General features: G+C 68.7%; 43 protein-coding genes (1 of these 43 only partly in view). 23 read left to right on the top strand and 20 right to left on the bottom strand.

What is annotated here, in order from left to right:
- Both OU415_RS09860 and OU415_RS09855 read right to left on the bottom strand, forming a co-directional pair.
- Positions 1–2,643: type I polyketide synthase (locus OU415_RS09860; protein WP_270948313.1), on the bottom strand; the 2,643-nt coding region annotated here is incomplete at its 3' end.
- On the bottom strand, positions 2,640–6,482 hold the full coding sequence (locus tag OU415_RS09855) for a non-ribosomal peptide synthetase (RefSeq protein WP_270948312.1): 3,843 nt from the start codon (positions 6,480–6,482) through the stop codon (positions 2,640–2,642). The genes OU415_RS09860 and OU415_RS09855, both read right to left, overlap by 4 nt.
- A gap of 181 nt (positions 6,483–6,663) precedes the next feature.
- Here OU415_RS09855 and OU415_RS09850 point away from each other — a divergent pair, with 181 nt between their 5' ends.
- Entirely contained in the window at positions 6,664–7,419 is a 756-nt protein-coding gene (locus OU415_RS09850) for a thioesterase II family protein (protein ID WP_270948311.1), read from the top strand.
- A gap of 261 nt (positions 7,420–7,680) precedes the next feature.
- Here OU415_RS09850 and OU415_RS09845 read toward each other — a convergent pair whose 3' ends face one another.
- The 3 genes from OU415_RS09845 to OU415_RS09835 are packed head-to-tail and all read right to left on the bottom strand — an operon-like array spanning position 7,681 to position 10,145.
- Positions 7,681–8,508: a carbon-nitrogen hydrolase family protein gene (locus OU415_RS09845; RefSeq protein WP_270948310.1), complete on the bottom strand. Its 828-nt coding sequence runs from the start codon at positions 8,506–8,508 to the stop codon at positions 7,681–7,683.
- A 9-nt stretch (positions 8,509–8,517) separates the two neighbouring features.
- Positions 8,518–9,957, bottom strand: a complete 1,440-nt coding sequence (locus tag OU415_RS09840) for a sodium:solute symporter family protein (protein ID WP_270948309.1) — start codon at positions 9,955–9,957, stop codon at positions 8,518–8,520.
- Positions 9,954–10,145 (bottom strand): hypothetical protein, encoded by a 192-nt coding sequence (locus OU415_RS09835; RefSeq protein ID WP_270948308.1) that lies wholly within the window; start codon positions 10,143–10,145, stop codon positions 9,954–9,956. The genes OU415_RS09840 and OU415_RS09835 overlap by 4 nt, the downstream gene beginning before the upstream one ends.
- 688 nt (positions 10,146–10,833) lie before the next feature.
- Here OU415_RS09835 and OU415_RS09830 point away from each other — a divergent pair.
- From OU415_RS09830 to OU415_RS09810, 5 genes are all read left to right on the top strand, one after another.
- Positions 10,834–11,706, top strand: a complete 873-nt coding sequence (locus OU415_RS09830; RefSeq protein ID WP_270948307.1) for a MurR/RpiR family transcriptional regulator — start codon at positions 10,834–10,836, stop codon at positions 11,704–11,706.
- A gap of 36 nt (positions 11,707–11,742) precedes the next feature.
- Entirely contained in the window at positions 11,743–12,630 is an 888-nt protein-coding gene (locus OU415_RS09825) for an NAD(P)-dependent oxidoreductase (protein ID WP_270948306.1), read from the top strand.
- A complete protein-coding gene (locus OU415_RS09820; protein ID WP_270948305.1) occupies positions 12,627–14,168 on the top strand; it encodes an aldehyde dehydrogenase family protein in 1,542 nt (513 codons plus the stop codon). The genes OU415_RS09825 and OU415_RS09820 overlap by 4 nt, the downstream gene beginning before the upstream one ends.
- A 65-nt stretch (positions 14,169–14,233) precedes the next feature.
- Complete coding sequence (locus tag OU415_RS09815; RefSeq protein ID WP_270948304.1) at positions 14,234–15,580, top strand: DUF3100 domain-containing protein; 1,347 nt, start codon at positions 14,234–14,236, stop codon at positions 15,578–15,580.
- A gap of 106 nt (positions 15,581–15,686) precedes the next feature.
- On the top strand, positions 15,687–17,132 hold the full coding sequence (locus OU415_RS09810) for a tetratricopeptide repeat-containing diguanylate cyclase (protein WP_270948303.1): 1,446 nt from the start codon (positions 15,687–15,689) through the stop codon (positions 17,130–17,132).
- Positions 17,133–17,294: 162 nt separating this feature from the next.
- Here OU415_RS09810 and OU415_RS09805 read toward each other — a convergent pair whose 3' ends face one another.
- A complete protein-coding gene (locus OU415_RS09805) occupies positions 17,295–18,659 on the bottom strand; it encodes an MFS transporter (RefSeq protein WP_270948302.1) in 1,365 nt (454 codons plus the stop codon).
- A gap of 218 nt (positions 18,660–18,877) precedes the next feature.
- Between OU415_RS09805 and OU415_RS09800 the strand changes: the two genes are divergently transcribed.
- Genes OU415_RS09800 through OU415_RS09785 form a run of 4 tightly spaced genes read left to right on the top strand, consistent with a single transcriptional unit; the run spans position 18,878 to position 22,434 of the window.
- Positions 18,878–19,969 carry an exo-alpha-sialidase gene (locus OU415_RS09800; protein ID WP_270948301.1) on the top strand — a complete coding sequence of 364 codons (1,092 nt, stop codon included), beginning with the start codon at positions 18,878–18,880 and terminating at the stop codon, positions 19,967–19,969.
- Positions 19,966–21,600 carry a fucose isomerase gene (locus OU415_RS09795; RefSeq protein ID WP_270948300.1) on the top strand — a complete coding sequence of 545 codons (1,635 nt, stop codon included), beginning with the start codon at positions 19,966–19,968 and terminating at the stop codon, positions 21,598–21,600. The genes OU415_RS09800 and OU415_RS09795 overlap by 4 nt, the downstream gene beginning before the upstream one ends.
- Positions 21,597–21,725: a hypothetical protein gene (locus OU415_RS09790; protein ID WP_270948299.1), complete on the top strand. Its 129-nt coding sequence runs from the start codon at positions 21,597–21,599 to the stop codon at positions 21,723–21,725. Before OU415_RS09795 ends, OU415_RS09790 begins: the two co-directional genes overlap by 4 nt.
- Positions 21,726–21,759: 34 nt before the next feature.
- Positions 21,760–22,434 carry a GntR family transcriptional regulator gene (locus OU415_RS09785; protein WP_270948298.1) on the top strand — a complete coding sequence of 225 codons (675 nt, stop codon included), beginning with the start codon at positions 21,760–21,762 and terminating at the stop codon, positions 22,432–22,434.
- A gap of 68 nt (positions 22,435–22,502) precedes the next feature.
- On the opposite strand, the gene OU415_RS09780 is transcribed toward OU415_RS09785, so the two are convergent.
- Positions 22,503–23,159, bottom strand: a complete 657-nt coding sequence (locus OU415_RS09780) for a hypothetical protein (protein WP_270948297.1) — start codon at positions 23,157–23,159, stop codon at positions 22,503–22,505.
- Between the two features lie 283 nt (positions 23,160–23,442).
- On the opposite strand from OU415_RS09780, the gene OU415_RS09775 reads away from it, so the two are divergent.
- Together OU415_RS09775 and OU415_RS09770 are read left to right on the top strand one after the other, a co-directional pair.
- On the top strand, positions 23,443–23,889 hold the full coding sequence (locus tag OU415_RS09775) for an Hsp20/alpha crystallin family protein (RefSeq protein ID WP_270948296.1): 447 nt from the start codon (positions 23,443–23,445) through the stop codon (positions 23,887–23,889).
- A gap of 64 nt (positions 23,890–23,953) precedes the next feature.
- The gene (locus OU415_RS09770; RefSeq protein ID WP_270948295.1) at positions 23,954–24,277 is read left to right on the top strand and encodes a MerR family transcriptional regulator; all 324 of its coding nucleotides are present in this window, start codon (positions 23,954–23,956) and stop codon (positions 24,275–24,277) included.
- A gap of 327 nt (positions 24,278–24,604) precedes the next feature.
- On the opposite strand, the gene hchA is transcribed toward OU415_RS09770, so the two are convergent.
- The gene (gene hchA, locus OU415_RS09765) at positions 24,605–25,486 is read right to left on the bottom strand and encodes a glyoxalase III HchA (RefSeq protein ID WP_270948294.1); all 882 of its coding nucleotides are present in this window, start codon (positions 25,484–25,486) and stop codon (positions 24,605–24,607) included.
- Between the two features lie 263 nt (positions 25,487–25,749).
- Here hchA and OU415_RS09760 point away from each other — a divergent pair, with 263 nt between their 5' ends.
- Positions 25,750–27,027, top strand: a complete 1,278-nt coding sequence (locus tag OU415_RS09760; protein ID WP_270948293.1) for a PucR family transcriptional regulator — start codon at positions 25,750–25,752, stop codon at positions 27,025–27,027.
- 98 nt (positions 27,028–27,125) lie between these two features.
- Here OU415_RS09760 and OU415_RS09755 read toward each other — a convergent pair whose 3' ends face one another.
- Entirely contained in the window at positions 27,126–27,596 is a 471-nt protein-coding gene (locus OU415_RS09755; protein ID WP_270948292.1) for a L,D-transpeptidase, read from the bottom strand.
- Between the two features lie 412 nt (positions 27,597–28,008).
- Here OU415_RS09755 and OU415_RS09750 point away from each other — a divergent pair, with 412 nt between their 5' ends.
- Positions 28,009–29,019 carry an ankyrin repeat domain-containing protein gene (locus OU415_RS09750; protein ID WP_333777430.1) on the top strand — a complete coding sequence of 337 codons (1,011 nt, stop codon included), beginning with the start codon at positions 28,009–28,011 and terminating at the stop codon, positions 29,017–29,019.
- A gap of 194 nt (positions 29,020–29,213) precedes the next feature.
- Here the strand turns inward: OU415_RS09750 and OU415_RS09745 are convergent, their stop codons facing one another.
- Positions 29,214–30,314: an alkaline phosphatase family protein gene (locus tag OU415_RS09745; protein WP_270948290.1), complete on the bottom strand. Its 1,101-nt coding sequence runs from the start codon at positions 30,312–30,314 to the stop codon at positions 29,214–29,216.
- Between the two features lie 23 nt (positions 30,315–30,337).
- Positions 30,338–31,843 (bottom strand): purple acid phosphatase family protein, encoded by a 1,506-nt coding sequence (locus OU415_RS09740; protein ID WP_270948289.1) that lies wholly within the window; start codon positions 31,841–31,843, stop codon positions 30,338–30,340.
- Between the two features lie 377 nt (positions 31,844–32,220).
- On the opposite strand from OU415_RS09740, the gene OU415_RS09735 reads away from it, so the two are divergent.
- From OU415_RS09735 to OU415_RS09715, 5 genes are all read left to right on the top strand, one after another.
- Complete coding sequence (locus OU415_RS09735) at positions 32,221–33,219, top strand: LacI family DNA-binding transcriptional regulator (protein ID WP_270948288.1); 999 nt, start codon at positions 32,221–32,223, stop codon at positions 33,217–33,219.
- Positions 33,220–33,333: 114 nt separating this feature from the next.
- Positions 33,334–34,368 (top strand): extracellular solute-binding protein, encoded by a 1,035-nt coding sequence (locus OU415_RS09730; protein ID WP_270948287.1) that lies wholly within the window; start codon positions 33,334–33,336, stop codon positions 34,366–34,368.
- Positions 34,369–34,413: 45 nt separating this feature from the next.
- Positions 34,414–35,478, top strand: a complete 1,065-nt coding sequence (locus OU415_RS09725; RefSeq protein ID WP_270948286.1) for an ABC transporter ATP-binding protein — start codon at positions 34,414–34,416, stop codon at positions 35,476–35,478.
- A complete protein-coding gene (locus tag OU415_RS09720; protein ID WP_270948285.1) occupies positions 35,475–37,229 on the top strand; it encodes an ABC transporter permease in 1,755 nt (584 codons plus the stop codon). Before OU415_RS09725 ends, OU415_RS09720 begins: the two co-directional genes overlap by 4 nt.
- Before the next feature lie 35 nt (positions 37,230–37,264).
- The gene (locus tag OU415_RS09715) at positions 37,265–38,668 is read left to right on the top strand and encodes a class-II fumarase/aspartase family protein (protein WP_270948284.1); all 1,404 of its coding nucleotides are present in this window, start codon (positions 37,265–37,267) and stop codon (positions 38,666–38,668) included.
- 768 nt (positions 38,669–39,436) lie between these two features.
- Here OU415_RS09715 and zwf read toward each other — a convergent pair.
- The 4 genes from zwf to tkt form a co-directional block, all read right to left on the bottom strand.
- The gene (zwf, locus tag OU415_RS09710) at positions 39,437–40,879 is read right to left on the bottom strand and encodes a glucose-6-phosphate dehydrogenase (protein WP_270948283.1); all 1,443 of its coding nucleotides are present in this window, start codon (positions 40,877–40,879) and stop codon (positions 39,437–39,439) included.
- A complete protein-coding gene (locus OU415_RS09705; protein WP_270948282.1) occupies positions 40,876–41,370 on the bottom strand; it encodes a hypothetical protein in 495 nt (164 codons plus the stop codon). Before OU415_RS09705 ends, zwf begins: the two co-directional genes overlap by 4 nt.
- Before the next feature lie 308 nt (positions 41,371–41,678).
- Positions 41,679–42,764 carry a transaldolase gene (tal, locus tag OU415_RS09700; RefSeq protein ID WP_270948281.1) on the bottom strand — a complete coding sequence of 362 codons (1,086 nt, stop codon included), beginning with the start codon at positions 42,762–42,764 and terminating at the stop codon, positions 41,679–41,681.
- The gene (gene tkt / locus OU415_RS09695; protein ID WP_270948280.1) at positions 42,761–44,812 is read right to left on the bottom strand and encodes a transketolase; all 2,052 of its coding nucleotides are present in this window, start codon (positions 44,810–44,812) and stop codon (positions 42,761–42,763) included. Before tkt ends, tal begins: the two co-directional genes overlap by 4 nt.
- Positions 44,813–45,178: 366 nt before the next feature.
- On the opposite strand from tkt, the gene OU415_RS09690 reads away from it, so the two are divergent.
- The 3 genes from OU415_RS09690 to OU415_RS09680 are packed head-to-tail and all read left to right on the top strand — an operon-like array spanning position 45,179 to position 48,106.
- Entirely contained in the window at positions 45,179–45,397 is a 219-nt protein-coding gene (locus tag OU415_RS09690; protein WP_270948279.1) for a ferredoxin, read from the top strand.
- A 2-nt stretch (positions 45,398–45,399) separates the two neighbouring features.
- A complete protein-coding gene (locus OU415_RS09685) occupies positions 45,400–46,797 on the top strand; it encodes an NAD(P)/FAD-dependent oxidoreductase (RefSeq protein ID WP_270948278.1) in 1,398 nt (465 codons plus the stop codon).
- Between the two features lie 46 nt (positions 46,798–46,843).
- On the top strand, positions 46,844–48,106 hold the full coding sequence (locus tag OU415_RS09680) for a cytochrome P450 (protein WP_270948277.1): 1,263 nt from the start codon (positions 46,844–46,846) through the stop codon (positions 48,104–48,106).
- Between the two features lie 55 nt (positions 48,107–48,161).
- On the opposite strand, the gene OU415_RS09675 is transcribed toward OU415_RS09680, so the two are convergent.
- The 5 genes from OU415_RS09675 to OU415_RS09655 form a co-directional block, all read right to left on the bottom strand.
- Complete coding sequence (locus tag OU415_RS09675; protein WP_270948276.1) at positions 48,162–49,094, bottom strand: NAD(P)H-binding protein; 933 nt, start codon at positions 49,092–49,094, stop codon at positions 48,162–48,164.
- Positions 49,095–49,729: 635 nt separating this feature from the next.
- Positions 49,730–49,918 (bottom strand): hypothetical protein, encoded by a 189-nt coding sequence (locus OU415_RS09670; RefSeq protein WP_270948275.1) that lies wholly within the window; start codon positions 49,916–49,918, stop codon positions 49,730–49,732.
- Between the two features lie 457 nt (positions 49,919–50,375).
- Positions 50,376–51,470 (bottom strand): AI-2E family transporter, encoded by a 1,095-nt coding sequence (locus tag OU415_RS09665; RefSeq protein WP_270948274.1) that lies wholly within the window; start codon positions 51,468–51,470, stop codon positions 50,376–50,378.
- 425 nt (positions 51,471–51,895) lie between these two features.
- Positions 51,896–52,126 (bottom strand): hypothetical protein, encoded by a 231-nt coding sequence (locus tag OU415_RS09660; protein ID WP_270948273.1) that lies wholly within the window; start codon positions 52,124–52,126, stop codon positions 51,896–51,898.
- A gap of 194 nt (positions 52,127–52,320) precedes the next feature.
- Positions 52,321–52,587 (bottom strand): alpha/beta hydrolase, encoded by a 267-nt coding sequence (locus tag OU415_RS09655; RefSeq protein ID WP_333777414.1) that lies wholly within the window; start codon positions 52,585–52,587, stop codon positions 52,321–52,323.
- 358 nt (positions 52,588–52,945) lie between these two features.
- On the opposite strand from OU415_RS09655, the gene OU415_RS09650 reads away from it, so the two are divergent.
- On the top strand, positions 52,946–53,087 hold the 5' portion of the coding sequence (locus OU415_RS09650; RefSeq protein ID WP_270948272.1) for an alpha/beta fold hydrolase. 734 nt of this gene lie beyond the right edge of the window; the window shows 142 of its 876 coding nt (coding positions 1–142); the start codon lies at positions 52,946–52,948; its stop codon lies off the right edge, out of view.

The raw sequence follows: 53,087 nt of genomic DNA, 5'->3' as shown, positions 1-53,087 counted from the left end.
GCGCGGGACCTGCAGCGGTTCGGTGGCAGCGGGTTCGTCGTCGGCGCTGATCTGCCGGGGCGCGGGCGGGTCGATCCAGAAGCGCCGGCGCTGGAAGGCGTAACCGGGCGCGGCGATTCGGCGGCGCGGCTCGGCGTGACGAGTGGCGACGTCGACGTCGAGCCCGTGCGCCCACAGCTGGCCGACGACATCGCGGACGGACACAGCTTCGTCGGCGTCGTCAGAGGTGAAGGCCGTCAACGCGGTCCGCACCGCGTTCAGCCCGTTGCGCCGTGCCAGCCCGGCGAGTGCACTGCCGGGCCCGACCTGCACCACGATCGCCGGAGCGTCGTGATCGACCGCCGTGCGCAGCGCATCGGAGAACCGCACGGTGTCGCGCAACTGGCGAACCCAGTGCTCGGCCGTGCTCAACTCCGCATCCGCATAGTTGCCGGTGACGGTCGTGACCATCGGCACCGCAAGCGGGCGCGGCCGCAACCCGTCCGCGGCGGCCCGCAGCGCCGGAATGGCGGGCTCCACCAGGCGCGAGTGCAACGCGGCATCGACCCGCAGCAGTGAAGACCGCTCGTGCTCGCCGATGCCCGCGGCGAGCGCTTCGATCGCCGGTCGCGGCCCGGACACCACGCAGGAGTCGGGTGCGTTGACCGCGGCCAGGTCGACCTCGGGGTGGTTCGCGAGAAGCCCGGCCACTTCGGCTTCCGGGAGCTGGATCGCAAGCATGCTCCCGCCGCCGGCGGCCCGGGATGCCCCGGTGCACCGGACGGCGACCAGACGAGCGGCGTCCGGTAGTGCGAGCGCACCGGAGACCACGGCGGCGGTGTACTCGCCGAGGCTGTGCCCGAGCACCACGTCCGGGCGCACACCCCAGGAGTCCAGCAGACGCGCAGTCGCCAGAGAGACCGCGAACAGCGCAGGCAGGCCGTAAGCGGCGTCGCGCACGCGTTCCTGCGCCGCGTCCCCGAGCACGGCTTCCCGGATGTCGGTTCCCAGCAGGGGGAGCAGCAGGTCAGCGCATTCGTCGACGCAGTCCCGGAACACCGGTTCGTCGGCGTAGAGCCGCGAACCCATGGCCGGGTACTGGCTTCCGGCGCCGGGGAAGGCGAACACCACACGTGGTTGGGCGGATAGCGCCTCCACCGCGGTGGCCGTGCGCAACGCCTCCGAGACGTTCCCGTTGCGCACGGCTGCGGCCACGCGATGGGACAGCGCGGGGCGACCGTGCTGCAGGGTGTGCGCGAGGTCGGCGGCGTCCAAGGATTCGGCGTCGGCGATGGCCGCCGCGGTCTGCTCGGCTGCTGCGCGGTTGTGCGCGGACACCGTCAGGATCTGCGGCCGCGAGTCCGGTTGCACAGCTGGCCGGCTGGGTGCCGGGCCGAGCACGACGTGGCAGTTCGTACCGCCGATGCCGAACGCGCTGACCCCGGCCAGCTCCGGACCCCGCCACTGCGTGGTCTCGGTGACGACCTCGAACGGCGAACCGTCCAATTGCAGCAGGTCGTTGACCGGTTCGGCGTGCAGCGACGCGGGCAGGATCCCGTTCTGGACGGCCAACGTCGTCTTGATGAACGAGGCGATGCCCGCAGCGGTGTTGGCGTGCCCGATGTTGCTCTTGACCGACCCCAGCCCGCACCAGGCCGGGCCCGCGTCGCTGAAGATCCGCCGGAGCGCGGCGGTTTCGACCGGATCCCCCAGCCGCGTCGCGGTTCCGTGCGCCTCGACGTAGCCGATCTGCCGCGGATCGACACCCGCGATCGCCTGAGCCTCGGCGATCACCCGCGCCTGCCCGCGTAGCGACGGAGCGGTGAACCCGGCCTTGTCGGCACCGTCGTTGTTGACCGCCGAGCCGTGCAGGACCGCCAGCACCGGATCACCGTCGGCCAGCGCGTCGTCGAGCCGCCGCAGCACGACGGCCCCGCCCCCTTGCGAGTAGACGATGCCGCTGCCGTCGGCGGAGAACGGGCGCACCCTGCCGTCGGCGGAGTAGATCCCCTCTGCGACGTGCAGGTATCCGTGGCCTTGCGGGACGATCAGCGAAACACCACCGGCGATGGCGGTGTCGCACTCCTCGTTGAGCAGCGACTGGGCGGCGGTGTGCACCGCGACCAGCGACGTCGAGCACGTCGTGTTCACCGCGATGGCCGGGCCGGTCAGGTTCAACCGGTAGGCCACCTGCAGCGGCAGGTAGTCGGCGTGCGTGGCCATCGCGGTCTGCAGGCTGCCCACCGGATCCGCACCGCCGCCGGTCGGGCTCCACCGGTCGGCGAGGTTGCTGGCCAGGTAGGAGCTGTGCGCGGCCCCGGCGAAGACCCCGACCGAACCGGCCCCCAGCCCGCATCCGTGCCCGGCCTGCTCCAACGCATGCCAGGCCACCTCCAGGAAGAGCCGCTGCTGGGGATCGAGCAGAGCGGCTTCGGCGTCGGTGAGGCCGAACGGTTCGGGGTCGAACAGGTCCTGGCCGTCGATCAGCCCGCCGACGGGGACGTAGTCCGGGCGGTTGCGCAGTCGCGGTGGAACGCCGCGCGCCGCGAGCTCGGCTTCGCTGAACCGGGTGAGCCCCTCGCGGCCGGCCACGAGCATGTCCCAGAACGCGGCGGCATCCGGAGCTCCGGGGAAGCGGCAGGCGAGTCCGGTGACGGCGATCATCGGGCGGCCTCTGCGGCATGGGCGCGGGCCGCTCGGCGGCTCGACGTCGGCGGTGCGGGCCGCGCGGGGGCCGGTTCCGCGCGTTGCGCGATCACGGCGGCCAGGTCGCGGATCGTGGGGTTGGCCAGGAAGTCGACCACGGTGAGGTCGGGGTCGAGCTCGGCGCTGAGCCTGCGCTGGGCCTGGACCAGGGTGAGCGACGTGGCACCCAGCTGGAAGAACTGCGTCGAAATGTCTACTTCGGACTTCAGGAGTTCTTGGAACACCTTCTGGATGGCGGCTTCTGCGTCCGCGGTCTGCCTCGACTGCGTACTCGGTGGCGGGGCTGTTGGCGTTTCAGCACGTGCAGCGGTAGACGCAGCGGCTGGCAGCGGTGTCGCCACTGCGGGTACGGAGTCGCCTGCGGCGCGGCTGAAGGTGAGCTCGATCAGCGTCCCGTCGCCCAAGCGCTCGGTGGCGCTCAGGCCGGCGGACTCGGCAGCCGACAGCAGGTGCCTGCCGAACTCGCCAGCGGCCGACAGTGCCTCCACCGGGGACAGCGTGCCGGGGGAGAAGCTGATCGCGATGTCAAGACCACGGGTGGTGGCGTCGTGGAGCGCCGCGTAGAAACCGGACAGGACGGGCTGGCTGGTGGCGAGATCGGGCTGTGGAACGGCCGCGGCGGTTACCTCGGGAGCGGGATCGCGCACAGCGGCCCGCTGGTAGGGATTCGCCAGCGCCTTGTAATCGATCTTCCCGTTGGCGGTGACCGGGAATTCCTCCATCGTGACGAAGCGGGTCGGCACCATGTACTCGGGGACGTTCTCGCGCAGTCGGCGCCGCAGCTCCTCGTCGGTCATCTCGGCCGCGGCGTGCCGAACGACGTAGGCCACCAGACGGGGCCGGTCATCCGGGCCCGGCACCGACAACGCCACCGACTTGCGGATCCCGGGCAGCCGGTCCAGCACGGATTCGACCTCGCCCAGCTCGATGCGATGCCCGCGGATCTTGACCTGCCGGTCCAGCCGCCCGAGGAACTCGATCGTCCCGTCGTGGCGCCAGCGCCCCATGTCCCCGGTGCGGTAGAGCCGCAGCCCCAGCTGCGGGTGGGTGATGAACCGGTCCGCGGTCTGCTGCGGATCGCCGACGTAGCCGCGCGCCAGCCCACCGCCGCCGATGTGCAGTTCGCCGGGCTCGCCGACCGGCTGGGGGCGGCCGTGCTCGTCGAGGATGTGGAACACCTGTCCCCGCAGCGCGCGGCCGTAGGGGATGCTGCGCCATCCGGGGTCCACGTCGCCGATGGGGTGGCAGATCGACCAGATCGATGCTTCCGTCGCCCCGCCGAGGCTGACGATCTGGGCGTTCGGGGCGAGCGCGCGCACCCGATCTGGCAGCGTGACCGGAATCCAGTCCGCGGACAGGAACACCAACCGCAGCGGTGCGAACGCCTCGCGGGCCAGCTCGGGGTCGACTTCGGCGTATTCCACCAGCATTTCCATCAACGCCGGAGCGGTGTTCCACAACGTCACCTCGTGCTGGCGCATCAGCTCCAGCCAGTGGCCCGGGTCGCGCTGCCGCTCGGCGTCGGGGACCACCAGGGCTCCGCCGACGCCGAGCACGGCGAAGATGTCGTGCACGGACAGGTCGAAGCTGAACGCCGACAGCGCCAGCATCCGGTCCTCAGCGCTGATCGGGAAGCGGTCGACGAGGTCGTCGATCGTGGTGCGCGCGGCGCGGTGCTCGATCGCAACACCCTTGGGGCGCCCGGTCGACCCGGAGGTGAAGATGACGTACGCCAGATCTTCCGGTTCTGGCCGCAGCACCGCGGCTTCCGCCACCTCGCCTGGAAGGGCGCCGCTGGCCTGCAAGCGGTGCACGGTGACGTCCGCCGGCCATTCCGCTTGGACTTCGGGGCCGACCACGGCATGCCGGATGCCCGCCTGGGCGCAGACCGAAGCGATGCGATTCGCCGGCCACGACGGTTCCACCGGAACATAGCCCGCACCGCTGGCACACACCCCGAGGATCGCGGCGATCTGCGCGGTGCTCTTCTCGACGGCAACCGCGACGAGATCGCCCGTGCCGACTCCGGCCGCGGCGAGCACGGCCGCCGTCTGGGCGGCGTGGGCCGAGAGTTCCTTGTGGCTGAGCGAATTCCCGGAATCCAGGAGCGCCGGCGCATCCGGACATCGGTCGGCGGCTGCCCGCAGCGGATCGTCGAGCAGCGAGCCGACCGGGCCGAACGGCGCGCACTCCAGCTGCTCGGCCGGCAGGAACGACGGGTCCCAGCCGAGGGCGATGTCAGTCCAGGCACCAGGGTCCTGGGCGAGCCGGCGCAGCAACCGGGTGTGGGCGTCGAGCATGCCGCTGACGAAGCCGTCGGGGAAGACGCCGTCGACCGAGTCCCAGCACAGCTTCAACGCGCCGCCTTCGGCGTAGACGATGTGGTCCAGCAGCACCTGCGGCGTTTGCGAGATGCCGTACACCTCTCGCCCCAGCCAGCCGGCCGGATCGTCGTCGCCATCGGACAGCCCCAGCCCGCTGGTGAAGACCACCGGGTACTGCGGCGTCGACGTGGTCGTCCCGGCAGCGTGCTGGGCCTCCATCCCGGACACCGTCCGGTGGTCCAGGTCGGTCCAGAACTGGCGGTTGGCCCGCGTCGCGTAGTCGGCGAATCCCGTCCACCGCGCCGGATCCAGCTCGGGCATCGCGACGAGCACGGTCGAGGTGAAGTCGCCGACCAGCGATTCGAGCTCGGGATCGTCAGGCCGGTCGAACAGCGTGGTGTTCAGGCAGAACGGCTCGGTCGCGCCCCAGCGGGCCAGCGTGAGCCCGAACGCCGCGAGCAGCACCCCGGTAGGGCTGAGCCCGTGATCGGCAGCACTGGTGCGCAGCGCCGCCCACTCCGGCGGTGTCAACGTCGCCGAGACCCTGCTGAACCGGTGGTTGCGCACCTGGTCGATGTCGCACAGCACCGGCAAGGCCGGTCCAGGCGGTAGCGATGGCGCGCGTTCCGCCCAGTAAGCGCGATCGTTCTCCCGGCGCTGCTGCTCTTCGGGATCGGATGCCCGATTGCGGATGACATCGACGAAAGTCGTGCGCGGCGCGGGCAGTTCTGCCGACGGATCGGCGACCAGCACGCCCCACTCGGCCAGCAGCTGCATCCACCCGGCCAGGTCCAGCGCTAGCACGTCGATCCCCAAGCACAGCCGGGTTCGACCGTCGGGCAGCAGGACGGCCCGGATGTCGAACAACGGCCACCGGTCGGCCGGGCGCACCTGGTGGGACCACACCTCGCGAAGTTCGGCGGCGGTGCGTTCGGCGGTCGCCGCGTCGACGCCCCGCAGGTCGGTGACCGGGATCTCGTAGCGGGGCACGGTGTCCAGCACGCGCTGCCGGGCATCCGCACCGACGACCATGCGCAGCATCGGATGCCGCTGGACCAGGGCGTTCCACGCCGATCCCAAGCGATCCAGATCTGCTTCCGGGGCGTCGGTCGGCGTCCGGTCGTACTCCCGGTAGAAGAAGGTCGCGACTCCGCCGAGCGGGAACGCCGGGTCCCGGCCGACCCAGTAGGCCGACTGGATCGGGGTGAGCGGGAACGAGGCTTCACCTGGTTCCACCACGCCGTCGGCGATCGAGCGAACCGTTGCGGCGCCGAGGAAAGCCGTGAGCGGAAGGTCGAGGTCGAACTCTTCGCGAAGGCGGCGGCGCAGCCGGACCGCGGTGAAGGACTCCAGGCCAAGCTCGACCAGAGGCGTGTCGGTCTCGAGGGTGCTGGTGGGCACGTCCATCACCTCGGCGAGGGCTGCGGCAACGGCATCGAGGTCGACCGACGATCCAGCCGGGGTCGCGCTCATGGTCCTCCTTGGGAGAGCAGGGGCGGCCAAACTTTGATCACAGTGCGTCAGCGCACTGGACAAGTGAAACGACAATCGTTTTCAATTACGCCGGAGCGGTCACGATCGTGTCAAGGGGAAACACGAAGGGTGATCGCCGGTGACGTCAAGTTGATGAACCCCGAGGCTGAGTGGAGGACCTGTGCTGGACCCGTCGGAGTCCGCGTTGCGTTGCTACGACCCGGTACCTGCGGCGCGAGTGCGGTTGTTCTGCCTGCCGCACGCGGGTGGGGCGGCGAGCTTCTTCCGGTCGTGGTCGTCGCTGCTGCCGTCAGACGTCGAGATGTGCGCAGTCCAGTACCCGGGGCGAGAAGACCGCTGGAACGTACCGGCCTGCACGGCGATGCCCGACCTCGTTCAGGACGTGGTCACCGGTGTCCGCAGCCGGCTCGACGACCGCCCGTTCGTCCTGTTCGGACACAGCCTCGGGGCGATCGTCGCCTACGAAGCAGCGCAAGCCCTGCGCCGAGAACTGGGGCGGGAACCGAGTCACCTCTTCGTCTCGGCGAAAGAACCCCCGCAACACCACCGGGCCGACGACTTCCACCGGCGTTCGGATGAGGACCTCTGCGGCGAGCTCGCCAGGCTCATGCCCGACCGCGCGGATGTGCTGGCACAACCAGACGTCCGCAGCCTTCTCCTCCCCGCGGTCCGCGCGGACTACCGGGTGAACGAGACCTACCGGCCGGCGAGCCCGCAGCCTCCGCTCGAATGCCCGATCACGGCATTCTGCGCCGCAGACGACACCGAGACCACCGTGGCGGAGGTGCAGGACTGGCGACAGCTCACCCGGAACCGGTGCGACCTCGTGGTCCTCCCCGGCGATCACTTCTACCTGGTGCCGCGCCGCAGTGAAGTCCTGTCCACGATCCGCCACGCCGTTTCAGCTCTCCAGTAGGACTAGCCAGCGGTGGCGCGGCGGACCTCCGGTGCCCCGGCCACCGGCCCGTAGGCGTTGAGCGGGCCGGCGGCGGCCAGCACCTCCGCGAGCTCCGGTGGGACCGGGAGTCCGGCCTCGCCGAAGCCCGGGTGCGCGATCCGCTTTCCCGCGGCTCGTTCGGCCTGCAGTCGCTAGTTGACGGCGAGCGTTGCCGAATGGGCGACCACGGTCGATCTCCGTTCTCCCGTGCCGGCGATCCAGTATCGCCGGTTCAACCGCTCACGCCTGCGCGATCGGTTCGTACAGGTCTGGTCGGCGGTCCCGGTAGCGGGTCTGGAAGAGCCTGGTGCGCACCAGCAGGTCGGCGTCCAGCTCGGCACGGGCGGTGCCCGGCTGGTCGTCCAGCGCGGCGGGCAGTGTGCCGTCCGGGGCGCCGATCGCGCTGGTCCCGCAGAACGGCAGCTCTCCTTGCGCACCACACCGATTCGCCGCGACGGCGTAGCACTGGTTCTCGTACGCACGCGTCGCGGTGAGCCCGTGGTAGAGCGTCGGGTTCGGCAGCGTCGGCGCCTGGTAGCTGACCGCGATCACTTCGGCACCGCGCAGCGCCAGCACCCGGGCCGCCTCGGGGAACGAGTTGTCCGCGCACACCAGCACCCCGATCCGGCCGAGCTCGGTGTCGAACGGGGTGAGTTCACCACCGGGTTCGAAGTAGCTCTTCTCCAGCCTGGGCAGGTGGATCTTGCGGTGGAATTCGGTGCTGGCGTCGGGCCGGATCAGCGCCGCGGTATTGGCGATCACGCCGGTCAGCGTCGCGTGCCGCTCTGCGAACCCGACCACGACGTGGGTCCCGGTGGACACCGCGGCGTCCCGGATGGCCTGGGTGAACTCGCCGCCGAAGTGTTCGGCAGCGTGGTAGTAGTCGGCCAGGTCGTCGGATTCGGCGCTGACCGGGTAACCGATGTTGGCCAGCTCCGGCAGCACGATCAGCTCCGCGCCCGCCGCGGCTTCCTCCTGCACCCGCTTGGCGAACCGCTCGGCGTTGCCGGTGGGGTCCAGGTAGCCGATCTCCTCCTGCACCGCGGCGGCGGTGAACTTCGCTCGCATCTGTTCCTCCTAGGCCGGAACCTGTTCGGCGGCTCGACGTGGCGCCGGGGTCAGCAGGCTGACGCCCGCGGTCACCGCCAAGTTGAGCACCATCGCGACCAACCCGGTGTTCAGTCCGAACAGGACGCTGTGGCCGGCGCTGATCAGGCCGAAGGCGAACCCTTCGCCGACCAGGATGCCTGCGACCACGCCCGCCTTGGACACCCGAGGCCAGATCAGCGACAGCAGGACCGCCGGGAAGAACTGGCTGACGCCTGCGTACGCGGTCAGCAGCAGGCTGCTCAACGCTGCGGTCGAGGTCAGCGCGAAGCCGAGCGCGATCAGCATCACCAGCAGCACCAGTGCGCGCGAGACCCGCAGCACGGTGCGCGGGTCGGCGTTCGGGCGCAGCAGGCCCTGGTAGACGTTGCGCGACAACAGGGTCGCCGAGCCGAGCACCAAGGCGCTGGCCGGCACCATCGCGGCGAGCGCCCCAGCACCGGCGATGAATCCGACCAGCCAGTCCGGGCTGGACACCAGCACCAGCTTCATCAGCGCCAGGTTGCTCTCCGCGCCTTTCAAGCCGGGCACGACCATCAGCGCGGTCAGCCCGGCGAAGAACACCAGCAGCAGCGCCAGCTGGTAGAACGGCAGGAACGTGGCGTTGCGCCGGATGCTGCGCTCGCTGTTGGCGGTGAACGTCGCCTGGAAGAGTTGCGGGTACATGTAGAAGCCGAGGCTGGACATGATCACGGTGGAGATGAACCAGCTGACGTCCATGCTCGAGGTGGCACCTGGCAACGCCATGTGGCCCGGGTGCGCGGCGTTGACCGCGTCCAGCAGTCCGGAGAACGAACCGAAGTACTGCAGCGGAATCACCACGCCGACCACGATCACCGCGGCGATGATGAGCACGTCTTTGAGCGCGCTGGTCCAGGCGGTGGAGCGGATACCGGCGACGAATACGAAGACCGCGACGAACACGAAGGCGACCAGCAGGCTCACCGCGCGCGGGATGCCGGTGACCGTGGTGACGATGTCGCCGAGCCCGACCAGCTGGATCACGGTGTAGGGCACCACGAACACCACGCCGATGACCGCGACCAGCGCGCCCAGCCCGCGGCTTTGGAAGCGGTGTGCGAAGTAGTCGCCCTGGGTGAGCAGGCCGTGCTTCTTCGCGTAGCGCCACAGCGGTGGCAGCAGGAAGAACGACACGATGTAGGCCATCGGGCCGTAGGCCAGGATGAACAGCGACGGCCCGCCCTGGGCGTAGGCCTGGCCCGGAGCGCCGAGGAAGGTGAAGGTGGTGAACGCTTCGCCGGCCATCAGGACCCAGAGCAGCAGGGGCCCCATGCTGCGCCCGGCCACCGTCCACTGCTCCAGGTCCATCTTCTTGCGGCCGCGGGCGGCGAAGCCCAGCGCGATGCCGCTTCCAGCGATCAGCGTGGCGATGACGGCGGCGGTGCTCACTCGTGTCCCTCGCCTTCACCCAGCGCTCGGTCGGCCAGCCACAGGAACAGCGGGGTCACCAGCACGCACGCGGACAGCCACAGTGCGAGCAGTGGCAGCCCCAGCACCACGCGGTCGCTGTTGAACAACGGCACGCCGACCACCATGGCCGCGTACGGGATGAACCCGAGGATGAGAGCTTTGCGCAACGGGGCCCTCCTCTGTCGAAGTTCGTCGCACGGGACCGCGCGACGCAAGGATATTTGCACAAGATGATGGCGATGCCAATGAGGTTGCTCAGCGTTTACGGGTGGAGAAGCGCCCGACGCCTGACTGCCCGTCTCGTGCCGACAAGGCGTTAACAGGAACTTTTCTCCCGCTCGCAACCCAAAATCGGTCAAATGGCGAAGGGTGTGGGAACCCACCCTTCGCCGGTCGACGGCACGCAAGGAGATTTGCACAAGTCCACGCGGCGAATGATGGGCGGGCGGACGAGACACGGAGGCGATGTGATCAGCGAAGCCTGGGGAGCTCATCGGCAACCTGCCTGGCCAGTTCCATGCGTCGGGATCGAGGGAATGATCCAGGTGCGAGCGAAGGTGTGAATCCCTTTGCGTGTCAACATGTTTCGTCCGGTTTGAGGGTGTCGCGCCGGTCATGTGACTTCTGGGAATTCACGGCGGTGTCGCGGCCAATGGGCGGGCCAGTCGATGCGGCATCTCGGGGTCGTGCACGGCCTGCCGCGTCCGGTCCCCGCTCGGTCGAGCTCTCGGGTGGGCGCCGAGCATCGCGAAGTGCATCGGAGGCATCGAGGGCCTTTCTGCAATCAGAATTGCGATGTACATTGTTGCAATCGCGCTTGCAGAGCGCTCCGCCTCGCATCCGGGAGCAGGGCTCGTGTCCACAGCACAGAACGACGAGATCTTCACCGACGCCCAGTGGTTGGGTGACGTCTTGCCCGACGTGCCGCTGTCCAAGGCTCAGTCGCGCGTGGTCGACGTGATCGCCCGCAATCCGCAACTGGCGTCCTACGCGGACATCGCCGAGATCGCACAGCGGGCCGACGTCAACAACTCCACCGTGGTCCGCGCCGCGCAGACGCTGGGCTACCGGGGCTGGCCGGACCTGCAGCGCGAGCTGCGGGCCCGCTACCTGGTGCTGATCTCCTCCGAGGACACGCTCGTCGAGCACGGCGAGCACCGGAGCCCGCTGCACGACGCCCTGACGCACGACATCGACAACCTGCGCCAGGCGCTGGACACCAACACCGCCGCCGACGCCGAGGCCGCCATCGCGGCGCTGGCCGCGGCCAGATCGATCCTCGTGGTCGGCGTCGGCTCCTTCGCCGGTCCGGCCAGCGTCATGGCCCACCTCGGTTCCACCATGGGCTACCCGATCTCCCTGGAGAACCGGGCCGGGGTGCACCTGGCCACCGCCATCAACGGCCTGGGACCGGGCGACGTCCTGGTGGTCATCAACATGTGGCGGTCCATGAAGCAGCTCATCGCCACCACCGAGGCGGCTCGCGCTGCAGGCGCGACGATCATCGCGATCACCGACATGCGCCGAGGACGGCTGGCCACCACCGTGGCCGACCACCTGCTGATCGTGCCGTCGGAAGGCATTTCCTTCTTCCAGTCCGTCACCGCGGCCACCTCGGTGGTCTACGGGTTGCTCGCCGGGATGCAAGCGGCCCAACCGGAACGCAGCCGCGCCGCCATCCGCCGCACCCAGCAGCTGTGGAAGGACCTCGACATCTACCTCGACTAGGACGAATCGCCAACGTCCTCGCGAACAGGAGCTCTGATGGACAAGCAAATCGCCGTCGTCGGCCTGGGGTCGATGGGCGGTGCCATGGCCTCCGCCCTGCAGCGGTCAGGCTGGCAGGTGTCCGGGTTCGACCCCTCGCCTGACGCGCGTTCCGCCGCGGGGAGTGGCGGCATCCGCACCGTGGACGAGGTCGGGCTGCTGGCCGGAACGCCCTACGTCGTCCTCTCGCTGCCTTCGGCCCGCGTGGTCGAGGCGACGGTTCCCCGCCTGCTGGAGAGCGCGGGCACCCTCGCGATCGTCGACACGACGACGTCGGAGCCGACCACCAGCGTCGAACTCGCCGCCCTCGCCGCCGAACGGGGCGCGGCCTTCGTGGACGCACCCGTTTCGGGTGGGCGGGACGGCGCCGCGACGGGCCGGTTGACCGCGTTCGTCGGGGCCACCGCAGAAGCCCTCGACGCGGCCCGGCCCGTGCTGGAAGCCCTGACCGGCGGCCAGTACCAGCACCTCGGCGGTCCCGGCTCCGGCAACGTGGTCAAGCTGCTCAACAACGTCCTGGCCGCGGCCAACCTGGTGTCCGTAGGTGAGGCCCTCGCCGTCGCGAAGGCCTACGGCGTGGACCCCGCCGTCGCCGCGGCGGGGATCAGCGGAGCTTCCGGCGGCAGCAAGGTCTCCGCCGCGATGTACCCGGACTGGGTGCTCTCCGGCACTCACGACTCCGGTTTCTCCCTGGGGTTGATGGCCCGGGACGCCGCGCTGGCCATCGAGATCGCCGGCCGGCGCGGCGAGCGGCCAGGTCTGCTGGCCGAGGCGAGCCAGCGCTGGCAGGACGCCCTCGCCCGCCTGGGCCCCAGCGCCGACTTCACCGAGATCGCGCGAACCGTCGCTCCCTCCCTCACCCGCGAAGGATCCCCTGACGCATGAGCACGCCCCCGACGACTTCTTCCGCCGCCACTGCACGCCAGGCCTTGGACGCCGCTTTCCCGCAAGGCCTCGGGGCTTTCGCCGACGGTGCCGTCGTCACCGGCGGCGGCGAGCGCATCACCCTCACCTCCGCTGCCACCGGCGAGGACTACGCCGACTTCAACGACCTCGGCCGCGAAGGCGCCGACGCCGTCTTGGCCAGCGCGGTCCGCGGGGCCGCGAAGTGGGCGGCGACGGACGCCTTCGAGCGGGCGGCGATCCTGCGCGAGGTCTCCCGCGCCGTCTCCGAGCACGCCGAGGAACTGGCCGTGCTGGAGTCCGCCACCACTGGAAAACCGCTCCGGGACACCCGGGTCGAGGCAGCCAAGGTCGCCGAGATGTTCGGCTACTACGCGGGGTGGGCGGACAAGCTGATGGGCCGGACCATCCCGGTCCCCGGCAACTGGCACACCTACACCGAACGCGTCCCCTGGGGCGTTGTCGTGGCCATCACCCCGTGGAACGCGCCGCTGTTCACGGCCGGTTGGAACTCAGCCGCCCCGCTGGCCGCAGGCAACGCCGTCGTCGTCAAACCCAGCGAATTCACCCCGGCCTCCACCGTCAGGCTGGCCCAGGTGGCGCACCGGGCCGGTCTGCCGGAAGGCGTCTTCAACGTCGCCGTCGGCCTCGGGAGCACCGTCGGCGCCGCGCTCACCAGCGATCCTCGCGTCGGGAAGGTCTCGTTCATCGGCTCGGTGGCCACAGGCCGTCAGGTGGCGGTCTCGGCGGCCCGGGCCGGTGTCCCGACCGTTCTCGAACTCGGCGGCAAGAGCGCCAACATCGTCTTCGCCGACGCGGACCTGGACCGCGCGGCCGACGGTGCCATCGCGGCCGTGTTCTCCGGCGCCGGGCAGTCCTGCGTGGCAGGCTCGCGGCTGCTGGTGCAGCGCAGCGTCCACGCCGAGTTCGTCGAACGCGTTGCGGCGCGGGCGGCGCGATTGCGCCTCGGCGATCCGCTCGACCCCGGCACCGAGGTCGGCCCGATCATCACGGCACCGCAGTTCGCCACCGTGACCTCCCTGATCGAGGCGGGGCTGCAGGACGGCGGCCGCCGGGTCACCGGCGCGGAGTTGCCCGCCGCGCTGACGGGCACGCCGCTGGCGGCCGGCCACTGGGTCGTGCCCACCTTGCTCGACGGGGTCACGCCCGCCAACCGGTTGGAGACCAGCGAGGTGTTCGGCCCGGTGGTCGGCGCCGACGCGTTCGACACCGAGGCGGAAGCGATCGACCGGGCCAACGGCACGAACTTCGGCCTGGCGGGCGCGGTGTGGACCGGCGACGTGTCCCGCGCCCACCACGTGGCGCGCTCGGTCAAGGCCGGAACGTTCTGGATCAACTCCTACAAGACGATCCACGTCGCCGTCCCCTTCGGCGGTTTCGGCGACTCCGGCCACGGCCGTTCCTCCGGGCCGGGTGTGCTCGACGAGTACACCCAGACCAAGGCCGTCTGGGTGCCCACCCGCGCCGCGGGCGCACCGTTCCCGTCGCTGAGCTACTAGGAGGCGCAATGGGAATGATCCAGCAGGAAGACCAGCCGGAACCCCTCGCAGGAAGCAGCAGCCAGATGACCACTTCCGCCGCCCCGGCAGGGACCGGAACGAAGCAAACGCTGCCGATCGCCGCCCTGGCGCTGGTCATCGCGCTGGTCGTCCAGTTCGTCGGACAGGTCGAGATCGACCTGGGCATCGGGTCCGTCATCATCTTCCCGATGGTGTGGGGGCTGGTCCTCGGCCTGCTGGTGTCGGTGCAGAGGTTCAAGCCGCTCGGCCTGGATCTGCAGAAGGCGGCCTCGGCCTTGGTCGGCGTGGCGGTGATGCTGCTGGTGGCCCGGCTCGCCTTCAACATCGGCCCGAGCCTGCCGACCCTGGTCAAAGCGGGGCCCGCCCTGCTGCTGCAGGAGGTCGGCCACCTGCTCGGGACGGTCGCCCTCGCCCTGCCGCTTGCCGTGCTGCTGCGCATGGGCAAGGCCACGGTCGGCGCCACGTTCTCCCTGGACCGCGAGCCGTCGTTCGCGATGGTCTCGGAGAAGTACGGGCCGGATTCGGACCAGTACCGCGGTGTGCTGGCGATGTACGTGTTCGGCACGCTCTTCGGCGCGGTGTTCATCACGCTGCTGACGTCGCTGGTGGCGAACTGGCGCATCTTCGATCCGCTGGCGCTGGCCATGGGCGCGGGCGTCGGGTCCGGTTCGATGATGGCGGCGTCCATGGCGAGCATCGTGGACGCGTACCCGGCGGACGAAGAGGCCGTCCTGGGCATGGCCGCCGTGTCGAACCTGATCACCACGATCCTGGGCGTGTACGTCGGGATCTACCTCGCGCTGCCGCTGGCCGACCGGTTCTACCGGCTGCTCACCGGAGGCCGGGACACCGCCGCTCCGGAATCGAGCGCGCCGGCGGCTTCCGCCGGTGCCGGGGCGGACGAGGTGTCGGACAACCGCGCGTTCCGGGAGCAGGTCGCGGCGGCTTCCGCCCAGGTCACGCTGCCGTTGTGGCTGTCGCTCGCGGTGCTGACGGTGCTGGGCATCGGCACCGCTTCGATCGCGGCCGGTGCCTTGAGCTGGAAGGTCGTCGGCGGGTACGCGGTGCTGCTGGCCCTGGTCCTGTTCGGGCTCCTGCTGGCGAAGGTGTCCCGGAAGATCTCGGCGATCGTGTGGATCACGACGGTGGGCGCCTACATCTCGAGTCCCTGGTTCCCCGGCGCGGAGGTGCTGAACCCGCTGGTGAAATCGGTGGACTTCCTCTCGATCGCCACCATCATGCTGACCCTGGCGGGGCTGTCGCTGGGCAAGGACATCCCGCTGCTGCGGCGGATCGGCTGGAAGATCATCCCGGTCGGCCTGGTCGCGATCACGGCGTCGTTCCTCCTGTCGACCGTGATCGCCGAGTTCGCCCTGGGTTTGTGGGGCTGAGCAGTCCGCCGGGGTCGTACTCTGAACGCAGCGAGGCAGCACAGAACAGCAGGTCACCGGGTTAGGTGGCGGCGAGGATGAGACTGTGCGGGAGAACGATCCGTTGATGGCGGGGTTGGTCCCCGAGGCGGACAGGCATGTCCGGATGCTGCTGGAGTCCGGCCGCCCGAACGCCGCCGGCCTCGCCTTCAAGCGGCTGGTCGCCGACGGGGCCAACCACGTCGACGGCCCGTGGGACTCCAGCGTCGTGCTCGTGCACCGGGCATACCTGGCGTGGCGGCTGGACCGGATCCCGCTCGCCCTGGACCTCGTCGCCGAGGGGTGGACCGGGCTCGACGTCGACCGGCCGGAGGGCGGCGCCGCCGCGCAAACCATCGGCATGCTCGGGGATCTGCTGCAGGCTGTCGGGCACCACGACGCCGCGCGCGAGTTCATCGCCCAGTCGGTTCAGGTCGCCCGGCGCTGCGGGGATCCGGAGGTACTCGCGCACTGCCTGGAGCGGGAGGCGAATTGCTGGCAGCTGCGGGCCATGAGCGCCAACAGCACCGCCGACGACTGCTTCCGCGCGGCGCTGGAGCTCTTCGACGAAGCGCTGTCGCTGGCCTCCCCGGGACAGGTCCGCGATCGCGTTCGGGCCGGCAGTGCTCGGGCGCTGGCCGCCCTCGGGCACCTCGCCGAAGCGGAGAGCCGCGCGGTGCAGGCCCTGGCAGCGGGCGAGGAAGCGCAGGACCGCTACACCTCGGCGATCGCGAACTGGGTGCTCGCCGAGATCCGTCGGCACCAGCACCGACTGGCCGAAGCCCGGACTTTCGCCCGCCGAGCGGTCGAAACAGCGGAATGGATCCGGGACACCAGGCTGCGGATTCGGTTCTCGCTGGCGCTGACCGCGATCTGCCGAGAGCTGGGCGACCCCGTCGGAGAAGCCGCCGCGCTGCGCAGCATGGTCGCCGCCAGCAGAACCGCGATGCGCGTCCTGCAGACCGCGCTCGGCCAGGCCCTGGACCAACGCCGCGCCGCCATCGAGGCGCAGCGCCAGGAGTCCGCCGCGCAGCAGGACGCGTGCCAGGACCCGCTGACCGGCCTGCTCAACCGGCGCGGCGTGGAGAACCGGGCCTCGGCTGCCGATCAGATCTCGGTGCGGTGGCTGATGGTGATGGACGTCGACAACCTCAAGGAGATCAACGACGCCGCGGGCCACATCGCGGGCGACGCCGTCTTGCGGGAGTTGGCTCAGCTGCTGCGGCGCGAATGCCGCTCCGACGACCTGGTCTGCCGATGGGCGGGCGATGAGTTCGTGGTGCTGCTCGCCGACCGGACCGACGGCCCGGAGCTGGCCGAGCGCATCCGCGCGGCGGTGGGGACCCACGACTGGACGCCGCAACTGGGCTCGGGAGGCCGACCGCCGACCATCAGCGTCGGCGTCGCCGTCGGCGCGACCTCTTTCGCCTCCCTTTTCGTCGCCGCCGACCGAGCCCTCTACCGGGCGAAGCACGCCGGCCGCAACAGGGTCGAGGTCGAAACCGGCCAGGCCCTTCCGCCGGCACCGATCTGACGCACGTTCGTGCACGAACCGGGCGGGCTCCGGACCGTGGCGAGGCTCCGCCCGGTGGCTGGTGCTGCGACGTGATTCGGCCCGGCCCCGTCCGTCCACATCGGATGGACGGGGCCGGGGATCCTGGGCGGCAGGGCTTGTTGGCCCGTCACCTCCCCGCGGTCACTTCCGCACCGCAGACCCCGCGTTGCCAGGAGCGGCAGCGGACGGGCTCGCGCCCGTGTTGCGCAGGTCGCGGCGGAAGGTTTCGGGGGACTTCCACACCGCGGCCATGGTGATCGCGGCGCCCAGCACGACGTACCCGGCGACCAGGGGCCAGCGGGTGCTGTCCGGGCCGGCCAGGGCGGTGGCGATGAACGGGGTCAGGCCGCCGGTGAGGATGGAGGCGATTTCGCGGCCCGCAGCGGCCCCCGTGTAGCGGCGGTTGGCGGGGAAGAGCTCGGCGAAGAAGGCCGGCTGGACCGCGTTGATCGCGTTGTGGCCGAGGTTGAGGACGAGGACGTAGCCGAGCAGGATCAGCAGGAAGTTCCCGGACTGCAGCAGCCAGAAGAAGGGGAACGCCGTGATGGCGACGACGACGGCGCCGAGCATGTAGACCGGCCGCCGCCCCTTGCGGTCCGAGAGCGCCGCGAACAGTCCGTGCGCTGGGAAGGCGAGAACCGAGACGATGAGGATCGCCGTGTTCAGGGTGGACTTGTCGATGCCGAGGGCGCCGTTGGCGTAGGACAGGGCGAAGACGGTCAGCAGGAAGTAGGGGAGGGCTTCGGCGAAGCGCAGGCCGACGATGAGCAGCAGATTGCGCCAGTCCTCACGGAACACGGCGCGGACGGGGCCGCTTTCGTGCTGCGGTGTCTCCGGCCGGCCTGCGGCCTCGGTGAAGACCGGGCTCTCGTCCAGCGAGCGCCGCAGCCAGAACGTCACGGCGAGGATGACGGCGGACAGCAGGAACGGGATCCGCCAGCCCCATGAGTAGAGCGCCTCGTCCGGCAGGGTGTACACCCACGCGAAGACGGCAGTGATGAGGATCTGGGCCGAGAAACCGCCGATGTTGGGCCAGGCGGCGAAGAAGCCGCGCCGGTGTGCTGGGGCCGACTCGAGGACGATGATCATGGAGCCGCCCCATTCGCCGCCGACGGCGAAACCCTGCACGAGACGCAGGAGGACGAGCAGTGCCGGCGCGAGGACGCCGAGGGTGGCGTAGCCGGGGAGCAGTCCGATCGCGATCGTGGACAGGCCCATCACGGACAGCGTGAGCAGCAGGGTGGACTTGCGGCCGCGTACGTCACCGCGCCGTCCGAAGAACAGGCCGCCGAGCGGTCTGGCGAGGAAGCCGACGGCGAAGGTGCCGAACGCGGCGAGGGTGGCGAGGAATCCTTCCTCGCCGGGGAAGAAGACCTTCGGGAAGATCACGGCCGCTGCCGTGCCGTAGACCAGGAAGTCGTAGTACTCGAGCGTGTTGCCCAGAAAACTGGATGCCGCGACTTTCCATGCGTAGCGCCGGTCGGTCTGCGGAGCGGTCGCGGCCATGCGCGTCCCTCCCATTCATCGCCGCCCCGTGCGTGGCCGGGGAGGCACGTCGTCGTGCCCGGCGATGACTATGCACCGGCGACCGTTAACCGTCAACGGTTTTCGTTGACGGTTAACCGTTGCCGAAGTAGTGTTCCGATCACCGGCGATGAGCCCGCAGCCGAGCTCCCCGGGCGTTGCCGCCGCGCCTCGTGACCGCCCCTCCACCGGAGATCGAGATGTCCCGCCTCGAAGCCACCGCCCTTCCGGCCGCCCTCACCCGAAGGTTCGTGACCGTCGACGATCCGCGGTGGCGCCAGTGCCACGCCTCGACCGTCGCCGTCATCGGAGGTTCACCGGTGGTCGCCTGGTTCGCGGGGACCCGCGAGGGAACGCCGGACAACCGCATCTGGCTGTCGGACCCGACGGGGGTGCACGCCCTCGACACCGGGCGCGACGTCGCGCACTGGAATCCCGTGCTCGCGCCGGATCCGTCCGAGGATGGTGTGCTGTGGCTGTTCGCGAAGGCCGGGCCGCGGATCTCGGAGTGGGTCACCCTCGTGACCCGCACGCGAGACGGCGGTGTGACCTGGGATCCGCCGCGTGAGCTGGTCCCGGCAGACCGTTCCGGCGGCCGCGGGCCGGTGAAGAACCCGCCGCTGGCCACCCCCGAGGGCCGGTGGCTGGCACCGGCTTCGGTCGAGCACTGGTCCGAACCGGCCCGCTGGGAACCGTTCGTCGATGTCTCGGCGGACGGCGGCGCCACCTGGTCGCGCGCCCCGATTCCCGTCGACCGCGCCGCGTTGCGCGGCGCGGGCCACATCCAGCCGTCGCTGTGGCTGGGGCCCGACGGTCCGGTGGCGCTGATGCGCAGCACTGAAGGCCACGCCCACCGCGCCGTCTCCGGCGACGGCGGAGTCAGTTGGAGCGCAGCCGCCCCGACCGGCCTGCCGAACAACAACTCCGGGCTGTGCGCGGTCGCCCTGCCTTCCGGCCGCATCGCCTGCGTCCACAACCCCTCGTCCCAGGACTGGGGCAGCCGCTGCCCCCTGGTCGTCTCCCTCTCCGACGACGATGGCATGACCTGGCGCCAGGCGGCCGTCGTCGACGACGGAGTCACCCCCGTGGACCCCACCGTTCCGCTCGTGCTCGCCCCGCGGGCGCGGCCGGGCTTCGTTCCAGGCGACGCCGGCGTGGTGACCAGCGGCGTCGCGGAGTTCTCCTACCCGACCGCCGTCATCGACGGATTCGACCTGCTCATCACCTACACCTGGCAGCGGCGCGGCATCGTCCTCGCCCGACTGCCCCTGTCCCTTCTGGAGGAGTCGTGACCTACCGGCTGCCCGAGCCCCGGCCGCAGCTCAGCGCCCCGCCGCGCACGGCGTACCTGATCGCCAGCGGTGATCTGCGCCCGGCCGCCAACGTGGCGGGCTGGCCCGCGCAGGAAGCTCTGGAGAAGGGCGTCACCGAGGCCTTCGCCACGCTCGGCTGGGCAGTGCGGCGGGCGCACCCGCACGACCCGAGCAAGGGGCACGGCTTCATCGACAGCCAGCGCGCCGGACTGGAGGTCTTCAAGGCCATCCCGCCGCAGGCCCCGCTGATCGTCGCGGAAGCGGTGTGGCAGTACAGCCACCACGTGCTGGCCGGCCTGCGCACCCACGAAGGCCCCGTGCTCACGGTCGCCAACTTCGACGGGACCTGGCCCGGTCTGGTCGGCCTGCTCGGGCTGAACGCCGGCATGGCGAAGATGGGCCGGGAGTACTCCACCACCTGGTCCGTCGACTTCACCGACGACTTCTTCCTCGAGGGCCTGCGCGAGTGGACCGAGACCGGCCGCATCACGCACGACAACTCGCACGTGCGGCCGCTGCCCGAGCTGTCCGAGTCCGCGGAGCGGGCGCTGGGCGTCGCCATTGCCGAGCAGCTGCGCCGTGACAAGGCCATCGTCGGTGTCTTCGACGAGGGCTGCATGGGCATGTACAACGCGATCATCGACGACGAACTGCTCAACCCGCTCGGCATCTACAAGGAGCGGCTGTCGCAGAGCGCCCTGTACGCCGAGATGCTGCGCGTACCGGATGCGGAGGCCGACGCCGCCCGCACCTGGCTCGACCGGGCGGGCATGACCTTCGCCACCGGCACCGACGAAGCCGCCGAGCTGACCGACCGGCAGATCCGCGAGCAGCTGAAGATGTACATCGCGGCGTTGCGGATCGCCGACGACTTCGGCCTGGACGCGGTGGGAATCCAGTACCAGCAGGGCCTGAAGGACCTGACCCCCGCATCCGATCTGGCCGAGGGCCTGCTGAACAACGTGGAGCGCCCGCAGGTGACCAGCCGCGACGGCTCGCGCGTGCTGTACGAGGGGCGGCCGCTGCCGCACTTCAACGAGGCCGATGAGGGCGTGGCCGTCGATGCGCTGATCACCAACCGGATCTGGACCGCCATGGGCCTGGACCCGGCGACCACGCTGCACGACGTGCGCTGGGGCGAGGAGTACGCAGGGCAGTTCGTCTGGGTCTACGAGATCTCCGGGTCCGTACCGCCGTCCCACCTCACCGGCGGCTACGCGGGTGCGGTCAGCTGGCGGCAGGACCCGGTGTACTTCCCCGCTGGTGGCGGCACCATCAAGGGCGTGAGCAAACCGGGCGAGATCGTCTGGTCCCGGCTCTACATCGCCGACGGCGGGCTCCACCTGGACATCGGCCGCGGCTCGGTCGTGGAACTGCCGCCCGAGGAGACCGAGCGTCGCTGGGCCGCGACCAACCCCGAGTGGCCGATCGCCCACGTGGTCACCCACGGTGTCAGCCGCGACCAGTTCATGGGGCGGCACAAGGCCAACCACGTCCAACTCGCGTACTCTCCCGACGCCGCCACCGCCGATGCCGCGCTCGTGGCCAAGGCAGCGGCCTTCCACGAGCTCGGTGTCGCCGTCCACCTGTGCGGGGAAGTCCGGGTATGAGCTTCCTCGGTGTCGACATCGGAACCTCCAGCAGCAAGGGCGTCCTGGTTGACGCCTCCGGCCCGCTGCAACTGGACCGGCAGGCATCCCGCACGATGGAATGGGAAACGGCTGTCAACCGTTGACGGCGCGGACGAAGCACGAGAGGGAGGGGTCGGTGTGGACCAGCTGGCCGTGAGGCAGGTGCGGCAGCTGCCGCTGGGGGAGCGCGTGGCGCACCAGCTGCGGGTCCTGATCGTCACGGGGCAGCTGGAATCGGGAACGCATCTGGTGGAGGGCGCCCTGGCGGACCGGTTCGACGTCAGCCGCGGCCCGATCCGCGACGCCCTGCGGCTGCTGGAATCGGAGGGCCTGGTGGAGTCCCGGCGTCGCGGCGTGTACGTCACCGGGCTCGGCGAGGACGATGTCGACGAGCTGTTCACCTTGCGCGAGTCCCTGGAGACGCTGGCTCTCACCCGCGCCATCGAGCGCGCCGGGAAACACGACATCGACGTGCTGAACTCGCTGGTCACCGCCATGGCGGAGGCGGCAGACGAGGGGGACCCGGCCGTCTTCGCCCAGGCCGACCTGGAGTTCCACTCCGCCTTCTACGCGCTGGCCGGACATCGGCGTCTTGCGGCCGTCTGGGAGCAGTACCGGCCGGTGTTCGCGGTCATCCTGGACGTCACCAACACCCAGGACCGCGACCTCCACCCCGCCGCGGAAGCCCACGCCGACTTGCTGCACGCCATCCGCTCCGGCGACGTCGCGCAGGCCACCAGCCTCCTCAGCAGCCACCTGCTGGGTGCCGGGAACCGGCTGCAGGCGGCACTGCGGCAGGTGGCCCGCACGTAGGCGCTGATCGCGCGCACGAGAGACAGCCGGATGGCGCTCGGCAGAGTGCCAGAGGACTCGCACGCCAACTACACGGCTCCTGCTTCCTGAAATCGTTTGGGGGAGAGGGCTTTCTGCCGTCCCGCCTTCGCGTTTCGGGGACCGAGCAGGACCAGGCTCGCGCAGTCAGCGGCGGCCATCCAGTCGTCGACCGTGGCCTCCGGGTCGGTCAGGCCGAGCTCGGCCAGGCTGCCGACCACGCCCAGGTCGGTCTCGGCGGCTCGGTCGGCGGGCACCAGCACGTTCCACCACACCTGGTGGTTGGTCACCGCCGCGGTCACGACCAGGGCCCCGTGCCCGTCGTGCTGCCCCACGACCCATTCCACGGCGTCACCGGGCACGCAGACGATCACCGGCACACCACCGATCCGGCAGGCCGGGAGCGCGGCGAGTCGGGCACGCAGCCGCTGGTCGGTCAGGACCTCCATCAACACCCGGCTGGTGTGCTCGCGTTCCAGGACCCGTTCGTCGAGGGCCTCGCGCACCCACAGGCCGTCGCCGGCGGCATGCTCGGTGTGCTCGACCCGCTTCCCGTCGCCGATGGCGGTGCCAGCCATCAACTGCTGGGCCTGCCCCAGCGAGGGTGCGCGCACGTGCACGGGAATCTCACCGTCGCTGGTCGCGTACCCGCGCCACCGAAGCGGGTGGTCCAGTTCGCACCGGTACACCACGTGCCGCGTTGCCATCGTCTGCACCACCTTCCACTGCCGGAAAACAGGCGAAGCAGCTCCACATAACTGGGAGTCATCGGCCTTGCAAATCTGGAGTCGTGGTTTCAGAATAAGTGGTGCAGGGCCTTTGGCAAGAGGCCTACCAGCGGAAATGAGGGAGGTGAGCGGCTGTCGGTCATGTCTGCTCGCGGAGCGCTCGGGGAGCGAGCGTCCCGACGGGTGCGGGGCCTTTCCCCGGCGCTCCCGCGGCCGAAATCGTGTGCGGTGACGATGAACGTGTGAAAGGACGTGGTCAGTGATGACGCTGGCGTTCGATCCGTTCTTCCGTGATCTCAACCGGCTGACCGCCGAGGTGTTCGGCAGCGCCCGCGCACCCCAGACCATGGCCATGGACGCCTACCGGGCCGGCGATGACTACGTGGTCGAGTTCGACCTGCCCGGCATCGACCCCGAGTCGCTGGAAGTCAGCGCGGAGCACAACACCCTGACCGTGCGCGCCCAGCGCCGCGAGCGCCCGGCCGGGGAGGGCGATGCCGAGGTCAGCTACCTGACCGCCGAACGCCCCCGCGGCACCTTCTCCCGCCAGCTCTCCCTCGGTAGCGGCCTGGACGTGGACAAGATCAGCGCCGACTACACCGACGGGGTGCTCACCGTGAGGTTGCCGGTGGCCGAGCGGGCCAAGCCGCGGCGCATCGAAATCGGTCACGGCGGCGGCCGCAAGGTCATCGAGGGCGCCACCCAATGACCCCTCGCTCCCGGGCCCGGCCTGCAGCCGGGCCCGGCGTGCATTCCGACCTCACGAGGTGCCGATGACTGCTCAATCGCCCGACGACCAGGTGACCAGCGCATTCGACGACGTCGACTACCCCGCCTACACCATGGGCCGCGCCGCCGAGATGCTCGGCGTCACCCCTGAGTTCCTCCGCAGCCTCGACGCCGCCGGGCTGCTCACCCCCGACCGTTCCGCCGGTGGGCACCGCCGCTACAGCCGCACCGAGCTAGCCCTCGCCGCCCGGGTCCGCGAACTCCTCGACTCCGGCCTCACCGTCCTGGTCGCCGCCTGCCGCATCGTCGAACTCGAACGCGACCTGGCCGCAGCCCAGCGCTCCGCCGACGGCGACGGGACGCCCTGACCATCAGCGGCGCCCGCGGTCCGCGAACACCCGGCCCGATGGTGGTCACCGGCGTCGATGTGCGGGATGGGCGTGCCGGGACAGGTTCCTGCGGCGAGGGTTGTTCTTTGTGATGTTCCGTTCGAGCCTCATCGGTCGATCCTTGGGCAGGTGGAGGGACGGTCCGAGTTACGCCGACTTCACGAAACCTGTTGAGGCAGGCAAAGTTCTGGCTGACATGCTTACGCTCCGGCTAAGTGTCCACTTAGGGCTGCAGGTGGCAAGTCAGTGGAAGTCGGCCGCTTCCCGGGCGAGCACGTCGGAGAACCTCCGACTGCCCCGGGTGCTCTATGCGGTTTCCTGGACTGCCTCGATGAGAGCTCCGGCGGCGAGCAGGCCGAGATCGTTCGAGGCGAGCGGGCTGTCGCCGGTGAGGAGCTTGCGGTCTTGGTGGGTCTTGCCGGTCATGTCATCGTTGAGGACCGTCAGGCCCTGCTTGGTCAACCGATCGGCGACGAGCCACCGCAGCCGCCCTGGCAGGTAGCCGATGTCAAGGTTCGGGCCTTCGTCGAGAGCATCCGGGAACACGCAGACGGAGTAGCCCTTGAACGGCGACTCCTGCTTGCCCAGGGATGCGGCTAGCAGCGCGGCCGGGCCGTGGCACAGCGTGATGATGAATTTGTCGTTCGCCAGAGCCCAGTCCAGCGTGTCCTGTACTGCCTCGCTCTCCGGCAACCCGATGACCGCTGCATGCCCACCAGGGATGAACACGGCGAGGTAGTCGGAATCCGCACCGAATTCGTCGGCGACGACCTCGGTGAGTTTCTTGGGCTGCTTCAGCTTCGGCTTGAGCGACTCATAAGTGGCCTGTACGGCTTCGTCCTCGTGCGGCATGGCCCACAATTCGAGTTTGGCCGGGTTGCCACCGATGGTCGCGACATCGACCTCGAAACCGGCCTCGATGAGGTGGTGCAGGGGAAGCAGCATCTCGACCGGATGGTTGCCCGTCGAGAAGAACTTGCCGTCCTCCAGCAGGAGGTAGCGCTCATCCGCGGCGATCATGAGGATCTTCCACTTGCCCCCGGTGTATTCACCCTTGTGCTGCACACCGGCGAAGTTGGTCTTCGATGACGTGTACTGGCTCAGCGAATACGGGGACGGGAAGAACGCGTTGTCCTCAGCTTCGTCCGGCGTTGGATTCTTGCTCAGATCGGCAGTATCGGACGACATCTCGTGAACCCGCTTTCATCGTTGAACCTGGTCGAACGTGCGGCCTAGCGAACATCAGCTCGGTGTTCGCAGGACGATCTTGCAGCCGTGGGGGCCGCTTTCCACTGGCCTTCGTAGTACTGGACTATCCCGGTGACTCGCCCTCGGGGCACGATGACCGGCTCACAACACCTGGCAGTTCGTCTTGTGGTTGGACAACAAATGTCGATTACGCTGGGGGCGAGGTTGACCACCGGGCGGCGACTTCGGGTTGGGGAGGTGCGGTGAACGCGCGACGCGATGGGGCAGCGGACGAGGTCGCTCCCGCTGTTCGTCGAATCATCGATGGCGTCGAGGCGTTGTTCGATGTGATCGTGGCGCGCTCGGTGGAGAAGACCTTGGCGCAGGTGCCCGCATACGCCGCGAGCCCGGACGAAGGGCTGCACGCCGAGCTGACCGCGCATGTGGACGCGGTGTTCAGGGCTGCGCTCACCTCGCTGTCGGAGGCCAGGTCGCCGCAACGTTCCGACTTTCCGGTCACCTGGAAGTACGCGGCGAATCGCGTGCGCCAAGGCGTCACCTTGTCCGACTTCCTCCAGGCTTACCGGATCGGGCAGGTCACCCTTTGGGAAGGTCTGCTGGAAGCCGCGGAGGACGACCCTGAGGCGCGTGAAGCGGCACTCACGCTCGCCACTCACGTGATGCAGGTGATCGAAGTGGGCAGCACGGTGGCGGCGGAGGCTTTCCTGCACGCCCAGCAGCATCAGGTCGCGGAAACCGACCGAGTCCGTCGAGACCTCCTCGAGGACCTGCTCGCGCGCCGCGACCTGTCGCCCGGCCCTAAACAGGCCATGCTTCGGTCGGTTGGCCTCGAGCCCGAGACCAGGGTGAGCGTTGCGTCCGCCGCACCGGTCGGGCCGCTGGCCGGTGATTGGACCCTGCGCGAAGCGGTATCCGCGGTGCGTGAGGCGGTCGGCGCCGGCTATCAAGGGCTCACGGTCGTACGCCAGGACGAGGTCGTCACGATCTCCCCGGTGCGCTCCAACGGAATCAGCGGTGTAGTGGACGTCTTGGAGCAAGCGATTGCGCGGCTGAGCCGTCGGGGAATGCCGTTGGCAGTGGGTATCAGCACCGTCCACGAGGGCCTGACCGAAGTGCCGGAAGCCTATGCCGAAGCATGCGCGGCCAGGGACGGGCTCCGGGGTGAGCCCGGAGTGCTGGCGCTTCCGCTGCTATCCACCTTCGACTACCTGGTGCTGCGTGATGATGAGACCGCCCGTCGGCTCATCCGGCCCGCGCTGCGGCGGTTCGTGGAGGAAGACCGGGCCCGAGGCGGCGCACTGATCAGCACGCTACTGGAGTACATCGCCAGCGATCTCAACGCGAAGGTCGCGGCGGAACGCCTGCACGTGCATGCCAACACCGCCTATTACCGGTTGGATCGCATCGCTGAGCGCACCGGGTGCGACCTGCGGCGGCTCGCCGACGTACAGGAGCTCTTGATCGCCGTGCGGTTGCTGTCCGGTCGCCCATCGGCCGGATCGTCGCCGGGGAGTCCGTGAACGCACCCCAAGTTTGTGACCTGGCCACTAAGGGCAAAGCGAAACGCCCTGCTCTCGCAGGGCGTTTCGGGTTCAGTGCCGCGGGCGATCCGGTCGGGTCACTGCACGACCTGGACCTCGTCACCGACGTTGAGCTTGTCGAAGAAGGTCCGCGCGGACTTCTCCGACAGGTGCACGCATCCCGCCGAGCGGTTGGTCAGGCTGCCCTGGTGGAACGCCACGCCGGTGTTGGTGAAGAACACGGAGTACGGCATCGGCGCGTTGTTGTACTCCCGGCTGACGTGGTCCTTGTCCTTGTACTGGACCTGGAACGTTCCGGTCGGGGTGGGGGAGTCGGGGCGACCCCCCAGCGCAGAGGCCTCGCCGTAGTAGACCTGCCCATCCCGGATCAGCCAGGCGCGGTTTCGGGACAGGCTCACGCATGCCTTCGCCGTGACCGTGCACGGCGTCCCCGCAACCAGGGCGGATGAATCCGCGGGTGCGGCTTCCGCGGTCGGGACCAGCCCGGCGAACAGGCCACCCGACAGCGTCGCGATCACCGATAACGCGATCGTCTTCCTGCGAGACATCCATTCTCCCCTCATGATCAGCGGCTCTGCCAAAACGCTTCCGCCAAGCCGATCCGCCGATTCCGGTCATTCGGCGTGGTGCCAGCGCTCGGACGGAGCTGAACTCTATTCGGTCCCCGATGTGAGCTGGGAACCGACCTTCTTCGAACGGTGCGAATATGGCTTGTTCGGACAACGGGCTGGATGAAATCGCCGAGTTGTGCGAGATTGCGGCATTGATCCATTTTGACCAGTTCGGCGAAATCCGGAGCAGCTGAGTTGTGCACGTACTCGGGTGAGTCGCAGGCAGGACGTGCGGTTCGCTTTTCGAGCGTGCGGCGCGGAGCGGGGGCTTCGAACATCTCGTTCCAGCTTGGCCGACATCAACAGCCGAAGGCAAGAGCGCGTTGGCTGTTGTCGATGTCCGGAGCCGATGTCGGTGGGTTGGGACAAGATCATCCGCGTGTCCCGCACGTCTCGAAGGAGGAGCATGGTTACTGCCGATAGATCCGGATGGGCTGGGCTGAGCTTCTGGGCTTGGACGGATTACGGCCAAATCCGGGCGCGGCTCGACGCGGGCGCCGATCCGAACGCCCCGGTGCAGACAAGTCGGCCCTTGCACGAAGCGGCAGAGCGCGGTTCGCCGGAAGTGGTCGCGGAGTTGGCGCGTCGCGTCGATGACCTCGACGCGGAATGCGAGGGCCGCACGGCGCTCTGGCGCGCCGTCTACGCCAACCGCCCGGACAACGCCCGCGCCTTGGTCGCCGCCGGCGCCGATCCGAGGCGGCCGACGATCGCGGGCTGGTCACCCGCCCGCCTCAGCCTGGCCGGGCCGAATCCCGACCTGTTCGACCTCGAACCCGGGGAACTCGAGCTGTCCCGAGAAGAAGTCGCCGCAGTGGTGGAAGGGCGGCGATTGACCGCGGCCCTCGGCAACCTGGAGGTCACCGAGGGACTCGGCCTGGCTTGCGTCGCAGGAATCAGCTCCGCCGAAGCGGCGCGGCGGCTGGAGGCCGTGCCCGTCGAGGGCTTCGAACCCGACCCGTTCGACTTCGAGCAGGACATCGCCCTCATCGGGGCCACCGATGTGCCCGGTGGCTGCGTCATCAGCCAGCTGTGGGGCTACGCGCCGCAAATGCCAGGCGTGACACGCCGACTGTCCACGGGCACCATCTGCTACGGCTTTTATGCCAACCCCAAGAGCGGCGGGCAGGGGAGCATCGCCCGCGATGGTGTCATCGAGGGGTGGGATCTGTCCCCAGGTGGTGACCCCTACGCCGATGATCCCGCCGAACAAGTCCTCGCCGCCTACCTCTACCAGCGCAACGCCGTCGCCTACTGCTGCGCCTATGCAGGTCTGCGGCTGACCGACAGCCGCGCGATCAACGGCAAGCCCGACCGCTGGCTGCGGCTGCCCGAACGCGACTACTGGCAGTGGACCTGACGGGCTCCAACGCGGCGCCGGGTGCTGCTCTCGCAAGCGGCGCCCGGCGACACGGGGATTCTGCTCTCCCATCGGGGTGGGGCTGGCGAAGGAGACCGCGAGGAAACCCGCGCCGGACACCGCCCCCGGTCTTTACGAGCCGGTGAACCAGATCGCTCCGACGACGGGCTGATCGTCGAGATCCGGTCCCGGCCTCACCCGTTGAGAACGTCGTTGCCGAAGCGGGACAGCCCCGGGGTGGCGGCGTACCCGATGTGGGGTAGGCCGAACACGTCCTCGATGCTGGCCAGCAGGGAGTAGTGGTTGTAAGGCGTGTCGGTCGAGGTGTTCGGACGGGTGTGCGGCGACAGCACCAGCGTGCCCGTCCGGCCGCCGCCCATCCCCGTCAGGCCGGGCAGCGGGGCGTTCGGTCCCGGGCCCTCGCCGCAGCACGCCGCGGCGTCCCCGCCTTCGGACTCGTCGAAGGTGATGATCAGCATGCCGTCCTGCTTGAAGGCCGGGGATTCGGTGATGACCGGAACCCACTTCCGCAGCCACGCGTCGGCCGAGACCAGGCCGCCCGGCTGGCCGTCCACGCACGGTGCATCGTGCCCGTCATCGCAGAGGTTCGGTGTGATGTAGGTGAGGTTCGGTGTCGTGTCCGCCCGAGCCAGGTCCGCGGGCAGCGCGTTCAGGTCGACCACCCGCTCTCCGCAGGCCGGCGAGTTGATGATCGATGCGAAGTAGACGAACGGGTTGTGCCGCGCCGCGTACTGGTCGCCGACCTCGGCGCGCTGCGTGTCGTCGGGTGCGTTGAGCTCGGGGTGGCGACACGGGGTACCCATGTCCTCCATGTAGCCCTTCCACGTCTTCCCCGCCGCCGTGAGCTGACCCGGCAGGGTCGGCACGGACTCCGGGTACAGGCACCCGCGTCCCACGGCCTGCCCGGGCTCGGCGCTCCCGGTCTGGACGAACGGCGTGAAGACCTGGCAGTCGGACTGGGTTTCGGAGTTCGGCCCCTGCCCGGAGATCTGCGAGATGTAGTTGTCGAGGCTGAAGTGCCCCGTCGCGTGGTACTGCGAGAGCAGGACGCCCTGCGCGCGCAGCGTCTGGCTCAGGTAGGGCGCTTTCGAGGCAGGGCCCCACGTTTCGTCGAAGCCCTTGTTCTCCAGGTTGATCACGAACACGTGGTTCACCTGGGGTTTTCCGGACCCGCTGGCCGGGGTCGGGGTGGTGAAGTTCGTGCCGGCGAGCACGGCCCCGACTGCGGCGAGGCAGCCGAACAACGACAGCAGCAAGGGATGTTTGTGGATCACGGCGGGCATCTCCGGGAATCGGCTCAGCCGTCGTTGCGCGGCCGGGTCAGGGTGAACGACTCGAAGGGCTGCGGCTGCGAGCCGGAGCCGGGCGAGGTGTGGAAGTAGGTGACGTGCAGGGCGGTCGTACCGCCGGGTTCGGAACCGGGGTCGACGTCGATCAGGGCGAAGCCGAACGGCCAGCTCGGATCCCGCACCGCGGACCAGGTCGCGACCTCGGGCTGGACCGACGTCGCCGTGCGCCCGGTGATCACCTTCGCGACAGGTGGCGCACCGTCCACGCCGCCGCCGTAGGTGTTGGTGGGGATGTCCGTTCCGCCGCCGCCGAGCACCATGTGCACGGTTCCCTTGCTGGTGTCCACGACGTCGGTGCCGGTGGCCACCACGCTGGGGCGCAGCGTGGGACTATCCGCGTCCACGCCCCTGACGGGGTGGGTGCGTTCGTAGTCGTGGTCGTGCCCCGCGAGCACGAGGTCCACGCCGTAGCGGTCGAACAGCGGCCCGAACTCCTCGCGGATACCGAGGTCGCTGCCGTTCCCGGTCGACGACGAAAGCAGCAGCTGGTGCATGCACACCACGATCCAGTCGATGCCGCGGTCGGCGCGTGCCTGGGCCAGGGTCGCTTCCAGCCACCGCTGCTGCGCTCCGGCGCTGTACCCGCGGATGTAGAAGTTCCCGGCGTCCTGGAAGCAGACGTCGTCGTTCTGCAGCACGACGAAGCGCACCGAACCGGCGGTGAAGGCGTACCAGTTCCCGGAGAACTCGGGAATCCCGTTGTCCGGCAACCAGAACCTGGTGAGGTAGGAGGCGAAGCCCTGCGGTCCGTTGCCGAGTTCGTTCTCGTGGTTGCCGGCCGCCGGCATCCACGGGCGGTTGCGGGCGGAGCGCATGTTGTTGTTGAAGAAGGCGTTCCACGCCGCCGCGGGGTTGTGCTGGAGGTTGCCGTAGGCGAGGTCGCCGTTGAGCAGGTGCAGGAGCGGCTTCTTGGCCTCCACCTGGTCGACGACGTAGGCACCGAACGGTCCGGAGACGGTGTAGGTCGTGTCGCCGGTTCCCTGGTCGCCGAAGCTGGTGAACCGGAAGGGAGCACGCCCCCGAGGCCCGGTCTCGAAGGTCCCGGTGACCGGCTCGGCACCGTCGTGCAGGACCTCGTAGACGTATTCGGTTGCCGGGTGGAGCTTGTCCAGCGGGACGTGGTGGGTGAAGACCTCGATGCCGGTGGCGTGGTCGAGGTACGTGCGGGTGATCGCCGGCACGGTGGAACCGTAGCCCCCGGCCGGCGTCCCCAGCCTGAGCATCGGATTGGCCACCGCGGTCGAGGTGGCCCACGACACCGTCATCTGGGTCGAGGCATCCGAACCGAACTGCAAGTGCAGCTGTTCCGGAACGGCCGCACCGGCCCTGGCCGGCTGCTGCCACAGAACAGGTCCCGCCAACGCACCTGCCGCGGCGGTACCGGCGGCCACCCCGAGGAACCTGCGCCTCGAAAGACCGAACTGATCTTCATTCGCGATGGAATCGTCACTCACGAGAAGGAATTGACGCGCAGGGACCTGAACAACGCGTGAACGCTGCACGCCTCTATCCGCAAGCGAAAATGGCAACACCGGGTCCAGCGAGCGGATGACCGAAACCGGTTCTTATGCGATAACAAGCACAATTCGAATAAACGAGGCTCTGCTGACGTGTCCGGAGATTCTCTCCCCCGGAATTTGTAAAATTGTCCGCGGTGGCCAATTCGCTGGCGAAAATTGCTGACCGATCGGTGGTCGAAGCCATCGAGGTCCGCTTCGACGATCCTCGGTTGCTGCTGTGATAGCACCTGTCGCGGCCCGAGCTTGGCACGATCATCTGTTGCCGAAGGCCGGGGTAGCCCGTGGCGGGGTAGGTTGGTCTGGTGGCACGGGTGACTTTGCGTGATGTGGCCGAGAAGGCGGGTGTGTCGCGTGCGACGGCTTCGCTGGTGTTGCGGGGGACCGGGCGGGTTTCCGACGCAACACGTGAGCGCGTTGAGAAGGCGATGTCCGACCTGGGGTACGTCTACGACCGGGTCGCTGCTTCCCTGCGAACCCAGCGCGGGCAGTTCGTCGGAGTCGTGATCACCAACATCGGCAACCCGTTCTTCTCCGAGTTGTTCAAGGGGTTGGAGGCCGGTCTCCTGCGGGCGGGGTACGTCCCGTTGCTGGCCAGTACCAGCGACGACGTGGAACAGCAGGACGCGGTGCTCACCGGATTCCACGAGCACCAGGTCGCCGGGCTGGCTCTGGTCCCCGCCACGGGGTCGGACCAGGCGCTGGTGGATCGATTGACCGCTTGGGGGATCGGCCACGTGCTGCTGACGCGGTACCTCGGTGACGCCCGGCTCACCTACGTTGGCGCCGACGACGTGCTCGGTGGGCGGCTCGCGGGGGAGCACCTGGTGCGGCACGGCGCCCGAAAGTTCGCTTACGTCGGCGGATTTCCGCAGATGCTGTCCCGCCGGGACCGGTTGACCGGGCTTCGGCAGGCGGTGGAGGAGGCCGGGCTGGACCCCGACGACGTCATCGACCTGCCTGGGCGGGTCAGCGGAGCGGGCGGCCTGGAGCTCGGTCGTGACCTGCTCGACCGCGGCGAGCTGCCCGACGCCGTCCTCTGTCACAGCGACAGCGTGGCGTTGGGATTGTTCCGGGCGATGCACGACAAGGGTCGCACCGACGTGCGGGTGATCGGCTACGACGGCATCGCTGATGCGGCGCTGTGGGAGCCGCCGCTGACGAGCGTCGCGGTCCACCCCGGTCGGCTCGGGGAACGTGCGGCCGAAATGCTCCTCTCCCGGATGGCGGGGCCGAAGGCGGCACCTGATGTTGAGCTAGCGGAGCCCGAACTGGTGATCCGCCGTTCTTGCGGGTGCGGTAGCGAAGGTTGACATGGGCGCGACTGCCCGTGTCTACTTGCCCGCAACCTCATGCGATAGATCGATCTACCGCACGTGAAGCGGTTGATAGATCGATCTACCAATCTTCTGCGAAGGAGCAGTGGTATGCCTTGTCGGGCGTTGCGGATCCTGCTGATCCCCCTGGCGTTCGTGCTGCTGGTGAGCGGGTGCGGGCTGAGCCCCGCGTCGACTCAGGACACTTTGATCATCTACACCTCCCGCCCGCAGGTGATCGCTCGCGGCGTCGTCGAGCAGTTCGAGCAGGCGAATCCGCAGTACCGCGGGAAAGTGCAGATGCTGACCATCGGAGCCCAGGAGGTCGTGGAGCGGGTCCGGGCCGAAGCCGGCCAGCCGCGTGCGGACGTCTGGTGGGGCGGGACTTCCCAGCAGTTCGAGCAGGGAGTGGCCGACGGGCTGCTGGCACCGGCACCGGCCGAGGCGGCGCAGCGGGTTCCCGCTGAGTACCACGGTGCGAACGACCTGTGGCTGGGCGAGATGCGCATGGCCCAGGTGCTGTTCTACAACAGCGAGATGCTCTCGCCGGACCAGGCGCCGAAGGATTGGGACGACCTGGTCTCTCCGCGGTTCCGCGACCAGATCCTGATCCGGGACGTCGCCGCCTCGGGGACCATGCGCAGCATCTTCTCCGCCCTGGTCGCGCAGAAGGCGGCCGCCGACGGTAGCCCGGAGGCAGGTTTCGCGTGGCTGCGGGCGTTGGACGCCAACACCAAGGAATACGTGCCCAACCCCTCCGACCTCTACCTGCGGGTGCAGCGCCGGGAGGCGTCGGTGAGCGCCTGGAACTTGCAGGACGTGCTCGTGCAGCGGAGCAAGGGCGCGCCGTTCGTTCCGGTCGTGCCGGCATCGGGCGCGCCGATGCTGCTGGACGGGGTCGGGAAGCTCAAGGGCGCACCGCACGCGGCGGCCGCCGATGCCTTCATCAACTTCCTGCTCCAGGAGTCCACGCAGCGTCAGCTCGCTGAGAAGTCCTTCCAGATCCCCACGGTCCCGCTGCGCGAACAGCCGGCGTGGCTGGCCTCCACCGGGCTGAAGGAGATGGCGGTGGACTGGCCGGAGGTCAACCGCCACGAGCGCGAGTGGATCACCCGCTGGAGCGAGCAGATCAAGGGTCACGGCTGAGACGCCGAAATCCTTCCCCGACAACCGCGACGATGGAGTCCGCGCATGATCCCCGTCCGACTGGACCAGGTCAGCAAGACGTATGCGAACAACACACCAGCGGTCAGCGTCGACCTGACCCTGGGCAGCGGCGAGTTCTTCACGCTGTTGGGCCCCTCCGGGTGCGGCAAGTCGACGTTGCTGCGCATGATCGCCGGGTTCGTCGAACCGACGACCGGGCGGATCCACTTCGGTGATCGCGACGTGACGCGAACACCGCCGCACAAGCGCGACACCGGCATGGTGTTCCAGAACTACGCGCTGTTCCCGCACCTGACGGTCGCGCAGAACGTCGCCTACGGGCTCGTGGTGCGCAAGATCGGCAAGGCAGAACGAAGTGAGCAGGTCGAGCGGGCGCTGAAGCAGGTCGGCCTCGCCGGTTACGGTGACCGCCGGGTCGATCAGCTCTCCGGCGGGCAGCAGCAGCGTGTCGCGCTGGCCCGCGCTGTGGTGATCTCGCCCTCGGTGTTGCTGCTCGACGAGCCTCTGTCCAACTTGGACGCCAAGCTGCGTGAGGAGACGCGGGCGCAGATCCGGGAAGTCCAGCGCAGCGCGGGGATCACAGCGGTGTACGTCACGCACGACCAGGCCGAGGCGATGGCGATGAGCGACCGGATCGCGGTGTTGGACCGCGGATCCGTGCACCAGGTCGGCACGCCGCGCGAGATCTACCAGCGCCCCAGCACGTCGTTCGTCGCGCGTTTCATCGGTGGCAGCAACGTGCTGCCGGTCGAGGTCGCCGGCCGCAGCGGCGGGGACGTGACGGTCCGGTTGCCCGGCGGCCGGGAGCTGGACGTGCGCAACGGACAAGGCGCCTCGGATCTCGAGGGGGACCTCGCCGTGTCGTTGCGCCCGGAGTCGCTGCGCTTCTGCGAGCCCTCGGACGGCGAACTGGCCGGGACCGTGAGCGGTGAGGAGTTCAACGGAGCGTCCACGTCGTTCACCGTCGAGGTCGAGGGCACGACCATCACCGTGACCTCCGCCCAGGAGGACTTGCGAGCACACGTCCAGACCGGAGAGAAGGTCGGCCTGACCGCGGATCCGCACCGCGCTTGGTTGGTGACCCGATGACGAACTCCACGCTCCTGGAACAGCCTGCTCGCACCGCTGAGCCACCGAAGCAGCGCCGGATGCGGCTGCCGCGCCGGGACGCTGACAGGTTCATCTACGTCCTGGCCGCGCCGGTCGTGTTCATCCTCCTGCTGTTCGTCGTCATCCCGATGCTGCAGACCGTTTTCACCAGCACCGGCGGACCCGGGTTCGCGGCGAACTACGGAACCTTCTTCTCCGGGGCCTCGGGCGCGGCGCTGCTGACCTCGGTGGGCATCTCGTTGGCTTCGGTGCTCACGTGCGGGACGGTGGGCACGGTCCTGGCCGTGCTGCTGGTGCGCTTCGACTTCCCCGGTCGGCGCGTCCTCGAAGTCCTCGCCGTGCTGCCCATGGCATTGCCGCCGCTGATCGGTGCGGTGTCCTTCGCGCTGCTCTACAGCGAGACCGGCATCGTGCCGCGGGCGTTGAGCGCCTGGTTCGGCATCGACCCGGCGACGTCGGCGATCACCGGCGTGTCCGGCGTGCTGCTGGTGCACACGCTGACGATGTTCCCGTTCTTCTACCTGTCGGTGTCGGCAGCTCTGGCCGGGTTGGACCCGTCGCTGGAGTCGGCGGCGGCGAACCTCGGGGCCGGCCGGTTCCGGGTGTGGCGGACCGTGGTCCTGCCGATGCTGACCCCGGCTCTGGTGTCGGGCTCGCTGCTGACCTTCATGATCTCGATGGCGTCCTTCACCGCGCCGCAGCTGTACAACGTGCAGACCTTGACGATGCAGATCGTCTCGACGCGCACGTCGGGCAACGCGGAACTCGCCGCCGCGCAGGCGACCGCGCTCTCGGTCGTTTCGATCGCGTTCCTCGTCGCGATGCGCTGGTACCAGGGACGGCGCACGCACCGCAGCCTGTCCAAAGGCGCCCAGGTGGACCGAACATCGGCTCGGGGAGCGGGGCGCGTCGCCGCTCTCGTCGCTAGCGCGGTCCTCAGCGTCGTGCTGCTGGCACCGGTGTTGGTGATCGTGCTCGTCTCGCTGTCGGTCGACACGGCCTGGACCACGCAGATCGTGCCGGAGGAGTACACGCTGGACAACTACCTCACGATCTTCACCGAGCCGACGAGCCTGCTGCCGATCTCGGTGAGCGTCCAGATGAGCCTGCTGGCCACGATCGGGGCAGCGCTGATCGGTTCGATCGCCGCCTGGGTGGTCGCGCGTTGGCGCGGCGCGGGGAAGACCCTGCTGGACATCATGATCATGCTCCCGTGGGCGCTGCCGGGAACGGTCATCGGCGTCAACATGATCACCGCGTTCAACGAGCCGCAGGCGTCGAACCTGGGACTGACCCTGGTGGGCACGCTGTGGATCCTGCCGGTGGCCTACTTCGTGCGCTACGTCCCGCTGGTCTTCCGCTCGGCGGGCGCCTCGCTGGACCAAATGTCGCCCGAGCTGGAGGAAGCCGCCCGCAACCTCGGCGCCGGCCCGCTCCGGGTGCTGCGCACGGTGACGCTCCCGCTGGTCGCACGAGGGGTGCTCGCCGGGGCTTTGCTGGCATTCGTGGACGGGGTCGGCGAGTACGTCGCCTCCGTGGTGATCTACCCGGCCGGGCTCGCCCCGATGTCCGTCGAGATCTACAACCGCATCTACTCCGCGCAGTTCGGCACCGCCGCCGCGTACGGGACCTTGCAGGTCGTCCTCATCCTCGTGGTGCTGATCGTGTCGAACCGGCTTCAGTCGGGCCGGAAGAGCAAGTCGGCGCTCGCCGCGGCTCCGGTCTCCTGACGCCACCAGTCCTTCGAAGGGAAACCCTCCACCCCATGACTGAACGCTTCACCGCCGGTCGGGTGCCAGACGCCGGCATCGCCCAGCTTTTCGCCACCGAGCACCGGTGGCAGAGCTGGCTCGACGTCGAGGCGGCTCTCGCCCTCTCCGAGGCCGATCTCGGGATGCTTCCGACCGAGGCGGGAGACGCGATTTCCGCCGCGTGCCGCACCGAGCGGCTGGACCTCGCGCGGGTGCAGGAGGGCATCGCCCGTACGAGCCACCCGTTGATGCCGTTGATCACCGAGCTCACCCGCGTGGTCGGCGAGCCGCACGGCGGCTGGGTGCACTGGGGCGCGACCACGCAGAACATCACCCAGACCGGAGACGTCCTCGTCCTCCGCGAGGCGCACCGCACGATCCTCGCCCAGCTCGGCCGCGTGATGGTGTCCTTGGCCGAACTCACCGAGCAGTCGGCGGAGGTCGTCATGGCGGGTCGGACCCACGGGCAGCACGCGGTCCCGATCACCTTCGGCTTCAAGACGGCATCGTGGCTGGACGAACTGGAACGCCACGGCACGCGGTTGCAGGAACTCGCGCCGCGGCTGTCCGTGGCGATCATCGGTGGCGCGGTGGGGACGTTCGCGTCGTTCGGCAAGCACGGCGACCGAGTTCAGGAAGCAGTGGCCGACCGGCTCGGTCTGCGCCCGATGCGGGTGCCGGCCCGCAGCATCACCGACCACTTCGCCGAATTCGGTTGCACCCTGGGCCTGTTGGCCGGCACGGCCGGCCGGATCGCCCGCGAGGTCTACACCCTCATGAAGACCGAGTACGGCGAGGTCGAAGAACCGGTCCCGGCGGGAACGGTGGGCAGCTCGACCATGCCGCAGAAACGCAATCCCCAGCTCTGCCAAGACATCCTCGGCATCACGGCGGAGATCCGGGCGCTCGTGCCGCTGATGCTGGAATCGCTGCACAACGAGCACGAAGCGGACCACACCCCGAGCGGGATGTTCGACGCGTTGGCGCGAGCCTGCATCCTCACCGGCGACACCCTGGAACGCCTCGACCTGATCGCCCGGGAACTCGTGGTCAACCCGGAGCGGATGCGCCGCAACCTCGACCTGACCGGTGGCGCCATCAACGCGGAAACGGTCATGCTGGAGCTGGGCACCAAGATCGGTCGTCAACGCGCCCACGACATCGTCTACCAAGCCGCGCAGAAATCAGCGACCGACCACAGCACGTTCAGCTCGTTGCTCGCCGAGGAACCGGGCATCGCGCAGCACCTGACCGGGGCCGAGATGACTGCCTTGCTCGACCCCGCAAGCCACATCGGACGATCCGCGGACATCGCCAGGAGCACAGCGACAGAAGGCCGAAGAGCCTCCGCCTCGATCCACTGCTGGCTCGCCGGAACCGACCGGGGCCATTCTCCGGTCAGGAAGACGGCTGGCTGAGGGACTGGTCGAGCCCGGCAACGCTCGGGCTCGACCGGCAGCCGCAGCGCAACCGACTGCGAAGTCGACGTCCCGGGTCAGCCTGAACTCGTGACGGCTTTGCCGGTGCGCACGGGTCTCGGCTCGCCGAGCCGCGAGCGGTCCCGGAGAAGGAGCAGCGAGGCGGGCTGAAAGTCCCAATCTTCGTCTGCACCCCTTGTGATACCGGGCAGTGGCCAGCACGGTCTCTGTTGAGGCTGACCCGGGTAAACGGGAGCGGAGTGGTCCTAGCGAGGCGTTGGGGTCTTGACTGGGATCAGGGAAACGGATACGGGTGACCGGCGGGGGCATCCGCGTCGAACGTGCGACGGGGCGCCCCACAGCGCTGCATGAGGTGCGGGGCGCCCCGACTTGCGCCGTTCCTCTGAGCCAACGGCACGTGACCGAGCACAGCGGAACAACTACGTGGGCCCGCCACATCGGGCCCTACGTCCTGGACGGGGAGCGGTCCAGGACGTAACGCGAAGAGGGAACGTCAACAAGACTCCTCGCGTGTGCGCAACAAAGACCGTCTGGGGGAACAAACGCACATTTGCATTACCACGAACGAGGTGGTAACAGGCAGCGGCCTTGCTCTGGGCTGGGTGGGATCTCGGGCGAGGTCGGTCGACAGGAGCCCTAGTCTCGCCAGCCTGCCGGGCGCGCCCCGGCCCGCCGCCCGTTTCCTGTGTATGGCCAGGCGTTGGGGTCCACCGGTCTGGTCGCCGAGCAGTGAGCGCCGGGCCGGATCTATTGCCGCACGGCGTCGCCGGCGTCCTCCAGGTACCACTGGTGCGGCGCGATCAGGTCGCTGATGGCCGGTTCGGGACCCCATGAACCGGGGTCGTACCCCTGCAGCGGCGGCGGATTCTCGAGCAGCGGAGTCGACGCCTCCCAGATGCGCTCGATGCCATCTGCCCTGGTGAACAGCGACTGGTCGCTCAGCATGGCATCCAGGATCAACCGTTCGTAGCCTTCGAGCCCGTGTTCCCGGCAGAAGGAGTCGGCGTAGCGGAAGGTCATTGCTTCTGGTGCGAGTCGCATGGTGGGGCCGGGCTCTTTCGCCAGGAAGCAGGCGGCGATCCAGCCGGGATCCCCGAAGTCGATCACGATCTTGTTGCCTCGGCTCCTGTCCTCTCGAGGGAGATCGATGGGGAACATCCGCAGGGGCGGCTCGCGCAGACCGAGGGTGATCACCTGGCGGTGCTGTGCGAGATTCTTGCCGGAGCGCAGGTAGAACGGCACACCGGCCCAGCGCCAGTTGTCCACCTCCAGCCGCAACGCGGTGAAGGTCTCGGTCTGCGAGTCGGGGGCGACTCCCAGTTCGTCGTGGTAGCCGTTGTACTGGCCGCGCACGACGTGCCCGGGTTCGATGGGGCGCAGCGCTGCGAAGACCTTGTCCTTCTCGTCGCGCAACGGCTGGGCGGCGAGTGAGACAGGCGGTTCCATCGCCACGATGCCCAGCACCTGGATCAGGTGCGTGACGATCATGTCCCGGAAAGCTCCGGTGCCCTCGTAGAAGTGGGCGCGGCCCTCGAGACCGAGCGTTTCGGGCACATCGATCTGCACATGGCTGATGTGGTCCCGGTTCCAGACGGGTTCGAACATGCCGTTGGCGAAGCGGAGGGCGAGGATGTTGTCCACCGACTCCTTGCCGAGGAAGTGATCAATGCGGAAGATCTGGGATTCGTCGAAGACGGTGTGGATCGTCTCGTTGAGTGCTCTTGCCGAGGCGAGATCCGTGCCGAAGGGCTTCTCCACGATCAGTTTTGATTCCTCCGCCAGGCCGGTGTCGCCGAGCATCCCGATGACGGATCCGAACGCGGCGGGCGGAATGGCCAGGTGGAAGAGTCTGCCTGGCTGCCCGCCGAGGGAGTCCTCGGCTTCCCGCACGGCCGCGAGCAGTTGGCCGGCATCCTGGTCGTATGCGGCGAAGGACAGCGAGTCCGCGAAGGACTCCCACGCCGGCCCGGAGGGCTTGCAGCGTCCGAAGGTGGCGACCGCGTCGTGCGCGTGTTCGCGGAACGCTTCGTCGGTCAGCGCGGAGTGAGCCCGACCCGCGCCCACAATGCGGTAGCCGTCCGGCAGGAGGCCGGCCCAGGCTAGGTGGAACAGCCCGGGGAGCAGTTTGCGCTTGGCGAGGTCGCCGGTGGCGCCGAAGAGCACGATCACGTGGTTGTCCGGGCGTTTCACGGCTGGCTCCCCTTCTCGGCGTGTCCGCCGAACTCGCTTCGCATGGCGGACAGCAACTTGTCGGCGAACTCGCTCCGGCCGCGGGACTGGAACCGCTCGTTGAGCGCCGCGGTGATCACGGAGGCCGGTACGCCTTCATCGATCGCCGCCAGTACGGTCCACCGCCCTTCGCCGGAGTCCGAGACGCGCCCGGTGAATTCCTCCAGCTTCGATGACCGCGCAAGTGCGACCGCGGTCAGGTCGACGAGCCAGGAACCCACGACCGAGCCGCGGCGCCATACTTCGGCGACCTGGCCGACGTTGATCTCGTACTGGTAGAACTCCGGCTCGCGCAGCGGGGCGGTCTCGGCGTCGGCGGTGTGCTCGTGGCGCCCGGCGTCCGCGTGCTCGATGATGCTGAGGCCCTCGGCGATCGCGCCCATCATCCCGTACCCGATTCCATTGTGGACCATCTTCACGAAGCCGAGCTGCATGGGGGTATCGGTTGCCATGGCTGCTCTCCTGGGTACTGGTCCTGGCGTTTCAGGGCGCGGTAGCGTCGACGAGTCGTAAGAACTCGAACATGTTTCGCCGTGCCGATGCCGAATTCCGCTACGGGCGCGGAATCGGTCGAGACCGCGACGCGCCGGGAGGCCCTCCGAGACGTTGACGTGCTCGCCGCGGGCCGGATCTTGAGCGAACAGCTCACGCAGATGGACGGTTCCGATCTCGGCGTGGTGTTGTTCGAGTGCCTTCCACGACGGCTGTTGCCGGAGGGGCGTGATGGACATCTGTCGGCCCTCGGATCGGTCGGTTCGGATCAAGGGTAGGGGCGGACGAGGGCGTCCCGCTGTGCGGAGATGCAGGCCAGGAGGTCGTTCCAGGACGCGACGAAGGACGCCGCGCCGTCGCTCTGGAGCTTCGCGGCGAGCGCTGCGACATCCACGCCTGCTTCGGCGAACCGCGCCAGCATCGCGTCGCAGCCGTTGCCGTCGACGGGCATGGGCTCGCCCACCTCGCCGTGATCGTAGAAGGCCTTGAGCGTCTCGTCGGGCATCGTGTTGACCGTGAACGGGGCGGCGAGTCCGTGGACGTACAGCGTGTCCGACGCGTCGGGGTCCTTGGTGCGGGTACTCGCCCACAGCAGTCGCTGCATGCGTGCACCAGTGTTCTCCAGCCGTTGCACTCGGTCCGAGTCCATCAGGGTGCGGTACGCCCGGTAAGTGTCCTGTCCGACCGCGAGGCCGAGCTGATCCCGCAGTTCATCGGGTACTTTGCCGCTGACAGCGGCATCCCAGCGGGACATGAAGACGGAAGCCACCGAGCTCACGTCCGGATCGAGTCCTCGTTCCACCCTTCGCTCGACTCCCGTCAGGTACGCGTCGGCGGCAGCCCGGTAGTGGTCGGCCGAGAACAACAACGTGACGTTCACCGGTACACCCGAGGCAATGCACTCGGTAATGGCCGGGAGACCTTGGGGTGTACCGGGAATCTTGATGAACAGGTTGCTCCGGCCCGCGCGGGCGTGCAGTGCCATCGCCTCGTCGATGGTCCGCGCGGTGTCGTACGCCAGAAGCGGCGAGACCTCCAGAGACACCCAGCCGTCCACACCGTCCGTTCGCTCGTGAATGGACAGGAAAAGATCGGCTGCTCGCCGCAAGTCCTCGATGGCCAGCTCGAAGAAGAGCTCCTCATCCGGCTGTCCCGCCGCTGATCCGGCGCGGATGGCCGCATCGTAGGAGCCGGAGGAGATGGCTTTGTCGAAGATCGAGGGGTTCGATGTCAGACCGGTGACCGAGTAGGTGTCGATGTAGTGCTGGAGCCGACCGGAATCGAGCATGTCGCGGGTGATGTTGTCGAGCCACAGGCTTTGCCCGAGCTCGTGCAGGGTCTGAGTCGCTTTCATGTCATCGCCTCCACCAGTTCGCGGGCCACCTGCGAAACGCGCTCCGGGGTGAATCCGAACTTCGTGAGCAGCTGTTTCAGGGGCGCGGAGGCACCGAAGGTGTGCATACCGACTACGGCCCCGCCAGCACCGACGTACCGGTCCCAGCCGAGCGTCGAGGCCCCTTCCACCGCGACCCTCGCCGTGACCGTTGGAGGTAGCACCGCGGCGCGGTACTCGCGTGGCTGGCGGTCGAACAACTCCCAGCACGGCATGCTCACCACCCGGGACGCGATGCCCTCACCGGTGAGCTCGTCGTGCGCGGCCAGGGCCAGCGGCACCTCGGAGCCGGTGGCCAGCAGGATCACCTCGGGCTCGCCGGAGGGAACGTCCGCGAGCACGTAGGCACCGCGCGCCACACCGCTGGCCGCCCCGAGCCGACTCCGATCGAGGGTGGGAAGGGCCTGCCGGGACAGGATCAGCGCTGCGGGCTCCCGGCGGAGCGCGGCGACCACTCGCCAGGTTTCGACGACCTCGTTCGCATCGGCGGGGCGGAAGACGAGCAGCCCGGGTGTGGCGCGCAGCCCGGCGAGCTGCTCGACGGGTTGGTGCGTGGGTCCGTCCTCGCCGACGCCGATGGAGTCGTGGGTGAAGATGTGGACGGTCGGGATCTCCATCAACGCGGAGAGGCGGATGGCCGCCTTGGCGTAGTCGGAGAAGATCAGGAATCCGGACCAGTACGGACGGAGCTTCGTCAGCGCCATTCCGTTGGCGACAGCGGCAGCACCGTGCTCCCGGACGCCGAGGTGCAGGTTGCGGCCGAACCGGTCGTCGGGCTGGAAATCGCCCGCTCCGCCGAACGTGAGCCGGGTTTTGGTCGACGGTGCCAGGTCGGCCGATCCGCCGAGGACCCAGGGGATCGCCTCGGCCACGGCGTTGAGCACCTGGCCGGACGAATCGCGCGTCGCCAAGCCCTTCGGGTCGGCCGGGAAGGTGGGCAGCGCGGTGTCCCAGCCGTCCGGGAGTTCCCGGCGCTGGATCCGTTCCAGCTCGTCGGCCAGAGCGGGATGTGCGCTGCGGTAGGCGTCGAACCTCTTTTCCCAGGCAGTGCGCAACTCGGCGCCCCGCGCCCCGATGCCCTGGGCGAACCAGTCGGGAACTCCGTCGGGGATGTGGAAGTCCGCCTCCGGTGGGATCCCGAGGGCCTGTTTGGTGGCTCTGACCCCCTCCGGCCCGAACGGTGTTCCGTGTGCTTGCGGTGAATCCTCGACCGGTGAGCCGTAGCCGATGTGACTGTGCACCAGGACCAGGGTCGGGCGTTCGGTCTCGGCGCGGAAGGTGTGGAAGGCGCGGCCGATCTGATCGAGGTCGTTGGCATCGGCCACGGTGGTCACGTTCCAGCCGTGGGCCAGGAAGCGGGCGGCGACGTCCTCGGTGAAGGTGATGTCGGTGTGGCCCTCGATGGTGACCCTGTTGGAGTCGTAGATCCAGCACAGGTTGGACAGCTGCAGGTGCCCGGCCAGCGAAGCCGCCTCGGCGGAGATGCCCTCCATCATGCAGCCGTCGCCGGCGAGCGCGTAGACGTCGAAGTCGAAGAGCGTGAAGTCCTCGCGGTTGTACCTCGCCGCCAGCCACTGCCCGGCGATCGCCATCCCGACGGAGGTGGCCACTCCCTGGCCGAGCGGGCCGGTGGTCGCCTCGACGCCGCTCGTCCACCGGTACTCGGGGTGACCGGGGCAGTGCGAATCGAGCTGCCGGAACGACTTCAGGTCGTCGAGGGCCACCGCAGGGCGGCCCAGCACCTCGTAGTCGGGATCGACCGCGCGCACACCCGTCAGGTGCAGCAACGACCAGAGCAGGGCGGAGGCGTGGCCCTCGGAGAGCACGAAGCGGTCGCGGTTGGGCCAGATGGGATGGGCGGGATCGAAGCGCAAGAACCGCTGCCACAACGCGTACGCAACCGGTGCCATGCCCATGGGAGTTCCGGGGTGACCGGAATTCGCCTGCTGGATCGCGTCCATGCACAGACCGCGAATCGTGTTCACCGACAGCGTGTCCAGATCGGTCATCGCTAAGCCACCTTCGCGCTGCGGCCGTTCGGCGATCCCGGTCGAGAAGGAGCGGAGCCGCCGCCAGGTCACCGGTTCGGAGGGAACCGCCTCGGCAAGCCGGATTCCCGGACATCAGGCCGAGCACGGGCCACCTCTCGAACGAGCGTAGGACTGCCCGCACCCCGCGCTCAACTTTTCAGCTATACGTCCGAATTGTTGGACGGGTTGTGGCTTTAGGCCCTTTCGATCAATTGCCGAACCATCAATCGTGGCATGGAACCGAGTTCCCGCCGGAACGAATCAGCGCGGGCGCCGAGTGCAGCCTCGGGCGGGCGGTGGTGGGCTATCCAGCTGGAGGACCGCGCGGACGGAAGGAGCCTGCCCATGCGAATCGTCGTGGACCTGAACCGGTGCCAGGCGTACGCGCAGTGCGTGTTCCTCGCTCACGAGACCTTCAGGTTGACCGGTGAGGAGGCGCTCACCTACGAGCCGAACCCCGATGACGCCCGACGCCTGCAGGTGCAGCGAGCCGCGGCAGCCTGCCCGGTGCGAGCGATCGTGCTGGACCACCAGGACGGTGCGGAGCGGGGCGTGACGTCATGACCATGGCGGCACCGATCGCGGAGTTGGTGCGCGACTACAAGGCCAACGCCCGGATCGTCATCGTCGGCGCCTCGCTGGCGGGCCTGCGGGCCGCTGAAACCCTCCGCGCGGAAGGCTTCACCGGGCGGTTGACGATCATCGGGGACGAGCCGCACGAGCCCTACGACCGTCCCCCGTTGTCCAAGCAGGTGCTCAAGGGCTGGGTGCCAGCCGACCACACCGCGCTGCCCCGCCTGCGGCACGTGGACGCGGACTGGCGGCTCGGAGTGGCCGCCACCGCGTTGGACCGGACCACCAAGCACGTGCACCTGGCCAACGGCGACCAGGTCCCGTACGACCGGGTGCTGATCGCCACGGGCACTCGCGCGCGGCAGTGGCCCAACCCGACCGAGGCCGCCCTGGAGGGCGTGTTCGCGCTGCGCACACGCGATGACGCCGCGCAGCTGCAGCAGGCGCTGGCCGCGCGGCCGTCGCGGGTCTTGGTCATCGGCGCCGGGTTCATCGGCTCGGAGGTGGCCTCCGTCTGCCGGGAACTCGATCTTCCGGTGACCGTCGCCGAGCGCGGTCCGGCGCCGCTGGTCGGCCCGCTCGGCGGAGTGATCGGCGAGATCGCCGCGGAGCTGCAGCGCGACCACGGCGTGGACCTGCGCTGCGGTGTGGGCGTGTCGTCGCTGGAAGGCGACGCGAGTGGACACGTGCGACGCGCTCAGCTCTCCGACGGCGCCACCGTCGAGGCCGACGTGGTGCTGGCCGCGCTGGGGTCGATCCGCAACGTGGAGTGGCTGGAGGGCTCCGGGCTGGCGGCCGGTACCTGGGGCGTCGGCTGCGACGCCGGCGGTCGCGCCTTCGACATCAACGGCGTGGTGACCGACAGCGTCTTCGTGGCCGGGGACGTGGCACGCGCACCCCACGTGCTCTACGAGTACGAGTTCCTCGCCATGGAGCACTGGGACAACGCCGTCCTGGGCGCCGAGGTCACGGCCCACAACATGGTGAACCTCGAACCCCACTACTACCCGCACCTGCTGCTGCCCGGCTTCTGGTCCGGTCAGTTCGGCGTCAACATCAAGTCCGTCGGCGTCCCGCCCTTCGGCGACGAGATCGCCTTCGTCCAGGGTTCGGTCAAGGAACGCCGCTTCGCCGCCGCCTACGGCCACCGGGGACGCATCGTCGCCGCTGTCGCCTTCAACCAGGGCAAATGGCTGCCGCACTACGCGGGACTGATCGAGCGGTCGGCTCCGTTCCCGCCCCCGCCACCGGGCTGGGATCAACCCGACGACCTCAAGCCGATTCCCGCTGAATTCCCGGAACACGGCGTCCCGACGGCGATACCCGACGTCGTCCTGACCGGACACGACCCGAGCGAGCGCAGAGCCGAGTTCCGCCCGCGGCGCCGCTGACGCGCTCTCGGGAGCACGCGGGCGAAAGAGGAAAGAGAACAGCGCCATGAGCGAGGAAACCCCTTGGCAGCAGGCCCTCCGCTACGAAAACCGCGCCAATCCGTACCCGTTCTACGCCGAGCTCCGCAAGACGCCGGTAGCGCGGCAGCCGAACGGCACCTACGTCGTCAGCACCTACCGGGAGGTCGTCTCGCTGCTGCACGACAACCGGGTCAGCTCGGATCCCGCGAAGATTCCGGGGACGGCTCCGGGCGCGGACCCGGGGGAGCCGGGGACCGAAACGATCACCGCGGCCGATCTGGAGCCGAGCATCATCACCTCCGACCCGCCCGAGCACGATCGAAACCGCTGCACGATGCTGCGACACTTCTACGGCCCGCCCGATTCGCCGCACCAGATCTCCGACCTGGACCCCGAGATCCGCCGCATCGTCGCCGGCCTCCTGGACGGCATGGAGGGCAAGACCCGGATCGACGTCGTCGAAGATCTCGCCTACCCGCTGCCGGTGACCGTGATCTGCGAGGTCCTGGGCGTGCCGCTGGAAGACGAACCGCGCTTCCACGACTGGATCCGCACTGCCCTGGAGAGCTTCGACCTCGGCCCGGAACCCACCGCCGAAGAGATCCAGCACGAGGCAGCGGATGGTCGCCGGGCCGTGCAGGAGTTCGGGGAGTACATCACCGAACTGCTCGACCGGTACGCCGAACAGCCCGGCCCGGGCATGCTCTCGGCGATGGTGCACGACGACGGCGCGGAGCATCGCATGTCCAAGGGCACGCTCGTCGCCAATGCCGTGCTGCTGCTCTTCGCCGGGCACGAGACCACGGTCAACCTGATCGCCCACAGCGTGCTCACCCTGCTGCGGCACCCCGACGCGCTCGAGGAACTGCGTCGCCGGCCCGAGCTGATCGTGCCCGGGGTCGAGGAACTGCTGCGCTTCGAGTCATCGGTCCAGTTCTGGCACACCCGCTCCGCACTCGACGACATCGAGATCGCGGGCACCACGATCCCGAAGGGCGCACCGATCTTCCTGGTGTACGGCTCGGCGAACCGCGACCCGCAACGGTTCACCGATCCCGACGAGCTCGACCTCGAACGCCCCGACAACCAGCACCTCGGTTACAGCCAGGGCATCCACTTCTGCTTCGGCGCACCGCTCGCGCGACTGGAGGTCCAAGCCGCGGTCGGGGAGTTCGTCCGCCGCGTGCAGAACCCGCGGCTCGTCGAGGACCCACCGCCGTACCGACGCAACCAGATCTTCCGCGGCCCGCGACACGTCCTGGTCGACATCGACGGAATCACCGACTGACCCAGCTCGCGCAGAAGCATCGCTGTGCGGGCCATCGAGCGGGGGTAACTCGTGATCAATGGTCTCGGTCTTCTCGGTGTTTGAACGAGTCGCGCCGTTCCCGCACGTATTGCTCCACTGTTCGGGCGGGTTGGCCGGTGATCTTCTCGACGTCGGTGGTGGCGCGGTCGTAGCGGCCATCGCGGTGCAGTTTCGCCATCGTGGCAATGTGTTGCTGCACGTGGGGATCCAGGTCGGCGCTCGTCAACTGGTCGAACCACTCGTCGTAGGAGAGGTGCGCGGCGGTGATGGGGCGGCCCAGCGCGCGTGAGTACTCGCGGGCGAGTTCGTCGATGTCCAGGGCCGCGGGGCCGGTCAGTTCGTACACCGAGCCGATGTGGCGTTGCGGTGCGAGCAGGACTGCGGTGATCACGTTGGCGACATCGCCGGCGGCGACGGGGGAGGTGCGGCCCGTTCCGAAGGGCAGTGCCAGCGTGTCGTGGTCGCGGATCGATTGCGCGGCGAGCACGGAGAACAGCGGGTTCTCGAGCAGCACCGTGGGTCTGACGTGAACTGCCGGGACCGCCGACCAGTCGATGACGTGCTCGGCCAGCCAGTGCAGGCGTTGCTGGTGGGATTCCGCCGTGCTCGTCGCCGTCATCTGGGAGACGGTCATCTGCGAGATGTTGACCAGGACTTCGAGGCCGGGCGGTTCTCGGACCGCCGCGCAGACGACGGCGGTGGCTTCGAGGTAGTCCGGTGAGACGCTCATGTTGAACAACATCCGGCTGATGCCGTCGGTGGCTGCGGCGACGTGCACGGGGTTGGTGAGGTCGCCGACGATGACATCGGCGCCGAGAGCGCGCAGCGCTTCGGCTCGGGCGTCGTCGTGGTGGACCATGGCCCGAACTGCCAGTCGGTGAGCGAGGAGGTGTTCCACGACGAGCCTGCTGATCCCGCCGACTCCGCCGCCGGCGCCGGTGATCAGGTAGGAGGGTGCGGTGGTCATCGAAATGCCTTGCGTGTCATCGGTTCTTCGTGATCTCGTCGTGCCAGTCGCGGGAGCATCCGACTTTGACCGGAGCTACACGGCGATGCGTCCGAGCAACGCCCCGGCAGCTCTGGGCCTGTGATCCACTCCCTCCGCGTGGCGGCTGTTCCTTCGCCTGTGCCAGAGGCCACCGAGACGCAATCGCGGGACGGCGGGGGACCGGCGCAGGTGGCCGGATGCCGCAGTTCGCTGGAGCCAACTCGTGCCGAGCGGGGTGCAGCCGTCGCCGTCGACGACCGACCACTCGGGTTCGCGCGCGGCTCGTGGGCATTGTCGGCAACTGGGAAACACCGGCTCGGCTTCCACCATGGGCCCTGCCAGTCTCCGCTCCCGAATTGGCAGTGCAATAGGTTCGTTGGTCCTGCGAATCCCGGGGCGCTCTTGCGGACACGTTGACCAAGGCCGGCCGCGTCGGGGTGACCGAGGTGGCGCTTCGGCAAATTCGGCCAGTCGATGCCTGAGGCCCTTCCAGAGCCCTTCAGCGATGGGAAAAGCTCCCGCCTGCGTACAGGCGGGAGCTACGCGTTGGGTGGACAGCCATCGGCTAGATGCTGCGGTGAGTCGGGTGAGGTTTCGTGGAATGCCAGGGGCAATCAGCAGCCCCAGCCACCCCAACCCCAGCCACCCCAACCGCCCCAGCCGCCGCCCCAGCCCCAGCCGCCCCAACCGCCGCCACGGCCGCCCCAACCCCAGCCGCCGCCACGGCCCCAGCCGCCGCCGCCCCAGCCGCCGCCACGGCCACCCCAGCCGCCGCGGTTGCTGAAGATTGTGCTGATCTTCATCGTGATCCCTCATCGTTCCAGTGGGTTCAGCAACTTTATTCGGATCTTCGGTTCAATCGTGTTGCGCGAGGGACAACACCCGCATCTTCCGAGAGCGCGCGATCTTTCAGTCCGAATCGGGTGGCCAGAGCCCCGACTGCTCTGCGAGTTGATGCAATTGCAACCGTATGACTCAAAATTGCTCCCAACAGAGGACTTTCGCCTCTAACACGGTATGCAACTGAATCGGTCGCTCTGAGTAGTCGATGAGGTGTGTCAGTAGAGCAGCTGAAGCTCGTCTGTCACGGAGGTCCGCCAACAAACTGCTCCACGACAGTCGGCACTGCGCCGAAGTCATCGTTCCACCTGCCGCTTGAATCCACGGCGTGCACTCGCCGGCGCTTACCGGCGTGGCGACCACGGGCGTTTGGTCGTTCCTCTGGCGTCCGACCCGGAGTGGTGGCTGTGGGCTGGACTGTCACGCGCTGTCCAGGCGTGGCTGCACGAACTCACGCAGGAGAAGCCTGATTACTGCGGCTATGGGGATGGCGATCAATGCCCCGATGAATCCCAGTAGTGCGGCCCCGAGCAGGACGGCGACGACGGTGGCCGCGGCAGGCACTTGCACGGCCCGGCCGATGATCTTCGGCACGAGGAGGTAGTCCTCGATGACTCGGTAGACGATGAGGAAGCCCGCGGTGGCCAATGCGACCGGCAACGACACGGTCAGGGAGACCAACGAGACGATCGCACCGGCGGTGATGGGGCCGACTACTGGCAGCAGGTCCAGGAGCGCGACGAGCATCGCCAGCAACAGCGGGAACGGTACGCCGAAGATCACGAGCCAGATGAAGGCCGTCGTCCCTGCTATCAGCGAAGTGATCAGGTTGCCGAGCAGATACCCGCCGGTCTGGTCGAAGATTTCGTTGCCGATCCGGGTGGCGCGGGGCCGCCGCTGTGCCGGCACCAGTTGGTACAGCGTCCGCTGGATGCGCGGCATCGCCGCCAGGAAGTACACCACGAGAACCGTGACCACGACGGATCCGGAGATCGCGCCGAACAGCAGCTGTCCGGCCCCGAGCAGTCCTTGCGCCAGCGTTGCGCTTTGTCCGCTGAGCAACTGCTGCACGCGCTGTTGGACCTCGAACTGGGCATTGAGTCGCCCGAGCGTGGACCGCGGGTCTTGCAAGCTGCTCAGATATCCCGGCACCTGCACGGCGAATTGGCCTGCTTGAGTGGTCAGGGGCGGGATAGCCGCCGCGAGGAATCCGGCGACGGCGCCCAGAGCAACGACCAGCACGGCTAGCACCGCGGTCCATCTCGGCAGCTTGTGCCGTACCAACCACGACACCGTTGGTTCCAGGCTCATCGCCAGGAAGAAGGCTAGGCCGATGAGGATCAGCACTTGCCGCGCAGCAATGATCAGCTGGACGACGCCGAAGGTGACTGCCACGCCAGCGGCCGCTTTCATGCCTGTGATGAAGGGCGAGCGCGGGCCGAGCTGGCGTCCCGGCTGTCCCGCCGGCTGCTTGTTGTCGCCATTTGCAGGCTCGGCAGTGGGATCCTTCGTCACCGTGCCCTCCCACCGGTCGCCCTGCGTCAGTGGCCTTGCCAGTGAGGGCGGCGTTAACCCCGAAGGCGCGGGCCCCTTCCCGTGCGTCTCGGGACTTCATGACCGGTTCTGCGATTTGGTCTTGCTCGCGGAAGGCGTCGCGGTCGCCCAACGAGGTCCGCAGGCATGAGACGACCGTACTGCGGCCACGCCGCATCTGCGATCCCGAGTCACGCGCGATAGTCGACCCGATCGCCCGGCCAACCGTGCAGCAGCATGACCCTCGGCCCTTGGCCGGTTCCGTCGTAGCAAAGCTCGACTCAGCCGACAGCGGCACTTCTCATCAGCGCGTCCCTATTACCCCGACGACGAGGTCATCAATCCTCATCCGCGAAACGGGCGCCTGATCCCACCTTCCGCCGGACCGCGATGAGGGGTGGCGGATTTCAGCGCAGATAGCCTGTGTTGATCCAGCTCTCGAATAGCTGCACGCGTTCGGCAGGCCAGGCTTCGTCGCAGGGCATACTGCCGTCCGAGAGTTCTTCGTAGATTTTATCGGCGTTGGAGCGCACGTCCTGGTAGGAAGAGAGGTCGAACAGCCCCGACATCGCCTCGATGTCCTCTGACCGAAACAGGGGACGGATGTCGTGTTCGAAACTCGGTTCCTGCTGGCTCATCGATTTACCCGCCTTCTTCCGACGCTTCTGCTGATGCGCCTTCCCGCTCACTGAGGCTGGAACGTGCCGACCAGTTTCCGGTCAGACCACGTGCTCTACCACCGGAACTCCCGCTCGGGGCTTCAGACAGCGCAATGGGATGAGGCACGTTCGACATGAAAGACCTCCGTGATGAACGAGGTGCGCTCTTGCGGTCATGCGCTGAGGAACGCCAGGAGGTCGGCGTTGATCGTCTCCGCTTGTGTGGTGGGCATGCCGTGCGGGAAGCCCGGGTAGGTCTGCAGCGTCGCGTTCTTCAGCAGCTTCGCGGACCGGGGTGCGGAGTCGGCGTAGGGCACGATCTGGTCGTCGTCGCCGTGCATCACCAGGACCTGCACGGAGATCTTCTTCAGGTCTTCGGTGAAGTCGGTCTGCGAGAAGGCGACGATGCCGTCGTAGTGCGCCTTCGCGTCGCCCATCATCCCCTGGCGCCACCAGTTCTGGCACCGTTCGTGGGACGGCGCGGGCAGCGTTGCCAGCTCGTCGCTTCCCGCGCACGTCCGGATGTCTCAACACCACCCCACGCTCCACCAGGCCGGCCCGGCTCTCCAGGGCATTGGGTCACCCATCGCGGCCCGTTCGAACATCGGGCAGCTGACATCTGGAGAGGGATTCTCGGGTCTCCGGTGCTGAACGCGTGCACGAGCAACGGTTGCGCTGGCTTTGGTGGCCAGCAAAGAACGAAAGACCCGGGTGTCGGTCGGGGCGGGGTGGGAGTCTGGTTCTGCGACCGCTCGCGGCCACGGGCCGCATCGCGGCTCAGCTGCGGGGGTGTTCGTGATGACCCAGGCCGGTGCGCCGATCGGTTTCACATCGGAATTCGCCACGATCCGCGGGCTGCGGTTGCACTACGTGCGTGGGGGTTCGGGGCCGGTGGTGATGCTGCTGCACGGCTATCCGCAGAACTGGTACGAGTGGCGAG

Origin of the sequence: Saccharopolyspora oryzae (genome assembly GCF_027853915.1) — a bacterium.
GTDB lineage: Bacteria > Actinomycetota > Actinomycetes > Mycobacteriales > Pseudonocardiaceae > Saccharopolyspora > Saccharopolyspora oryzae.
Note: the sequence above shows the minus strand (reverse complement) of the source record. Positions and strands in the feature narration are given on the sequence as shown.

What these genes read in the sequence shown, in the direction of transcription:
- OU415_RS09770 (WP_270948295.1), top strand. Translation starts at nt 23,954, where the DNA reads ATGACTGCTCAATCGCCCGACGACCAGGTGACCAGCGCATTCGACGAC.
- tkt (WP_270948280.1), bottom strand. Translation starts at nt 44,812, where the DNA reads ATGACCGATCTGGACACGCTGTCGGTGAACACGATTCGCGGTCTGTGC.
- OU415_RS09660 (WP_270948273.1), bottom strand. Translation starts at nt 52,126, where the DNA reads ATGAGCCAGCAGGAACCGAGTTTCGAACACGACATCCGTCCCCTGTTT.
- OU415_RS09685 (WP_270948278.1), top strand. Translation starts at nt 45,400, where the DNA reads ATGGCGGCACCGATCGCGGAGTTGGTGCGCGACTACAAGGCCAACGCC.
- hchA (WP_270948294.1), bottom strand. Translation starts at nt 25,486, where the DNA reads ATGTCGTCCGATACTGCCGATCTGAGCAAGAATCCAACGCCGGACGAA.
- OU415_RS09690 (WP_270948279.1), top strand. Translation starts at nt 45,179, where the DNA reads ATGCGAATCGTCGTGGACCTGAACCGGTGCCAGGCGTACGCGCAGTGC.
- OU415_RS09725 (WP_270948286.1), top strand. Translation starts at nt 34,414, where the DNA reads ATGATCCCCGTCCGACTGGACCAGGTCAGCAAGACGTATGCGAACAAC.
- OU415_RS09720 (WP_270948285.1), top strand. Translation starts at nt 35,475, where the DNA reads ATGACGAACTCCACGCTCCTGGAACAGCCTGCTCGCACCGCTGAGCCA.
- tal (WP_270948281.1), bottom strand. Translation starts at nt 42,764, where the DNA reads ATGAAAGCGACTCAGACCCTGCACGAGCTCGGGCAAAGCCTGTGGCTC.
- OU415_RS09810 (WP_270948303.1), top strand. Translation starts at nt 15,687, where the DNA reads ATGGCGGGGTTGGTCCCCGAGGCGGACAGGCATGTCCGGATGCTGCTG.
- OU415_RS09755 (WP_270948292.1), bottom strand. Translation starts at nt 27,596, where the DNA reads ATGTCTCGCAGGAAGACGATCGCGTTATCGGTGATCGCGACGCTGTCG.
- OU415_RS09775 (WP_270948296.1), top strand. Translation starts at nt 23,443, where the DNA reads ATGACGCTGGCGTTCGATCCGTTCTTCCGTGATCTCAACCGGCTGACC.
- OU415_RS09815 (WP_270948304.1), top strand. Translation starts at nt 14,234, where the DNA reads ATGACCACTTCCGCCGCCCCGGCAGGGACCGGAACGAAGCAAACGCTG.
- OU415_RS09730 (WP_270948287.1), top strand. Translation starts at nt 33,334, where the DNA reads ATGCCTTGTCGGGCGTTGCGGATCCTGCTGATCCCCCTGGCGTTCGTG.
- OU415_RS09800 (WP_270948301.1), top strand. Translation starts at nt 18,878, where the DNA reads ATGTCCCGCCTCGAAGCCACCGCCCTTCCGGCCGCCCTCACCCGAAGG.
- OU415_RS09680 (WP_270948277.1), top strand. Translation starts at nt 46,844, where the DNA reads ATGAGCGAGGAAACCCCTTGGCAGCAGGCCCTCCGCTACGAAAACCGC.
- OU415_RS09780 (WP_270948297.1), bottom strand. Translation starts at nt 23,159, where the DNA reads ATGGCAACGCGGCACGTGGTGTACCGGTGCGAACTGGACCACCCGCTT.
- OU415_RS09845 (WP_270948310.1), bottom strand. Translation starts at nt 8,508, where the DNA reads ATGCGAGCGAAGTTCACCGCCGCCGCGGTGCAGGAGGAGATCGGCTAC.
- OU415_RS09705 (WP_270948282.1), bottom strand. Translation starts at nt 41,370, where the DNA reads ATGGCAACCGATACCCCCATGCAGCTCGGCTTCGTGAAGATGGTCCAC.
- OU415_RS09655 (WP_333777414.1), bottom strand. Translation starts at nt 52,587, where the DNA reads ATGATGGGCGACGCGAAGGCGCACTACGACGGCATCGTCGCCTTCTCG.
- OU415_RS09670 (WP_270948275.1), bottom strand. Translation starts at nt 49,918, where the DNA reads ATGAAGATCAGCACAATCTTCAGCAACCGCGGCGGCTGGGGTGGCCGT.
- OU415_RS09715 (WP_270948284.1), top strand. Translation starts at nt 37,265, where the DNA reads ATGACTGAACGCTTCACCGCCGGTCGGGTGCCAGACGCCGGCATCGCC.
- OU415_RS09790 (WP_270948299.1), top strand. Translation starts at nt 21,597, where the DNA reads ATGAGCTTCCTCGGTGTCGACATCGGAACCTCCAGCAGCAAGGGCGTC.
- OU415_RS09805 (WP_270948302.1), bottom strand. Translation starts at nt 18,659, where the DNA reads ATGGCCGCGACCGCTCCGCAGACCGACCGGCGCTACGCATGGAAAGTC.
- OU415_RS09855 (WP_270948312.1), bottom strand. Translation starts at nt 6,482, where the DNA reads ATGAGCGCGACCCCGGCTGGATCGTCGGTCGACCTCGATGCCGTTGCC.
- OU415_RS09750 (WP_333777430.1), top strand. Translation starts at nt 28,009, where the DNA reads ATGTCGGTGGGTTGGGACAAGATCATCCGCGTGTCCCGCACGTCTCGA.
- OU415_RS09675 (WP_270948276.1), bottom strand. Translation starts at nt 49,094, where the DNA reads ATGACCACCGCACCCTCCTACCTGATCACCGGCGCCGGCGGCGGAGTC.
- OU415_RS09820 (WP_270948305.1), top strand. Translation starts at nt 12,627, where the DNA reads ATGAGCACGCCCCCGACGACTTCTTCCGCCGCCACTGCACGCCAGGCC.
- OU415_RS09825 (WP_270948306.1), top strand. Translation starts at nt 11,743, where the DNA reads ATGGACAAGCAAATCGCCGTCGTCGGCCTGGGGTCGATGGGCGGTGCC.